The sequence below is a fragment of the Flavobacterium algicola genome (genome assembly GCF_022399565.1).
GTDB lineage: Bacteria > Bacteroidota > Bacteroidia > Flavobacteriales > Flavobacteriaceae > Flavobacterium > Flavobacterium algicola.
This window is the reverse complement of sequence record NZ_JAJTUT010000001.1, coordinates 972,679-1,030,349: the sequence shown is the minus strand read 5'-3', so window position 1 is coordinate 1,030,349 and position 57,671 is coordinate 972,679. Positions and strand designations below refer to the sequence as shown.

General features: G+C 35.1%; 55 protein-coding genes (1 of these 55 running past the window's edge). 25 read left to right on the top strand and 30 right to left on the bottom strand.

Going from position 1 to position 57,671, the window contains the following annotated elements; genetic code table 11:
* Nucleotide 1: 1 nt before the first annotated feature.
* From nuoH to aspS, 11 genes are all read right to left on the bottom strand, one after another.
* On the bottom strand, nucleotides 2–1,054 hold the full coding sequence (nuoH, locus tag LXH21_RS04485; RefSeq protein ID WP_239863029.1) for an NADH-quinone oxidoreductase subunit NuoH: 1,053 nt from the start codon (nucleotides 1,052–1,054) through the stop codon (nucleotides 2–4).
* On the bottom strand, nucleotides 1,054–2,103 hold the full coding sequence (locus LXH21_RS04480) for a 2Fe-2S iron-sulfur cluster-binding protein (RefSeq protein ID WP_239863027.1): 1,050 nt from the start codon (nucleotides 2,101–2,103) through the stop codon (nucleotides 1,054–1,056). Before LXH21_RS04480 ends, nuoH begins: the two co-directional genes overlap by 1 nt.
* 85 nt (nucleotides 2,104–2,188) lie before the next feature.
* Entirely contained in the window at nucleotides 2,189–2,419 is a 231-nt protein-coding gene (locus LXH21_RS04475) for a four helix bundle protein (RefSeq protein ID WP_317208785.1), read from the bottom strand.
* 170 nt (nucleotides 2,420–2,589) lie between these two features.
* Nucleotides 2,590–3,945, bottom strand: coding sequence for an NADH-quinone oxidoreductase subunit NuoF (gene nuoF / locus LXH21_RS04470; RefSeq protein WP_239863026.1), 1,356 nt, complete (start codon nucleotides 3,943–3,945; stop codon nucleotides 2,590–2,592).
* Nucleotide 3,946: 1 nt separating this feature from the next.
* Nucleotides 3,947–4,477 (bottom strand): NADH-quinone oxidoreductase subunit NuoE family protein, encoded by a 531-nt coding sequence (locus tag LXH21_RS04465; protein WP_239863024.1) that lies wholly within the window; start codon nucleotides 4,475–4,477, stop codon nucleotides 3,947–3,949.
* Nucleotides 4,478–4,596: 119 nt separating this feature from the next.
* Entirely contained in the window at nucleotides 4,597–5,835 is a 1,239-nt protein-coding gene (locus tag LXH21_RS04460; RefSeq protein ID WP_239863022.1) for an NADH-quinone oxidoreductase subunit D, read from the bottom strand.
* A 34-nt stretch (nucleotides 5,836–5,869) separates the two neighbouring features.
* Nucleotides 5,870–6,391: an NADH-quinone oxidoreductase subunit C gene (locus LXH21_RS04455; protein ID WP_239863021.1), complete on the bottom strand. Its 522-nt coding sequence runs from the start codon at nucleotides 6,389–6,391 to the stop codon at nucleotides 5,870–5,872.
* 5 nt (nucleotides 6,392–6,396) lie between these two features.
* Entirely contained in the window at nucleotides 6,397–6,945 is a 549-nt protein-coding gene (locus tag LXH21_RS04450) for an NADH-quinone oxidoreductase subunit B (RefSeq protein ID WP_239863020.1), read from the bottom strand.
* Nucleotides 6,946–7,042: 97 nt separating this feature from the next.
* On the bottom strand, nucleotides 7,043–7,408 hold the full coding sequence (locus LXH21_RS04445) for an NADH-quinone oxidoreductase subunit A (protein ID WP_239863019.1): 366 nt from the start codon (nucleotides 7,406–7,408) through the stop codon (nucleotides 7,043–7,045).
* 218 nt (nucleotides 7,409–7,626) lie between these two features.
* On the bottom strand, nucleotides 7,627–7,821 hold the full coding sequence (locus LXH21_RS04440) for a cold-shock protein (RefSeq protein WP_108739554.1): 195 nt from the start codon (nucleotides 7,819–7,821) through the stop codon (nucleotides 7,627–7,629).
* A 397-nt stretch (nucleotides 7,822–8,218) separates the two neighbouring features.
* Complete coding sequence (gene aspS, locus LXH21_RS04435) at nucleotides 8,219–9,967, bottom strand: aspartate--tRNA ligase (protein WP_239863018.1); 1,749 nt, start codon at nucleotides 9,965–9,967, stop codon at nucleotides 8,219–8,221.
* A 220-nt stretch (nucleotides 9,968–10,187) separates the two neighbouring features.
* Between aspS and LXH21_RS04430 the strand changes: the two genes are divergently transcribed.
* The gene (locus LXH21_RS04430) at nucleotides 10,188–10,535 is read left to right on the top strand and encodes a toxin-antitoxin system YwqK family antitoxin (RefSeq protein WP_239863017.1); all 348 of its coding nucleotides are present in this window, start codon (nucleotides 10,188–10,190) and stop codon (nucleotides 10,533–10,535) included.
* A 181-nt stretch (nucleotides 10,536–10,716) separates the two neighbouring features.
* Nucleotides 10,717–11,064 carry a toxin-antitoxin system YwqK family antitoxin gene (locus LXH21_RS04425; protein WP_239863015.1) on the top strand — a complete coding sequence of 116 codons (348 nt, stop codon included), beginning with the start codon at nucleotides 10,717–10,719 and terminating at the stop codon, nucleotides 11,062–11,064.
* A gap of 219 nt (nucleotides 11,065–11,283) precedes the next feature.
* On the opposite strand, the gene LXH21_RS04420 is transcribed toward LXH21_RS04425, so the two are convergent.
* The 5 genes from LXH21_RS04420 to LXH21_RS04400 are packed head-to-tail and all read right to left on the bottom strand — an operon-like array spanning nucleotide 11,284 to nucleotide 18,032.
* A complete protein-coding gene (locus tag LXH21_RS04420; RefSeq protein ID WP_239863013.1) occupies nucleotides 11,284–14,460 on the bottom strand; it encodes an efflux RND transporter permease subunit in 3,177 nt (1,058 codons plus the stop codon).
* 31 nt (nucleotides 14,461–14,491) lie between these two features.
* Nucleotides 14,492–15,559: an efflux RND transporter periplasmic adaptor subunit gene (locus tag LXH21_RS04415; RefSeq protein WP_239863012.1), complete on the bottom strand. Its 1,068-nt coding sequence runs from the start codon at nucleotides 15,557–15,559 to the stop codon at nucleotides 14,492–14,494.
* A 1-nt stretch (nucleotide 15,560) separates the two neighbouring features.
* Nucleotides 15,561–16,898, bottom strand: coding sequence for a TolC family protein (locus tag LXH21_RS04410; protein ID WP_239863011.1), 1,338 nt, complete (start codon nucleotides 16,896–16,898; stop codon nucleotides 15,561–15,563).
* Entirely contained in the window at nucleotides 16,895–17,497 is a 603-nt protein-coding gene (locus tag LXH21_RS04405) for a TetR/AcrR family transcriptional regulator (protein ID WP_239863010.1), read from the bottom strand. The genes LXH21_RS04410 and LXH21_RS04405 overlap by 4 nt, the downstream gene beginning before the upstream one ends.
* A gap of 13 nt (nucleotides 17,498–17,510) precedes the next feature.
* Nucleotides 17,511–18,032: a YceI family protein gene (locus tag LXH21_RS04400; RefSeq protein WP_239863009.1), complete on the bottom strand. Its 522-nt coding sequence runs from the start codon at nucleotides 18,030–18,032 to the stop codon at nucleotides 17,511–17,513.
* Between the two features lie 193 nt (nucleotides 18,033–18,225).
* Between LXH21_RS04400 and LXH21_RS04395 the strand changes: the two genes are divergently transcribed.
* The 3 genes from LXH21_RS04395 to LXH21_RS04385 are packed head-to-tail and all read left to right on the top strand — an operon-like array spanning nucleotide 18,226 to nucleotide 20,306.
* On the top strand, nucleotides 18,226–19,200 hold the full coding sequence (locus LXH21_RS04395; protein WP_239863007.1) for a polyprenyl synthetase family protein: 975 nt from the start codon (nucleotides 18,226–18,228) through the stop codon (nucleotides 19,198–19,200).
* Nucleotides 19,201–19,218: 18 nt separating this feature from the next.
* Nucleotides 19,219–19,953: a hypothetical protein gene (locus LXH21_RS04390; protein ID WP_239863006.1), complete on the top strand. Its 735-nt coding sequence runs from the start codon at nucleotides 19,219–19,221 to the stop codon at nucleotides 19,951–19,953.
* On the top strand, nucleotides 19,950–20,306 hold the full coding sequence (locus LXH21_RS04385) for a hypothetical protein (RefSeq protein WP_239863003.1): 357 nt from the start codon (nucleotides 19,950–19,952) through the stop codon (nucleotides 20,304–20,306). The genes LXH21_RS04390 and LXH21_RS04385 overlap by 4 nt, the downstream gene beginning before the upstream one ends.
* 312 nt (nucleotides 20,307–20,618) lie before the next feature.
* Here the strand turns inward: LXH21_RS04385 and LXH21_RS04380 are convergent, their stop codons facing one another.
* Nucleotides 20,619–21,164, bottom strand: a complete 546-nt coding sequence (locus LXH21_RS04380; protein WP_394799565.1) for a hypothetical protein — start codon at nucleotides 21,162–21,164, stop codon at nucleotides 20,619–20,621.
* A 118-nt stretch (nucleotides 21,165–21,282) separates the two neighbouring features.
* Here LXH21_RS04380 and LXH21_RS04375 point away from each other — a divergent pair, with 118 nt between their 5' ends.
* Both LXH21_RS04375 and odhB read left to right on the top strand, forming a co-directional pair.
* Nucleotides 21,283–24,066, top strand: a complete 2,784-nt coding sequence (locus LXH21_RS04375) for a 2-oxoglutarate dehydrogenase E1 component (protein ID WP_239863002.1) — start codon at nucleotides 21,283–21,285, stop codon at nucleotides 24,064–24,066.
* A 150-nt stretch (nucleotides 24,067–24,216) separates the two neighbouring features.
* Nucleotides 24,217–25,452: a 2-oxoglutarate dehydrogenase complex dihydrolipoyllysine-residue succinyltransferase gene (gene odhB / locus LXH21_RS04370; protein ID WP_239863000.1), complete on the top strand. Its 1,236-nt coding sequence runs from the start codon at nucleotides 24,217–24,219 to the stop codon at nucleotides 25,450–25,452.
* A 160-nt stretch (nucleotides 25,453–25,612) separates the two neighbouring features.
* Here the strand turns inward: odhB and LXH21_RS04365 are convergent, their stop codons facing one another.
* The 3 genes from LXH21_RS04365 to LXH21_RS04355 form a co-directional block, all read right to left on the bottom strand.
* The gene (locus LXH21_RS04365) at nucleotides 25,613–26,047 is read right to left on the bottom strand and encodes a retropepsin-like aspartic protease (protein ID WP_239862999.1); all 435 of its coding nucleotides are present in this window, start codon (nucleotides 26,045–26,047) and stop codon (nucleotides 25,613–25,615) included.
* 174 nt (nucleotides 26,048–26,221) lie between these two features.
* On the bottom strand, nucleotides 26,222–26,890 hold the full coding sequence (locus LXH21_RS04360) for a LytR/AlgR family response regulator transcription factor (protein WP_239862998.1): 669 nt from the start codon (nucleotides 26,888–26,890) through the stop codon (nucleotides 26,222–26,224).
* Nucleotides 26,883–27,923: a sensor histidine kinase gene (locus LXH21_RS04355; RefSeq protein ID WP_239862997.1), complete on the bottom strand. Its 1,041-nt coding sequence runs from the start codon at nucleotides 27,921–27,923 to the stop codon at nucleotides 26,883–26,885. The genes LXH21_RS04360 and LXH21_RS04355 overlap by 8 nt, the downstream gene beginning before the upstream one ends.
* A 192-nt stretch (nucleotides 27,924–28,115) precedes the next feature.
* On the opposite strand from LXH21_RS04355, the gene LXH21_RS04350 reads away from it, so the two are divergent.
* The 7 genes from LXH21_RS04350 to LXH21_RS04320 all read left to right on the top strand — a co-directional run bounded on the left by LXH21_RS04350 (nucleotide 28,116) and on the right by LXH21_RS04320 (nucleotide 33,414).
* Nucleotides 28,116–29,504, top strand: a complete 1,389-nt coding sequence (locus tag LXH21_RS04350) for a CotH kinase family protein (RefSeq protein ID WP_239862996.1) — start codon at nucleotides 28,116–28,118, stop codon at nucleotides 29,502–29,504.
* Nucleotides 29,505–29,708: 204 nt separating this feature from the next.
* On the top strand, nucleotides 29,709–29,987 hold the full coding sequence (locus LXH21_RS04345; protein WP_239862993.1) for an EF-hand domain-containing protein: 279 nt from the start codon (nucleotides 29,709–29,711) through the stop codon (nucleotides 29,985–29,987).
* Nucleotides 29,988–30,305: 318 nt separating this feature from the next.
* Complete coding sequence (locus tag LXH21_RS04340; RefSeq protein ID WP_239862992.1) at nucleotides 30,306–30,587, top strand: EF-hand domain-containing protein; 282 nt, start codon at nucleotides 30,306–30,308, stop codon at nucleotides 30,585–30,587.
* A gap of 53 nt (nucleotides 30,588–30,640) precedes the next feature.
* Nucleotides 30,641–31,408 (top strand): YHYH protein, encoded by a 768-nt coding sequence (locus LXH21_RS04335; RefSeq protein ID WP_239862990.1) that lies wholly within the window; start codon nucleotides 30,641–30,643, stop codon nucleotides 31,406–31,408.
* Nucleotides 31,380–32,021 carry a toxin-antitoxin system YwqK family antitoxin gene (locus tag LXH21_RS04330; protein ID WP_239862988.1) on the top strand — a complete coding sequence of 214 codons (642 nt, stop codon included), beginning with the start codon at nucleotides 31,380–31,382 and terminating at the stop codon, nucleotides 32,019–32,021. The genes LXH21_RS04335 and LXH21_RS04330 overlap by 29 nt, the downstream gene beginning before the upstream one ends.
* On the top strand, nucleotides 32,018–32,647 hold the full coding sequence (locus LXH21_RS04325; RefSeq protein ID WP_239862987.1) for an SCO family protein: 630 nt from the start codon (nucleotides 32,018–32,020) through the stop codon (nucleotides 32,645–32,647). The genes LXH21_RS04330 and LXH21_RS04325 overlap by 4 nt, the downstream gene beginning before the upstream one ends.
* Before the next feature lie 17 nt (nucleotides 32,648–32,664).
* On the top strand, nucleotides 32,665–33,414 hold the full coding sequence (locus LXH21_RS04320) for a YHYH protein (RefSeq protein ID WP_239862985.1): 750 nt from the start codon (nucleotides 32,665–32,667) through the stop codon (nucleotides 33,412–33,414).
* 77 nt (nucleotides 33,415–33,491) lie between these two features.
* Here LXH21_RS04320 and LXH21_RS04315 read toward each other — a convergent pair whose 3' ends face one another.
* Both LXH21_RS04315 and LXH21_RS04310 read right to left on the bottom strand, forming a co-directional pair.
* Nucleotides 33,492–33,839, bottom strand: a complete 348-nt coding sequence (locus LXH21_RS04315; protein WP_239862984.1) for an RNA recognition motif domain-containing protein — start codon at nucleotides 33,837–33,839, stop codon at nucleotides 33,492–33,494.
* Nucleotides 33,840–33,982: 143 nt separating this feature from the next.
* Nucleotides 33,983–34,453 (bottom strand): DUF6252 family protein, encoded by a 471-nt coding sequence (locus LXH21_RS04310; RefSeq protein WP_239862983.1) that lies wholly within the window; start codon nucleotides 34,451–34,453, stop codon nucleotides 33,983–33,985.
* Between the two features lie 189 nt (nucleotides 34,454–34,642).
* Here LXH21_RS04310 and LXH21_RS04305 point away from each other — a divergent pair, with 189 nt between their 5' ends.
* The 4 genes from LXH21_RS04305 to LXH21_RS04290 all read left to right on the top strand — a co-directional run bounded on the left by LXH21_RS04305 (nucleotide 34,643) and on the right by LXH21_RS04290 (nucleotide 37,149).
* Complete coding sequence (locus LXH21_RS04305) at nucleotides 34,643–35,197, top strand: 30S ribosomal protein S16 (RefSeq protein ID WP_239862982.1); 555 nt, start codon at nucleotides 34,643–34,645, stop codon at nucleotides 35,195–35,197.
* 13 nt (nucleotides 35,198–35,210) lie between these two features.
* Nucleotides 35,211–35,735, top strand: coding sequence for a ribosome maturation factor RimM (rimM, locus tag LXH21_RS04300; RefSeq protein ID WP_239862981.1), 525 nt, complete (start codon nucleotides 35,211–35,213; stop codon nucleotides 35,733–35,735).
* Nucleotides 35,736–35,841: 106 nt separating this feature from the next.
* Entirely contained in the window at nucleotides 35,842–36,549 is a 708-nt protein-coding gene (locus LXH21_RS04295) for a tRNA1(Val) (adenine(37)-N6)-methyltransferase (RefSeq protein WP_239862980.1), read from the top strand.
* Between the two features lie 285 nt (nucleotides 36,550–36,834).
* The gene (locus LXH21_RS04290) at nucleotides 36,835–37,149 is read left to right on the top strand and encodes an HPF/RaiA family ribosome-associated protein (protein ID WP_239862979.1); all 315 of its coding nucleotides are present in this window, start codon (nucleotides 36,835–36,837) and stop codon (nucleotides 37,147–37,149) included.
* Nucleotides 37,150–37,477: 328 nt separating this feature from the next.
* On the opposite strand, the gene LXH21_RS04285 is transcribed toward LXH21_RS04290, so the two are convergent.
* On the bottom strand, nucleotides 37,478–39,070 hold the full coding sequence (locus LXH21_RS04285) for a L,D-transpeptidase family protein (RefSeq protein ID WP_239862978.1): 1,593 nt from the start codon (nucleotides 39,068–39,070) through the stop codon (nucleotides 37,478–37,480).
* 372 nt (nucleotides 39,071–39,442) lie between these two features.
* On the opposite strand from LXH21_RS04285, the gene LXH21_RS04280 reads away from it, so the two are divergent.
* The 7 genes from LXH21_RS04280 (at nucleotide 39,443) to LXH21_RS04250 (ending at nucleotide 44,775) form a co-directional block, all read left to right on the top strand.
* Complete coding sequence (locus tag LXH21_RS04280; RefSeq protein WP_239862977.1) at nucleotides 39,443–40,807, top strand: ammonium transporter; 1,365 nt, start codon at nucleotides 39,443–39,445, stop codon at nucleotides 40,805–40,807.
* A gap of 170 nt (nucleotides 40,808–40,977) precedes the next feature.
* Complete coding sequence (trmB, locus tag LXH21_RS04275; RefSeq protein WP_239862975.1) at nucleotides 40,978–41,655, top strand: tRNA (guanosine(46)-N7)-methyltransferase TrmB; 678 nt, start codon at nucleotides 40,978–40,980, stop codon at nucleotides 41,653–41,655.
* 28 nt (nucleotides 41,656–41,683) lie between these two features.
* Complete coding sequence (locus LXH21_RS04270) at nucleotides 41,684–42,319, top strand: LysE family transporter (protein WP_239862974.1); 636 nt, start codon at nucleotides 41,684–41,686, stop codon at nucleotides 42,317–42,319.
* An 11-nt stretch (nucleotides 42,320–42,330) separates the two neighbouring features.
* Nucleotides 42,331–42,657 (top strand): MGMT family protein, encoded by a 327-nt coding sequence (locus LXH21_RS04265; RefSeq protein ID WP_239862973.1) that lies wholly within the window; start codon nucleotides 42,331–42,333, stop codon nucleotides 42,655–42,657.
* A 274-nt stretch (nucleotides 42,658–42,931) separates the two neighbouring features.
* Nucleotides 42,932–44,059, top strand: a complete 1,128-nt coding sequence (locus LXH21_RS04260) for an Mrp/NBP35 family ATP-binding protein (protein ID WP_239862972.1) — start codon at nucleotides 42,932–42,934, stop codon at nucleotides 44,057–44,059.
* A gap of 39 nt (nucleotides 44,060–44,098) precedes the next feature.
* Entirely contained in the window at nucleotides 44,099–44,338 is a 240-nt protein-coding gene (locus LXH21_RS04255; RefSeq protein ID WP_239862971.1) for a NifU family protein, read from the top strand.
* A gap of 119 nt (nucleotides 44,339–44,457) precedes the next feature.
* A complete protein-coding gene (locus LXH21_RS04250) occupies nucleotides 44,458–44,775 on the top strand; it encodes a 2Fe-2S iron-sulfur cluster-binding family protein (protein WP_239862969.1) in 318 nt (105 codons plus the stop codon).
* Between the two features lie 111 nt (nucleotides 44,776–44,886).
* On the opposite strand, the gene LXH21_RS04245 is transcribed toward LXH21_RS04250, so the two are convergent.
* The 7 genes from LXH21_RS04245 to LXH21_RS04215 form a co-directional block, all read right to left on the bottom strand.
* The gene (locus LXH21_RS04245) at nucleotides 44,887–45,660 is read right to left on the bottom strand and encodes a dienelactone hydrolase family protein (protein WP_239862966.1); all 774 of its coding nucleotides are present in this window, start codon (nucleotides 45,658–45,660) and stop codon (nucleotides 44,887–44,889) included.
* 92 nt (nucleotides 45,661–45,752) lie between these two features.
* Nucleotides 45,753–46,493, bottom strand: coding sequence for an SGNH/GDSL hydrolase family protein (locus LXH21_RS04240; RefSeq protein ID WP_239862965.1), 741 nt, complete (start codon nucleotides 46,491–46,493; stop codon nucleotides 45,753–45,755).
* A 57-nt stretch (nucleotides 46,494–46,550) separates the two neighbouring features.
* A complete protein-coding gene (locus LXH21_RS04235; protein ID WP_239862964.1) occupies nucleotides 46,551–47,333 on the bottom strand; it encodes a DUF3050 domain-containing protein in 783 nt (260 codons plus the stop codon).
* 297 nt (nucleotides 47,334–47,630) lie between these two features.
* The gene (locus tag LXH21_RS04230) at nucleotides 47,631–48,809 is read right to left on the bottom strand and encodes an acyl-CoA dehydrogenase family protein (protein ID WP_239862963.1); all 1,179 of its coding nucleotides are present in this window, start codon (nucleotides 48,807–48,809) and stop codon (nucleotides 47,631–47,633) included.
* A 252-nt stretch (nucleotides 48,810–49,061) separates the two neighbouring features.
* Nucleotides 49,062–53,597 (bottom strand): DNA polymerase III subunit alpha, encoded by a 4,536-nt coding sequence (gene dnaE, locus LXH21_RS04225; protein WP_239862962.1) that lies wholly within the window; start codon nucleotides 53,595–53,597, stop codon nucleotides 49,062–49,064.
* Nucleotides 53,598–53,923: 326 nt separating this feature from the next.
* The gene (locus LXH21_RS04220; RefSeq protein ID WP_239862961.1) at nucleotides 53,924–56,188 is read right to left on the bottom strand and encodes a LamG-like jellyroll fold domain-containing protein; all 2,265 of its coding nucleotides are present in this window, start codon (nucleotides 56,186–56,188) and stop codon (nucleotides 53,924–53,926) included.
* 639 nt (nucleotides 56,189–56,827) lie between these two features.
* Nucleotides 56,828–57,671, bottom strand: the 3' end of a protein-coding gene (locus tag LXH21_RS04215) for a leucine-rich repeat protein (RefSeq protein WP_239862959.1). It continues 1,481 nt past the right edge of the window; the window shows 844 of its 2,325 coding nt (coding positions 1,482–2,325); its start codon lies beyond the right edge, outside the window; it ends in the stop codon at nucleotides 56,828–56,830.

Genomic DNA, 57,671 nt, shown 5'->3' with positions numbered 1-57,671 from the left:
TTTAAAACCCTAAAAACACCATAATCTCAGCTCTCAAAATTACAATTCCAGTAATAATGATGTTAAAAATAGAAAGCGGAATTAAAATTCTCCATCCTAAGTGCATCAACTGGTCATATCTAAATCTCGGAATGGTCCATCTTACCCACATGTATATAAAAATGAACATACATATTTTAGCAAATAATACTCCAATTCCGATTACATTTCCGATGTTCAATCCCCAATTTTCTACAACCCATTCCATTCCAGGGTAATTGTATGCTCCAAAGAATAATACGGCTAGAATAGTAGAAGAGATAAACATATTCGCATATTCAGCAAATAAGTAGAATCCCATTTTCATCGAAGAATACTCTGTGTGGTATCCTCCAATTAATTCTGTTTCACATTCTGCTAAGTCAAAAGGAGTTCTGTTGGTTTCAGCAAATGCACAAATCAAAAAGATAAAAAAGGATAAAGGTTGGTAAAACACATTCCAATTCATTCCTGATTGTTGCTCTGCAATTTCTTTTAAGCTCAAAGAACCAGTCATCATCAGCAAGGCAATGATTGATAATCCCATGGCAACTTCATAAGAAACCATTTGGGAAGCAGCACGAACCGCTCCAATCAATGAGAACTTGTTGTTTGAAGCCCATCCACCGATCATAATTCCGTAAACACCCAATGATATTACACCAAATACATATAGCAAAGCCACGTCAATATCTGTAGCTTGTAACACGATATCTCTACCAAATAAGTGAAGTTTATCTCCCCACGGAATCACAGCACTCGTCATTAATGCCGTACTCATAGCGACCGCAGGCCCTACGTAAAATAAAAATAAGTTGGGAGTATTAGGTTCGAATTCTTCCTTTGCAAATAATTTCAAACCATCAGCAAGAGGTTGTAAGATTCCACCTTTACCCGCTCTGTTAGGACCAATTCGGTCTTGCAACCAAGCAGCAACTTTACGCTCTGCTAATGTAGAGTACATTGCCATTACCATAGTAATTGCAAATACAACTAGGATAACAAGGCTTTTCTCTATAATAAGTGCACTATCCATTATTTATCTGAATTTAATTTTTGACCATCAATTTTTTCATCATAACCAATTTCAGACATACTGATTTTTTTACGATCATCTTCTCTACCTTTTAGAATTCCTTCTTCAGTATTGATAGTTACCGTTTCTAATTTCTGAGTATAATTGTTTTGATTAATAACAGAATCTTTTTCAAATTTTCTAGGACCTTCAATTACCCAGTCAGATGGTTCTTTGTGTTCAAAACGACAGCTGTTGCAAATGAACTCTTCTACTTCATGGTACTCATCTTTACGACCTGTAACACGCTGTATTTCTTGCCCAAACATCCACAATGTAGTTTTTCCACAACATCCAGGAGTGGTGCATTCTCTATGTGCGTTGTATGGTTTGTCAAACCAAACTCTAGATTTAAATCTAAAGGTCTTGTCTGTCAATGCCCCAACAGGACACACATCAATCATGTTCCCAGAAAATTCATTATCGATAGCTTTAGAGATGCAAGTCGATATATTGGCATGATCACCTCTGTCCATTACTCCGTGTACTCTGTTGTCTGTCAATTGATCGGCAACTTGTACACATCTTTGACATAGAATACAACGATTCATGTGAAGTTGAATATTCGGACCAATATCTTCTGGTTCAAATGTTCTTTTTTCTTCAATAAAACGCGTTTTTGATTTCCCATGCTCAAAGCTAAGATTCTGTAAATCACATTCTCCCGCTTGGTCACAAACTGGGCAATCCAAAGGGTGATTGATTAATAAAAATTCGGTAACAGATTCTCTTGCTTCACGCACTCTGTCTGAATTTTTACTGTTGATTTCCATTCCGTCCATGCAACCTGTAACACACGAAGCCATCAATTTTGGCATCGGTCTAGGGTCGGCATCACTTCCTTTAGCAACTTCAACCAAGCAACAACGGCACTTTCCACCGCTCCCTTTTAGTTTTGAGTAATAGCACATCGCAGGAGGAACAGATTCTCCACCTATCTTACGCGCTGCCTGCAAGATGGTTGTTCCTGCTTCAACTTCAATTTCTTGACCGTCTATTGTTACTTTCATTTCTTTTTAAGTCTTAATGTCTTCATGTCGAATGTCCTAATGTTTCTAGTGCTTCGTCGATACGATCGATCTAACAACTTTGACTTTACGACTTCTGACTATCAGTTAAATATTTTATAAATCCACTCAACAATTTTGATATATCTGAAATATTCATAAATAAATCGTCGAATTCATTCTTTGAAATATAGTTTAAATCTAGCGCTAAATACAATTGAGATCTCACTTCTCCTGCTGATGCTTTAGCTATATACAAAAAGTATATAAATTCCTTGTCTGTATTTCTTTCAAATCCTTCTGCAATATTCGATGATATTGAAATGGACGCTCTTCTTATCTGCCGTACTAAATCAAAATCTTTCTTAAAATAACATTTTCAGTTATTTCATAAATTTTTTTATTAAAAACTCTTGCCTTTTTCCAAGATGTAATTTCTTCAAATGAACTAAATTTCCCCATAAATAGACTCGTTTTTGCTTTACGATTTTAAGACGTTAAGACTTTCGACTTAGCGAAAGGCTCATTTACAAAGTGATTTCTATTTTTGATTTTTTCAGGGAAACGAATATGGTATTCAAACTCTTCTCTAAAATGACGAATAGCTGCTGCTACTGGCCATGAAGCCGCATCTCCAAGTGGGCAAATCGTGTTTCCTTCGATTTTACTTTGGATGCTCCACAGCAAATCGATATCTTCTTCACGACCTTGACCGTTTTCGATACGCCATAATACTTTCTCCAACCAACCTGTACCTTCACGGCAAGGTGTACATTGACCACAACTTTCGTGGTGGTAAAAACGAGAAAAATTCCAAGTGTTTCTTACGATACAAGCGGTGTCATCATAAACGATAAAGCCACCAGAACCTAGCATTGAACCTGTTGCAAATCCACCGTCACTCAAAGATTCATAGGTCATCAAACGATCTTCACCGTTTGCTGTTTTATAAATCAAGTCAGCCGGTAAAATTGGCACCGATGATCCTCCGGGAATCAAGGCTTTCAAAGGTCTGTCAGAATACATTCCTCCCAAATATTCATCAGAATTCATGAATTCATCTACTGTAAGACCCAATTCAATTTCATAAACACCAGGGTTTTTAACATGTCCTGAAGCGGAAATTAATTTAGTTCCAGTAGAACGTCCTATTCCGATTTTTGCGTAATCATCACCTGAATTGTTTACAATCCAAGGCACAGATGCTATTGTCTCAACATTGTTTACAACTGTAGGGTTTGCCCACAATCCCGATACTGCTGGGAAAGGAGGTTTGATACGTGGATTTCCTCTTTTTCCTTCCAAAGATTCAATCAAAGCCGTTTCTTCTCCACAGATGTAAGCTCCGGCACCACAATGAACGTGTAGTTCTAAGTCGTAACCCGATCCTAATATATTTTTTCCTAACCATCCTGCAGCTTTCGCTTCTGCTATGGCTCTTTCTAGTATCTTAAAAACCCACATGTATTCTCCACGAATGTAGATATACGATAGGTTGGCTCCCAAGGCAAAACTAGAAGTAATCATTCCCTCGATCAATAAGTGAGGAAGAAATTCCATCAAATAACGATCTTTAAATGTACCTGGTTCCGACTCATCCGCATTGCAAACTAAATGTCTTGGTTTTCCTGATTTTTTATCAATAAAACTCCATTTCATTCCAGCTGGGAAACCTGCACCACCACGACCACGAAGCCCTGATTTTTTTACTTCTTCTACAACTTCGTCCGGAGTCATGGCTTTGATCGCTTTCTCTACAGAAGCGTAACCACCTTCTTTACGATATACCTCGTAAGTTCTGATTCCTGGAACGTTGATTTTGTCTAATAATATTTTTTTTGACATATTATTTATCGTGTAGTATTATTTTATCATCTCTACAATCAATGATGATTTGATCGATTTTCTCTCTCGTAAGGTGTTCTTTGTAAAAATCACCTAATTGCATCATAGGAGCATACCCACAAGCACCTAAGCATTCTACACCGCGTACTTCAAAAAGTCCATCTGCAGTAGGTTCCCCTATTTTTACACCTAGTTTTTCACAAGTATAATCCATTAAATCTTCTGTTCCTCTCAAGCAGCAAGAAGATGTTTGACAGAATTCAAACATGTATTTCCCAATAGGTCTGCGATTGTACATGGTGTAAAAAGTAACCACTTCGTAAACTTCAATAGGTAGTATATTTAATATTTCTGCTACTTTATCTTGCAATTCGATGCTCAACCAGTTATCATGTGCATCTTGTGCCTCATGTAAAACTGGCAATAAAGCCGATTTACGTTTGTCTGCTGGGTAATGGCTTATCAATTCATTGATACGTTCCATTAACTCAGGAGTCATGTTTATTTCTTGATTGTAATGTGTTTTTTCCATAAGCCCCACTCCAACCCTCCACAAATGGGAGGGAGGTTTTACGTGAATTTATATGTTATTAATTTTTTTTCAATTCTATATTTTTACCCTTTATAATATTCCCCTTTGGGGTTAGGGGGTTACGCGTCTAATTCTCCTGCAATTACATTCAAACTTGACAGAATAACAATAGCATCTGATAATAAAGCTCCTTTAATCATATCTGGGTACGCTTGGTAATAGATAAAACAAGGTCTTCTAAAATGTAATCGGTAAGGAGTTCGACTTCCGTCGGTAATTAAGTAGAATCCTAGTTCACCATTACCTCCTTCTACAGGATGATAAATTTCTGCCACTGGAACAGGTACTTCACCCATAACAATTTTAAAGTGGTAAATTAAAGATTCCATATTATTATATACATCCTCTTTTGGAGGAAGGTAATAATCAGGTACTTCTGCATGGAATTCGTTTCCAGCTGGCATTTTTTCTAGCGCTTGACGGATTATGCTCAAACTTTCCCATACCTCGGCATTTCTAACACAGAAACGATCGTATGTATCACCAGATTTTCCAACAGGAACGATAAATTCAAAATCTTCATAAGAGCTATACGGTTGTGCAACACGTACATCATAATCCACACCTGCAGCACGCAAGTTTGGACCTGTGAATCCGTAAGCCATTGCTTTTTCAGCAGTGATCGGACCTACATCTACAGTTCTGTCAATGAAAATTCTATTTCTTTCGAATAAGTTTTCGAATTCTTTCCAAGCTGGAGGAAATTCTTCAAGAAAAGTATTCAATAATTCAAAGGCTTTTGGAGTCCAGTCTCTTTCAAAACCACCAATACGTCCCATATTTGTTGTCAAACGAGCACCACAAATTTCTTCGTAGATTTCGTAAACTTTCTCTCTAAATTGAAATACATATAAGAAACCAGTATATGCTCCAGTATCAACACCTAAAATTGAATTACAAATAATGTGATCGGTAATTCTAGCCAATTCCATTACAATTACACGTAAATATTGTGCACGTTTAGGTACTTCAACGCCTAAGAGCTTTTCTAATGTCATCCACCATCCCATATTGTTGATAGGAGAGGAGCAATAGTTCATTCGGTCGGTAAGAGGAGTGATTTGGTAGAACGGACGGTTTTCTGCAATTTTTTCAAAAGCTCTGTGAATGTATCCAATAGTTGGTTCAGCCTCTATAATACGTTCACCATCCATCAACAAGATATTTTGAAAAATACCATGAGTAGCAGGGTGAGTAGGACCTAAATTCAGGATCGAAAGTTCGCTTCCGTCTTCATTTAGTTTCTCTTTCATTATTTTAGCATAGCGATGCTCTGGTGGTAATAATAGTTCTGACATTTATAGTATGTGAAAAATTATATTTCTTTATTTTCTAGTTGTTACTAGCTGTTCTTCCAAAGAAACGGTCGTCTTTATCAGTACGTCCGCCATCTTCTAATGGAAATTCTTTTCGCATCGGAAAGGATACCATTTCATCCATATTCAAAATTCTTTTCAATTGTGGATGACCAATAAAGTCTACACCATAAAAATCATATGTTTCTCTTTCCATCCAGTTGGCTGTTGGAAAGATAGAACTAATAGATTTTATCTCTGGGTTTTCTCCGCTAATGAAAGCTTTTAATCTAATTCTAGTATTTTCATACCAATTATGCATATGGTAAACGATAGTCATTTGTCTGTCAACTTCATTATCTGGATAATGAACTCCACATAAGTCGGTCAAGAAATGAAAACGCAATTCAGGATCATTTTTTAAAAAAAGGATAATGGCGCTTATTTTTTCAGCAGGTACTTCTACAGCTAGTATGTCTCTCTCTTGTTTGAAAGTAAAAGAGATATCGCTGAAAGTGGCTGATAATTTGTCTTGAATTTGAGCTGTTTCTAATGCCATTGTACTTATTTGATATTATATGAAGCTAATAATTCTTGATACTCTGGTGAACTTCTACGACGTACAGATTCTGATTTTACTAATTCTTGTAATTTCATCACACCATCAACAATTTGTTCTGGTCGAGGAGGACATCCGGGTACATATACATCTACAGGGATCACTTTATCAATTCCTTGTAAAACAGAGTAAGTGTCAAAAACACCTCCAGATGAAGCACAAGCTCCAACAGCAATTACCCAACGAGGTTCTGCCATCTGCTCATAAACTTGACGCAAAATAGGTCCCATTTTTTTCGAAATAGTTCCCATAACCATCAACATATCTGCTTGACGAGGAGAAAAACTAACACGCTCTGACCCAAAACGAGCTAAATCATAATGAGAAGCCATAGTTGCCATGAACTCAATACCACAACAAGAAGTTGCGAACGGTAATGGCCACAGTGAATTAGCTCTCGCTAGTCCTACCACATCATTTAACTTGGTTGCAAAAAAACCTTCTCCAACCACGCCTTCTGGTGGCGCAACCATATTTGTTTTAGATTCAGTCATGCTAACTTTTAGATTAGGATTTAAGATTTAGGTGATGCCTAAATTAAATCGTTTATTATAAATCGTAATTCTTAAATTTATTACCTTAAAAAAGGCTTTATTCCCATTCTAATGCTTTCTTCTTGATAATGTAGAAAAAACCTACTAAAAGTAAAAGCATGAAAATGATCATTTTGATCAAACCTTCGATTCCTAATTCTCTAAAATTAATAGCCCAAGGATATAAGAAAATAACTTCTACATCAAACAAAACAAATAATATCGCGACCAAGAAATATTTTACTGAGAAAGGAATACGTGCATTACCAACTGACTCGATACCGCACTCAAAATTGATGTTCTTTTTCTCAGATCTTCTTTTTGGTCCTAATTTTCCAGAAGCAACAATTGTTCCTGCTACAAAACCCACTGCAAGTAAGCATTGCATGAATATTGGGACGTAATTTAATTGGTCAGTCAACATACGATTTGTTATAAAAAAGTTATTAGCTACAAAGATATAATTCGCTATACGAAATCACAACATAATTTTAATAATAAGTTATAATTTTTTCTTAAATATTTATAGTCTAAATAGTGATTTTATCTGCCTATTTTGCTCATTTGTAGACAAAAAAAAACGCTCCAACTATTGTTGGAACGTTTTAAACATTCTTTGGTAATAAAAAATTAATTTTATTCTTAGATAACTGCTACTTGAGCTGCAACCTTACCTTTTCTTCCTTCTTCTTCTTCGTAACTAACTCTGTCACCTTCGCGTAATTCTTCCGCGTTGATTCCTGAAGCGTGAACGAAAATGTCTTTTCCTGTTTCTTCGTCTGTAATGAATCCGTAACCTTTAGACTCATTGAAAAATTTAACTGTACCTGTACGCATTGTAATAGTAATAATAATTTATAATGTCGCAAATGTAATATTTAATATAATACGAATGCTATTATTGTGTGTTTTTTTGTAAAAATAATTGATTTTCAGCGTATTCGAGTATTTTTAACCAAATTGTTTAACAGTAGCATTGGTTTTAAGCTGATTCAAAATTTATTTTCTTGTCTTAATTATCTGCTGTTATTTGTTTCATTAGGTAATTTTCTTTGTAAGAAATGAAATATAATTTCAGTTTTCTAAATTTTAAATGATCCTATTTTGGTGAAAATTAAAACTATTTGTTGCAATAGAATTCAAATTTTTAGATTGAATAAAAGATAAAAAAAAACCGAATCATGATTCTATTACGAGTCATAATTCGGTTTTTAAATTATAATGCTTTCGAATTTTACAAATCCAACTGTATGTGAAGTTCTTTAAGTTGTGTTTTGTCAATTGCCGACGGTGCATCGATCATTACATCGCGACCTGAATTATTTTTTGGAAAAGCAATAAAATCTCTAATTGTTTCTTGACCTCCTAAAATTGCAACCAAACGGTCTAGTCCAAAAGCCAATCCTCCGTGTGGTGGTGCGCCATACTGAAAAGCGTCCATTAAAAATCCAAATTGTGCTTTGGCCTCTTCGTCAGAAAACCCTAGGTATTTGAACATTAGTTTTTGCGTTTCCTTATCGTGAATACGAATAGAACCTCCTCCGATTTCGTTTCCGTTCAAAACCATATCATAGGCATTTGCTCTCACAGTTCCAGGATCAGTTTCTAATAAGTGCATGTCCTCTGGTTTTGGCGATGTAAAAGGGTGGTGCATTGCGTGGTAGCGACCCGATTCTTCGTCAAACTCCAATAATGGAAAGTCTACTACCCATAATGGAGCGAATTCTGCTGGATTTCTTAATCCAAGGCGTGTTGCCAATTCCATTCTTAAAGCGCTTAACTGTGCTCTTGTTTTGTTGGCAGGACCTGAAAGAACAAAAATCATGTCTCCTGGTTGTGCACTTGTTATTTTTGCCCAGTTGCCTAAATCTTCTTGATCGTAGAACTTATCTACCGATGATTTAAATGTTCCGTCCTCATTGCATTTTGCGTATACCATTCCTGATGCACCCACTTGCGGACGTTTAACCCATTCGATTAAAGCATCAATTTCTTTACGCGTATAATTTCCTCCGTTTGGAACTGCAATACCCACCACTAATTCAGCTGCATTAAATACAGGGAATTCTTTGTGTTGTGCAAATTCATTTAATTCTCCAAACTCCATCCCAAAACGGATGTCTGGTTTGTCATTTCCGTAGGTTTTCATTGCATGCTCATAGGTCATACGTGGAAATTTATCTACTTCAATTCCTTTTATTTCTTTAAGCAAATGACGTGTTAAGCCTTCAAAAATATTCAAAATATCTTCTTGCTCAACAAAAGCCATTTCGCAATCGATTTGTGTAAATTCTGGTTGTCTGTCAGCACGTAAATCTTCATCACGGAAACATTTTACAATTTGGAAATATTTGTCCATTCCACCTACCATCAATAGTTGTTTGAAAGTTTGTGGCGATTGCGGTAAAGCATAAAATTGTCCTTCATTCATTCGAGAAGGAACCACAAAATCTCTAGCACCCTCAGGAGTAGACTTGATTAAGTACGGTGTTTCTACTTCGCAAAAATCCAAATCTGATAGGTACTTACGAACTTCCATAGCTACTTTATGACGAAAAAGTAAACTGTTTTTTACCGGATTACGTCTTATGTCAAGATACCTATATTTCATTCGAATATCTTCACCACCATCTGTCTCATCTTCGATTGTGAACGGAGGTGTTAAAGCGGCATTTAGTATCGTTAACTCAGTAACTAAAATTTCGATTTCACCAGTAGCAATGTTTTTATTCTTTGCTTCACGTTCAATTACAGTTCCTTTCACTTGAATTACAAATTCACGTCCCAAAGTTTTGGCAAGTTCAAATACTGTTTTTTCAGTACGACCTTCATCAAAAACGAGTTGTGTGATACCGTAGCGGTCTCTTAAATCAACCCAATTCATAAAACCTTTGTCTCTAGATTTTTGAACCCAACCGGCAAGCGTAACTTCTGTATTTATATGTGAGGCGCTTAATTCACCACAATTATGACTTCTATACATATCAAAATTTTAGATTATTTGTCTTTTTGGACACGGGGGCAAATTTAAGACTAATTATGAACAATGAATTGTGTTTTAGTATTTTTTGTTTAGGTTTTCATTTACCACTATAATTTCCAATGTTAAGTTTTTGTGTATGTTACCAAATTGTTACCAAATTGTTTTTTTAATGTAAACCGAAGCCGTATATTTGATAGACTAACCCTTAAAAACATAGATCATGAAAAAATATATACTAATTACCCTGATGTTATTTTCTGGAATCGCGTTTTCTCAAGCTAAGCAGCCTAAACTAGAAGCAGTTGGGAATGCTGTAAAGGCAAGCTATTATTATGATAATGGACAACTAATGCAAGAAGGATTTTTTATTGAAGGAAAGTTGCATGGAGAATGGATATCTTATGACGATAAAGGAAATAAAACAGCTATTGCTACTTATGATAAAGGACAAAAGGTTGGGAAATGGTTTCATTGGAGTCAGTCATCACTGAATGAAGTTGATTATTCTGGAAACAGAATTGCTTATGTAAAGAACTGGAAACGTGATGCTATTGCGAACGAAGATTAAAAGTTATCTCGTTCAGATTGAAAAAGACTTTCGTATTAAGATTCGAAAGTCTTTTTTTTGGTCAAAATCGAACTTCCAATGTTAAGCTTTCTTCAATGTTACCAAATTGTTACCAAATTGTTTTTTTAATGTAAAAATTGTTTTTACATTTGAATCTACGAATCATAAAAACTACCACAAGATGAAAAAATATATAGTACTAGGAGCAATACTTATTTCTGCAATGACATTTGCTAATGACAACAAACCAAAATTAGAAGTGCTTAAAAACAACACTGTTATGGCCACTTATTACTATGACAACGGTCAAGTCTTACAACAAGGTGCTTTTAAAGATGGGAAACTACAAGGCGAGTGGGTATCTTATGATGAGAATGGTAAAAAAATCGCTATCGCCGAATATAATAATGGTGAAAAAATTGGAAAATGGTTTCATTGGTCAGAAGGAACTTTAAATGAAGTAGATTATTCAAAGAATAAAATTGTTGCAGTAAAGAGTTGGAAAAAAGATGCATTAGTTATTAACTAAATCTTTAATAAACAGGAATTGCGCATAAGTCTTAATGGGCTCAAAAACCAGAAACGTTTTTGACATTAAACAGTCTTCGATAGATGGTCTCTTTTGCAGTGGTTTCTGTGATATGGCAACCTTAAACTGTTGAACTTTAAGAAAATTAATTTAATACAACAAAAATGCCTGCACAAATAAATGTGCAGGCATTTTTTATAATCTCAACTGAGTGTTTATCTAACTACTATGATCTGAGTTAAAGCTATCCTCATTTAATTCTTTATGATCGTAATCTGCAACCATTTCTGCTTCGTAGTCCACTTTTTCTCCTTTAGAGAATTTTGCTACTATTTTTTCCATGAGTTCATAAATTACGGGTACGATAATTAAGGTAAGGAATAATGAACTAATCAAACCTCCGATAATTACCCATGCCAAACCATTCTTCCATCCAGCTCCAGCTCCAGAAGCTAGTGCGATAGGGAACATACCAAATACCATCGCAATTGTAGTCATCAAAATTGGACGTAAACGAGCGTGATTTGCCTGTATCAATGCTGTTCTAATTGTTTCACCTGCTTTACGTCGCTGATTGGTGTAATCGACAAGCATAATCGCATTTTTACAAACCAGACCAATAAGCATAATGATACCCAAAATAGTAAAGATATTTAATGAATTGTTGGTCAATGCCAAAGCTAACATCGCTCCAATAAAGGAAAGCGGGATAGCAAACAATACAACAAACGGGTGAATGAAACTGTCATACAATCCAACCATTACCAAGTATACCAAAACAATGGCAGCCAATAATGCAATTCCTAACGTTCCAAAACCTTCTGATTGATTCTCTTGATCACCTCCCCAAATGTAATTCACACCAGTAGGTTTTTCTAGTTTATCTAATTTCTCTTGCCATTGTGTTACAATAGCTCCTGCAGATACACCAATATTTTGACCTTGCACTGTTACAGAAGATGTTTTATCTCTACGTTCCAATTTACTAGGACCAGATCCTTCTGTAATTGTAGCGAATTGTGATAATTTAATTTGTTGTCCCATATCATTGGTGAAAATCAAATTACTAACATCTGTAATGTTTTTTCTATCGAAAGCATTGTACTTGATGTTAATGTCATATTCATATTCACCAGCTCTATATTTACCATCAGTGTTTCCACTGTAAGCAGTTTGCATCGTCATACCAACGGTTTGTAGAGTCAATCCTAAAGCAGACATTTTATCACGGTCTACTTGTACATTGATCTCTGGATTTCCGTCTTCAACTGTTAACTTTATCTCAGTAGTTCCAGGAATGGTGCGCAATTCAGCTTCAGCTAATTTTGCAAATTTCATAGCGCTCTCCACATTCGGCCCTGTAACAATCAATCCTAATTTTGCATCTTCAGCTGTACCAAGGATACCAACTGGTACAGTTTTTACTTTTGCACCAACCAAAACTTTTTCGAGTTGGCGTTTTATTTTTGCAGCATAAACAGCGGCATCATCTGTACGTTCAGATTGCTCAATCATTTTCACATCAATCTCTGCTTTGTAGGCTGTAGCTTGTGAGCCCCCCATACCTTCAGAGGTTTGACCTACTGTTGTAATCTGGCTGTGAACGTATTCTTGTGTTTTCAAATAAGCTTCTGCTTTTTGAGTCATAAAGTTGGTTTGCTCCAGAGAAGCATCTTTTGGCATTTCGATTTGAACTAAAAATTCACCACTATCTGATGCAGCAAAGAATTCACCACCAATAAAACCACCACCAACTAGTCCTATAGTAGAGGAGAAAAACAATACCAATACTACCAAGATAGTTTTGATGTAGTGATCCAAACACCATAATAAGATCTCAGTAACCCAGTTGGTAAAACGAGTTAAATAACTTTCGAAACCAAGAATAATTCTTCCAAAAAGGTTTTTACCTTCAATATGTTCTAGTTTTCCAAAACGAGATGATAACCAAGGAATAATCGTAAATGAAGCTAATAAGGATAACAAAGTCGAAATTACAACTGTCATACAAAACTGCGTAATGATGTTTGATACCAGTCCGCTACTCATTGCAATTGGTAAAAATACCACTACAATTACTAATGTAATTGATGTTACGGTTCCTCCAATTTCAGCTGTTCCGTCATATGATGCTCGAATACGACTCTTACCCATCTCCATGTGCCTGTAAATGTTTTCAAGAACTACGATGGCATCATCCACCAGAATACCTACTACGAGCGATAGTCCTAATAAACTCATCAAGTTTAATGTATACCCCAAAAGGTAAATACCGATAAAGGTGGCTATTAAGGAAGCAGGAATAGAAACCATTACAATTAATGAATTTCTAATACTGTGTAGGAAAAACAACATTACCAAAGCCACTAATATTACTGCGATTAGTAAATCGTGCAGTACTGAATCTGCAGCTTCAAGCGTAAATACGGTACTGTCTTTTGCTATTTGTAATTTAACTTCATTTGCTTTATAGTCAGATTCTAGTACAGCAATCGTTTTTACCAATTGCTCACTTACCGCTACTGCATTTGCATCTGATTGTTTTACAATTTGCAATACGATTGCGCTCTTTTCATCAATACGCGCAATTTTCTCAGCAATTTTTTGCGTATCCTGAACATCTGCAATGTCTTTCAAACGAATTTGAATTCCGTCTTTCGAAGAAATTATTAAGTTTCTCAATTCGTCAACATTTTTATATTTACCCGCTAAACGAATTAATATTTTTTGTTCACGAGTTTGTATGTTTCCTGTAGGGAAATCAAGATTTGACGTTAAGATGATTTGTTGTACTTGTGGTACTGACAACCCATAACCTTGCATTTTGGTAGCATCAAGATTCACCTGAATCTCACGTTCTTGTCCACCAATAATGTTTACTTGCGCCACACCTTGTACACGAGATAAAACAGGAGCAATTTTTTTGTCAATTAAGTCATAAAATTCGGCCTCATCCATTTTTCCATTGGCACCAATTGTCATAATTGGCAAATCACTCAAAGAGAATTTTGTTAACGAAGGTGGGTCGGCATCATCTGGTAAATCACTTAATACCGCATTTATTTTTCTTTGTGCATCGTTCATCGAGTTGTCTACATTGGCATTTGATGTCAATGTAATCGAAACGATCGAAAGGCTTTCGTATGATTTAGAATCAATCTTTTTGATGTTTTCTAAGGACGAAATTGCGTCTTCTACTTTCTTGGTGACCGTATTTTCAATCTCACTTGGTGATGCTCCAGGGTAAACAGTAGAGACAGTGATAACATTGGTCTCAAACTTTGGTATCAGCTCATAACCTAATTGGCTATAGCTAAATATTCCCCCAAGAATTAGAATTGTAAACAATACAATTACTAACGAGGGACGTTTTATGGATATTTCTGCTAATTTCATATATTTTTTATCTGTTGATTATTAGAAATAACTACTTAATGATTTCTACTGTATTACCATCTTGCAAGTTGATTTGACCTGTAGTAATAACAGATTCTCCATCTGATAAACCATCCAAGATTTCTACTTGATCTCCTAAGATTCTTCCAGCGGTAACCTTTTTTAGTTTTGCAATTTTGTTTTCGACAACAAATACTTGATTACTATTAACACTACCTACAAATGCATTTCTTGGAATCACAGTTAAAGATTGTCTTTGTTGTGCAGATTTAAATACGGCAGTACCATACATTCCTGCTTTTATGTCATTATCACTATTGTTCGCAATTTCGATTTCAACAGGAAAACTCAAAGTGGCATCTGCCTTTGGTGCAATAAAAGTTATTTTACCAGTGAATTCTTTTCCTTGATAAACACTTGATGTAACAGTAATGCTATTTCCAACTTTTAAACTAGCTACTTGTGATTCATTTACCGCTACTGTCAACTTTAGTTTGCTAGTGTTTACAATTTCAAACAAATTAGTAGATGGCATAGAAGTTAACATAGAGCCTGGCTCAATAAATTTCTTATTAATGATACCGCTTATTGGCGCCTTAATTCTTGTATCACCAACATCAATTTTTGATTGTCTGTAACTTGCCTCAGCATTAGTCAACATCACTTTTGATTGATCTAGTTGTTGCTTAGTTACACCACCTGTTTTGTAAGCATTTTGAAAACGATTGTAATCTGTTTTTGCGTTTTGGTAAGATGCTTCAGCGGCTTGTGCATTAATATTTATAGCATCACCTCTCATGATCGCCAATGTTTGTCCAACATTTACTCGGTCTCCTACTTTGGCGAGTACGCTAGTTACTTTTCCAGATTTTTCTGCAGTTAAAATTAATTCTTGTTTGGCTTCAAAAATACCATTAGCGACAAAGTCCAAAGAGATTTCTTCTGTTTTTACAGTCGAAACTTTCACAGAAACACTAGCGTTTTTTTCAGCAACAATAGCAATTTTCTCTTCGTTTTCTGTTTTATTCTTCGTTAAAATAAATCCTATTAATGCCAATGCAGCAATAATGATGATTACGGTAGTTATTGTTTTCTTCATGTTAGTTATTTATTAATGATTTTAATTCGCCTTTTGATTTGATTAATTTAATTTCTGCCAACTTGTAATCTAGAATAGCTGCAGTGTAATTGTTTTGTGCTTGTGTAGCAGCATTTTCTGCATCCAGTAAATCTGTTAATGATGCTAATCCTTGAGTAAAATTGTTATTGATATTATCTTTAATTTCATTAGCCAATTTCATGTTTTCCTTTTGGTTTTGAATTGTTATTATGCTGTTTTCAATTTGAATCTTCGCATTTTTATATTCTAAATCTAAGGCAAGTTCTGTGTCTGAAATTTCGACTTCTAATGTTTTCAATTGATTGTCAGCTTGGTCTACTTTGGCTTTAGTACCAAATCCGGCAAAAATCGGAACTCTTAAGTTTAATCCAATGGCAGAGAAGTCCGACCAGTACACTCCATTTTGAGGTTTTGCGAACCATGGAAATTCAGGTCCTTGTCCGATATAGTTATAACTTGCAGATAATGATAATGTTGGGTAATATCCAGCAATCACTGATTTTTTCTGAAGTTCTAACAATTCTTGTTGTTTTTTGAGTAATAAATACTCAGAACGGTTAGCCGCATTTGGAGCTGATGCGATTGCTGCAGGGGTAACTTCAAAATCGGTTTGCGGTATATCGATAGGAATGTCGATAGACATTCCCATGTAGAATTTCAAGGCATTTTCTTGTAATTGTACCGAATTGATAATTTGTAATTTTTGGGTATTGATGTTAGATAAATTAACAGTCATACGGTCTAGGTCAATTCTTTTTGCTAACCCATTATCATATTGACCTTTAACAATATCACGAACCTTAGTGGTCGTCGCTAATGTGCTGTCTAATAAGCTCAGCTTTTGACGGAGCACGTACACTTGATAATAATTACTAGCAACTCTTTCGATCACCTGCTCTTCAGTCAATTGATCGTTAATCTGGTAAAATTCACGTGTAGTCTTTGCAGCTTTCAACCCAGTGAAAACAGATTGATCAAACAAAGCTTGGGTCAAAGAGACTCCTGCTGTTGAACTCCATTTTTGTCCAAAAACGGCTTGGATAGCTCCATCTGCTCCAAATGATGAACCGTCAATAACGGTAGTTTGTAATATAGGGTTGTAATTTAAACTACCCGTTGCAGCAATTTGTGGTAAGGCTCTAGCGCGAACTTCCTGAATTTGATATTCACTATTTTCGATCTTTAATTTTGCTTTTTTTGCATCTGCTTTATTTTCCAGTGCATAAGTGATCGCATCTTTCAGCGTCAATTTCTTGATTTCTTGTCCTTTTGCAGTAATTGCAAAAGTTAAGAGTGTTAATAAAATTAATTGTCTCATTTGGTATTTGTGTTTTGTAGTTGTTTTTCTAGTTCAATAATTCCTTCAGCTGTTGACATGGCCCGTGTATGATATTCTAATGCTTGTAATTCTAAGCGTTGCGATTCTCTCTCGGAGCTAGTATTTTCATTTATGTTGAATATTAAGGTATAGTAAAATTGAACATAGGCTTCTACATCAATTTCTTTTCGATACAAACCATTTTCAATACCTCGTATTATATTTGTTCTAAACCATCTTGAGCATTCGGTTATCTCTCTAAAAATTACTTTGTCGTAAATTTCAGGATAATGCTTTTTTAGTTGGTACACGGGTGAGGTGTCCGCTGATGATTGAAACATCTCACTAAACATTTCACGAATTCTAAAATTCTCTTCGATAGGGTTTCTATTTTCTGCCAGTATCGTATTGATCGTTTCGTGTATTTCAATATGCATAAAATTGGTGCTTTCTTCAACAAGTAATTCTTTGTTGCAGAAATATTTGTAAATGGTTTTTTTTGAGATGCACATTTCGCCGGCAATATCATCCATAGTGATGCTTTTAAAACCAAGTTTTAAAAATAGTTCGCCTGCTTTTTTTATTATTTTCTCTTTCATTTTCTTTTCACATTTATGCGGTAAATTCGAGATTGGCTTCTATGACTAGATCTTGTCCCATCATAATGCCATCTCTCTGAAATATGGAATTTGTTTTTAAATTAAAATCATTTCTATTTATGGTACCTTTTACTTCAAACGAGGCCTTTCTAACACCATTATAAAAATTATAACCCAAAAATGCAGTGTCTAACTCGATAACTCTTGTGATATTTTTTACGGTTAAATTTCCTTTGATAAAATTAATATTTTGATTTACTTTTTGAAAGGAAGTAGATTTAAAGTTTATCACTGGATATTGTTCCGTTTCTATAAAGTCATTAATCTTTAAGTAAGTGTCCACTTGCTCTATTTTATTCTCCTTACTATTAACATCTAATGAGAACTCGATATGTGCGTTTTCTATACTATCATTCTTTAAATCAACGTTTCCTTTAAATTTATTGGTGGTTCCAGATATGTATGCTATAATGGAATGTCTGTTTTTTATTAATACATCTGATTGATCTGAATCGATAGTCCATTTTGTTTCCATAGCAATGTTTAATTTAAAGTACTTAAAGGCTATTTAAGAACTATTTTAAAATGTTAATTTTTCTGCAAAGGTAACTAGGAAACTTTAGACACCAAAATAGTTTCCATTGTATTTACTTTTATTTAACATTTCATTAGCAGTGGGTGTTTGTAATCCAAAGTGAATACTGTAAATTAGCCGAAAAATATTTTTTATGCATTCTATTTCGCATTATCAGCAAGTTTTTCTCGATTATCTAGAAGGTCAATCCGTTGAGAAGGAACCTAAAAATCTTTACGATCCTATTCAATATATTTTAAAATTGGGAGGTAAGAGGATGCGTCCAGTATTAACTTTAATGACAGCTGAGATTTTTAATGCCGATTGTAAGAATGCATTGGCTGCAGCAATGGCTGTAGAGGTTTTTCATAATTTTTCGTTAGTTCACGACGATATTATGGATGATGCTCCGTTGCGACGAGGCAATCAAACAGTGCATGAGAAGTGGGATGTAAATACTGCAATTCTATCTGGTGATGCAATGTTGATTTTAGCGTATCAGTATTTTGAACAATATGAACCAGTAGTATTTAGAGATTTAGCCAAATTATTTAGTAAAACTGCTTTGGAGGTTTGTGAAGGTCAACAATGGGATGTCGATTTTGAAAGCAGAACTGATGTTACGATTCCGCAGTATCTCAAAATGATTGAATATAAGACTGCAGTATTGGTCGCTGCAGCCATGAAGATGGGTGCTATTATAGCCAATGCTACGCAGGAAAATGCCAATTTAATTTATGAGTTCGGACTTAATTTAGGTCTTGCTTTTCAGTTACAAGATGATTACTTGGATGCCTTTGGAAATCCTGAAACATTTGGTAAGCAAGTTGGTGGAGACATAATCGAAAATAAAAAAACATACTTATATCTTAAAGCTGTTGCTGCGGCTAGTACAGAAGATAAGTCACAATTACTCCAATTTTTTGCTAATTCACCAGAAGATAGTACGGATAAAGTAGCGCAAGTCAAATCAATCTTTGTTCGATCTACGGCAGATAAAATAACACAAGATGCAATTGAAGAATACACTTTGAAAGCTTTCGAAATCCTTGAAAAAATAGATATTAACAGTGATAAAAAATCTGCTTTGAGGATATTCGGGGAAAACTTGATGAAGAGAAAAGTGTAAATCAATTATCTTACTTTAATGAATAAAAATATTTCGCATTTACTTGAAGAGGGACCTGTTTCTGATTCAAAATTACAATTAGCTTTTGCGTTGTGTTTTCCTTTTTTTACTATTCTGGCGCTATGGGTAGACTCCGTTACATTTACAGAACAGTATTTTGATGCAAGGCAAATTACCAATATAATGGCAGTTGTTTATTTTGCGGGCTTTTATTTTGCTTCAAAGAAGCCTTTGCAAAAATTGATGTTGGTTATGGTTGGGCTTTCTTATATAGGAGAGCTTATTTTTTGCAAATTATTAGGTATGTATAATTACCGTACCGAGGCAATTCCTCTTTATGTGCCCTTTGGTCATGCAATAGTATATGCGTCTGGTTATGTTTATGCTTATACAAATTGGGCTCGTACAAATGATACCATTCTAAGGAAGTACTTTTTAATCTTTTTCGCAATCTTGTTTCTAGCTGTTGGTGTTTTTCTTCAAGATTATTTTTCGTTACTTTTTGGTGTAGGGTTCTTTTGGTTGTTGAAAAGAAAACAGTGGCAAAATCTATATTGTTTTATCGCTATCTGCGTTATTTTTATAGAGTTAATAGGAACATATTATCAATGTTGGACTTGGATACCAACAATTTTTGGTTACTTACCGGCTTCCAATCCGCCGATGGGCGCTGTATTTTTCTACGCAGGTGGCGACAGTTTGCTAGCCAAAATTGTAAAGGCTTGGGATAATAAAAAAAATAATGAAATATGAATTTTATCGCTCCAATATCAGCAGAATTATTGCTTCAAGAAGCTACACAAGAATCGTTGTACCTTGCTTTGGTAGAACAAATTAATAAAGATTTTAATCTGGCTAATGAAGGGATTGATTTTCCTAAAAGTATTCAGCCAGATGAATTAAAGATCCAATTGCACGAAAAAATCTATCGCATGATTCAGTATAAATTTGCTGAATACCTAAATCTCTTATACATTATTGATGTGTCAGAAGAGCAAATTAAAGCTTTGGACGGATCGGATTTGGTTGTTTTAGCTGAAGATGTAGCTTTTCTTATTTTGAAAAGAGAATGGCAGAAAGTATGGTTTCGTAATAAATATCGTTAAAAATTAAATTTAAGTTTATTCTTGCAAAATAAATTATAAATCTTTTTTTTAGCGAAAAAAAAATTCTTTTAGAGATTAAATAGTTCGGTACATTTCAAAAATCACTTATTTATTCAATGCTATAAGGCAGTAAAATGATACTATTATTGAAGGGTAATTACAATCATATTCACTGCTGTACTGTTTTAAATGAAAAAAAATGATTTCAATTAAAATGAAAAGTGATATAGCGCCAAATTATAGATGCCATTTTGTTCTTGAAAATTGCAACATTTACATTCTAGAAAAATTTAGAATTATCGATTGTAATTATTAGAAATAGAACCTAACAAAAGGCATAAAAGCGGTATTGTAAGCCAAGCTACTCTCTTTATACAAAACGTTGTATCGAATACCTACAGTAGCATTATTACTACCATAACCTGCTCCCAGAAATAAACCTGTATTCCAAAAATTGTCTTTAAAGGCATTTGGAGATACGCCTGAAACATTCACTCTCAATTGTTCTAATTCTGCCGAAAGTTGTATTTCTGGTAGCGGATTGAATAAGGTAATTACACTTCCACCATAGAGGTTAGAGCTATACGAATTTTTAAGTTTAGCATAGGTATATTGAACGCCTAATCCTACAGCAAAATATTGATTTACGTTGTAAATAGCAGATGGTGAAACCGAAATGTCTGTATATCCAGAGCCTAAACTTAGGCCTAGACCTCCCCCAAATTGTACTTTATTCCAAAAGTCACTTGAGGTAGAATTACTGTTATTTTGGAATTGCGCACTCATCGAAAGACTAACAAAAAGCGTTACCAAAATTAAATAAACTTCTAAAAAGCTTGAACGATGCGTTTTTTTCATGGAATTATAGTTTTTTTTAACAAATCTATATGTAAAAGTACTTAAAAAAAGGATTCAGTTATAATTGATTATTGTATTTTTGCGGAACTATTTAACAAAAAGTATATTCACTAACATTATGGATAGGTTTTCATTTTTAAACGCAGCACATACCGAATTTTTCGCGCAATTATACGATCAATATTTAGAAAACCCAGATAGCGTAGAACCTAGCTGGAGAAGTTTCTTTCAAGGTTTCGACTTTGGAATGGAAACATATAATGAGGAAAATCCAGTTCAATATAGTGCACCAGCAACTTCTGTTTCATCACCATCTGTTGATGCGAGCAAGATCTCAGAACAACTTCAAAAAGAATTTAGAGTTTTAAAATTAATCGAAGGGTACCGCTCAAGAGGACATTTGTTTACCAAAACAAATCCTGTGCGCGAACGTAGATCATTTACTCCTACATTAGACCTAGAGACTTTTGGACTTTCATCTTCTGATTTAAATTCTGTTTTTGATGCAGCAAAATTATTAGGTTTACAACCTTCTACTTTATCTCAAATCATTGACCATTTGACAAAAGTGTATTGCCAACACATTGGTGTTGAGTACATGTACATCCGTAAGCCGGAAATTGTTGATTGGATTCAAACAAAATTGAGTATAAACGAGAACCAACCTACTTTCAACTCAGATGAGAAGAAAAGAATTTTGAGTAAATTGAATCAAGCAGTTTCTTTTGAGAACTTCTTGCATACAAAATATGTTGGTCAAAAACGTTTTTCACTAGAAGGAGGAGAAACTATCATTCCAGCTTTGGATGCTTTGATCGAAAGAGCAGCAGAACAAGGAGTAGAGCAGTTTGTAATGGGAATGGCGCACCGTGGTCGTTTGAACGTTCTTGCTAATATTTTCGGAAAATCGACTCAAGATATTTTTGGGGAATTTGACGGTAAAGATTATGATCAAGAATATTTTGATGGTGACGTTAAATACCATTTAGGTGTTACAGCTGATAAAATTACTCGTTCGGGTAAACACATTAATATCAATTTGGCTCCAAATCCTTCACACCTTGAGACAGTAGGTGCCGTAATTGAAGGGATTACACGAGCAAAACAAGATAAATACTTTGAAGATGATTTTTCTAAAGTGTTACCAATCGCCGTTCACGGTGATGCTGCAATTGCAGGACAAGGTATCCTTTATGAGATCATTCAAATGGCGCAATTAGAAGGTTATAAAACAGGAGGAACAATCCATATTGTAATCAATAACCAAGTAGGGTTTACTACAAATTACTTAGATGCACGTTCTTCTACATATTGTACAGATGTTGCAAAAGTAACTTTGTCTCCTGTACTGCATGTAAATGCTGATGATGCAGAGTCTGTAGTACATGCTATGCAATTCGCATTAGATTTTAGAATGCAATTTGGTCGTGACGTATTTATCGATTTATTGGGATATAGAAAATATGGTCATAACGAAGGTGATGAGCCGCGTTTTACGCAACCATTATTATATAAAATTATTGCTAAACATAGCAATCCTCGAGAAATCTATGCTGAAAAGTTATTATCAGAAGGTGTTATCGACGCTAATTTGGTAAAAACAATAGAGAAAGAATACAAAGATGACTTAGATCAAAATTTAGAAGCTTCTCGTAAAAAAGAATTAACAGTGATCACTCCATTTATGCGTAATGAATGGGAAGGTTTTGAGCAAGTTTCTACAGAAGGAATGTTTGCAAAAGTAGACACAAGCTTTACTAAAGAAGGTTTGACTGAAGTAGCAGACGCAGTTTGTAATTTACCATCAGACAAGAAATTTATTAGCAAAATCCAAAAGTTGATTAACGATAGAAAAACAATGTTTTTCGATACTAATAAACTAGACTGGGGTATGGCTGAGCATTTAGCTTACGGTTCCCTGCTTCAAGAAGGATTTAGCGTTCGTATTTCGGGACAAGATGTTGAGCGTGGTACTTTCTCACACCGTCACGCTGTTGTAAAGGTTGAAGATTCTGAAGAAAAAGTAACTTTGATCAGAAATTTAGCAAATGCTAAAGGAAAGTTTCATATCTACAATTCATTTTTATCAGAGTACGGAGTTTTAGGTTTTGATTACGGGTACGCATTAGCAAATCCAAAAACTTTGACAATTTGGGAAGCACAATTTGGGGATTTCTCAAATGGAGCTCAAATTATGATTGACCAGTACATCTCTTGTGGAGAAGATAAATGGAATACACAAAACGGAATCGTATTGTTGTTACCACACGGGTATGAAGGCCAAGGTGCAGAGCACTCTTCAGCACGTATGGAGCGTTACTTGCAATTATGTGCACGTCACAATATGTACGTAGCAGATTGTACAACTCCAGCAAACTTCTTTCACTTGTTGAGAAGACAAATGAAAACTACTTTCCGTAAACCTCTTGTGGTATTTACACCAAAAAGTTTATTACGTGATCCAAGATGTACATCTCCAATTGAAGATTTTACCTCTGGAAGTTTCCAAGAAACAATCGACGATAACACAGTTAATAAAGAAGATGTAAAATCTCTAGTTTTCTGTACAGGTAAATTCTATTATGATTTAACTGCCGAAAGAGAATTAAACGGGCGTACTGATATTGCGTTTGTACGTATCGAACAATTATTTCCTTTACCGGTAGAACAATTAAAAGAAATTATTGCTCTATATCCAAACGTAGAAGATTATGTTTGGGCACAAGAAGAGCCTAGAAACATGGGAGCTTATGCTTATATGTTGATGAACTTTGATTTGGTAAAATGGAGATTAGCTTCATTAAAAGAATATTCTGCGCCAGCATCAGGAAGTTACACTAGAGCAAAACGTCGTCATGCAGATGCTATCAAAATGGTATTTGACAAAACGTTATTTAGATAGAGATTAGGAGCTATTTCCTGCTGTCCGCTGTATCTTTTTCTTTAAAAAAAAGAAAAAGGATGCCGCTACCATCAGGGCTAGGGCCAATTGCAAATAATAAAGATTTATAATTAAAAGAAAATTAAAATTCATAATTTAAAATATTAGGACATGATTTTAGAAATGAAAGTTCCATCACCAGGGGAATCTATAAAAGAAGTTGAAATCGCTACTTGGTTAGTACAAGATGGTGACTATGTTGAAAAAGATCAAGCAATTGCAGAAGTAGATTCAGATAAAGCTACTTTAGAATTACCAGCAGAAGCAAGTGGTATCATTACCCTTAAAGCAGAAGAAGGTGACGCAGTAGCAGTTGGGGCGGTAGTTTGTCTTATCGATACTGCAGCAGCAAAACCAGAAGGTGCAGCAGCAGCTGCTCCAGCAGCAGCTGCTCCAGCAGCAGAAGCACCAAAAGCAGCTCCTGCACCAGCACCAGTTGCGGCTCCGGCAGCACCAGTAGCAACTTATGCTTCAGGTACTCCATCACCAGCAGCTAAGAAAATATTAGATGAGAAAAACATTGCTCCTTCAGCCGTATCAGGAACTGGAAAAGCAGGAAGAATAACCAAAGATGATGCAGTAAATGCAGTACCATCAATGGGAACTCCAACAGGTGGAAGCCGTGGACAAGAGCGTACTAAATTATCTATGTTACGTCGTAAAGTAGCAGAGCGTTTGGTAGCAGCCAAGAATGAAACTGCCATGTTAACTACTTTCAACGAAGTAAACATGACTCCGATTAACAACATCCGTAATGAGTACAAAGATACTTTCAAAGCGAAACATGGTGGTGTTGGTCTAGGTTATATGTCTTTCTTCACAAAAGCAGTAACGAGAGCATTACAATTATATCCAGATGTTAACTCTATGATGGATGGAGATCATAAAATTGCTTTTGATTTTGCAGATATCTCTATTGCAGTATCAGGACCAAAAGGTTTAATGGTTCCTGTAGTACGTAACGCTGAGAATTTAACGTTCCGTGGTGTTGAAGCTGAAATCAAAAGATTGGCTATCAAAGCACGTGACGGTCAAATTACTGTTGACGATATGACTGGTGGGACATTTACTATCACAAATGGTGGTGTATTTGGTTCTATGTTGTCTACTCCAATTATCAACCCTCCTCAATCAGGTATCCTAGGAATGCACAACATTATTGAGCGTCCTATTGCTGTAAATGGTAAAGTTGAAATTCACCCAATGATGTACGTGGCGCTTTCTTATGACCACAGAATCATTGACGGAAAAGAATCTGTTGGTTTCTTAGTGGCTGTTAAAGAAGCTCTAGAAAACCCAATGGAATTACTTTTGGACAATAATCCTAAAAGAGCTTTTGAATTGTAATATATTATAATTTCAATCTATAAAAAAACCCAAATTCTAATAATAGAATTTGGGTTTTTTGTTTAGTAGCTCTTTTTATAGTTTGCTCACCTTTGCTATTTACTTTGCAGTAATGGCTTCTCATTTAGACTTTCACTATTTAAATGACATATAAGCTTACCTATTGCAAATACAAATAGTGATTATAATAATCTATAATTGCTTTGCCTTCTAGTAATATATCAGCGCCTATGATTCCATGAACTGGTTTTGATTTGTACTGTATCAAAGCTTCATTTACATGTGATAGATCGAAGATAACTAAGTCTACTTTGGTTTTCCAAGTTCCGAGCTGAATTTTGGTTTGGCTCGATGTCTGTGTCATCATACCTGTCGCGCCAGCACCCGACGCTTTGGTTTTCGACTCTTTTGCATCTATTTGAAAGAGGGCAATAGTTTCAAAACCAATGCAACTGTTAGACGCTCCTGTATCTAATATAAAATTACCTTTTAGTCCATTAATCTTGGCTTTAATTAACAAATGTTGCGTTTTGATTATTTTAAATTTTATCTTTTTATATTTCTCCTTTTTTAGGATCTCTTGTAGTTTTTCCATTTCTATGACCGATGAATTTCAAAAGTATGCTAAAAACTGTAATAATACCCAAAAGGTGGAGCAAATTCTGTCTTAAAATAAGTGAGGTAATGGATTAAACGATCTAGCTGTAAGATCGATTTACTTATTTCGATGATAAATTATATTCATTCTTGTATTTAATTATTATAGGAATTAACCAAATAAATCAGCTTTGACTTTATCAAAATAACTATCACTTACGGGTATTTGAATAGTTTGGAGGTGTAAGTACCTGCTTTTTAATCCTGTAACCTTAGTTTTATTGACAATATAAGAGCGGTGTACACGAATAAAGATGCTTGGGTCCAATGTTTTCTCTAAAGATTTAAGAGATTGCAGGCTCATAATTTTTTTATTGGCAGTATGAAAAATAGCATATTCGCTATCGCTCTCAATATGTGTTATTTCATCAAATTTTAATTTAAATAAATCATAACCTGATTTTACAGTTATAGTATCTACTGTCGCTGGAGAATCTACTTTTACCTTTTTTACAGCTGTAAGAAAGCGATCAAATCCAATTGGTTTTAACAAATAATCTGTGGCGCTGAGTTCAAATCCTTCGATTGCATAATCAGAGTAAGCAGTAGTAAAAATGATTTTGGTGTGTGATGGAATCAACTTTGCGAAGTCGGTTCCTTTAATTTGTGGCATCTGAATGTCTAAAAAAACAACGTCAATTTGCTCACTCTTTAATATGTCAATTGCATCCAGAGGATTTTCATAGGTACCTACGAGCGTAAGAAAGTCAATTTTGGTCACATAACTTTCAATTAGCTTTCGAGCCAGTTCTTCGTCGTCAATTACAATACATTTAAGCATTTGTGTCTATTTTTAATTCTACTTTAAATGTAGTATTAATTTCTGAGATAGTAAGAGTGTGTTTCTCAGGATATAGTAAATCCAATCGTTTTTGAACATTTTTTATACCAATCCCTCCAACTACATCTTGTACAATAGGACCTTTTCTGAAACTATTTTCGATACAAAAATGTACTATTTTGTCTGTGCAGTGAATTTTAATTCTTAAGTACGATTCATCTATGTTTTCTAAATTGCTGTGTTTAAATGCATTCTCCACAAAAGGAATAAGTAACATGGGTGCTATCTGCAAATTTTTGTTTTCGATTGTAAATTGCGTGGCGATCGGGTATTTTTTACTGCTTTTAAGTAAATATAACTGAATAAAATCTTTAATATACATCACCTCCTTTTCAAGTGGTACCAATGGTTTTTCGCATTCATAGAGTACATAACGTAGCATGTCTGAAAGATACAATATACTCTGCTGTGCTTTATTCGAATCTATCATGGATAGTGAATAAATATTATTTAGCGAATTAAATAAGAAGTGAGGATTAATTTGAGATTTTAAAAACTTTAATTCATTTTCGATATTCTCTGTTTTGATTAAAATTAATGCTTCTTCTTTCTTTTGTGCAAAGGAGAATGTCTCTAAGAAAATAGCTAATACATAGGATACACTTAATAATAGCAAATTGATTAAAACGGGAGAAGGCATATTATTCTGTCCAAAACGTGGTGGGGGTGGGAGGTTCATTCCTTCTGGTCGAGGACGCATACCTTCGCCAAGATGTGGTGTTAACCCTCCGGAAAGTACAGCGGATACGACTAATGCTCCTATAGATAGTAAAGTGAATAAGAGGTATTTTTTCTTAAATAAAAACTGCGGTGCAATTTGATAAATCAAGGCGACTATTAATACAGCTTGAAATACGTAAGCTAAGAGATTTTCATGTAAAAAATGAGTGAAGTTCTTTTGACTTAACCCTAATATTATCCATATGGCGGCCCATAAGAAAAGTTGGAAAATCGTTCTGTTAATTTTATTCATACTGCAAATAAATAAAATAAAAATGAATCAATTCTTATATCTCACGTTTTTAACCCGTTATAAAGGACTGTTAATTGATTGGATAATGGTATTCACAGATTACTTTGGTGTGTTCGCTGAAAAGAATTATGATGCTTTTTTAATTTGTTCAAATTTGTAATCTATTAACAAATTAAATTAAAAGCTATAATTATGAGAAAGGTAAGTTTAATTTTTTTAATTGGTATTCAGTTGTTTTTTATTTCATCCTGTTCAAAAGATACTTCAGTAGCTGAGGAGCAAGAGGTTGTTGATGATTCTGTATTTGAAATTACAGATTGGACTGAAGCGACTCACAGTAAAAAAGCTGATCCAAATTTTGAAGAAGTTTTTGACGACAATAGTGTCAAAAGGATTGATATAGTAATTACAAAAACACGTTGGCAGACAATGATTGATGATATGACTGCTACCTACGGTACTTTTGGTAGTAGTTCTAAATCTAGTTTATATGAGTCTGATGAGGATCCTATAATGGTGCCTGCAGAGGTCTTTTATAAAGGAAAAGAATGGTATCGTGTGGGTGTTCGATTCAAAGGGAATTCAAGTTTACAATCTACCTGGTCTAGTGGGAATTTGAAGCTGTCTTTCAAGCTGGATTTTGATGAGTACGAAGATGATTATCCGCAAATCGACAATCAACGTTTTTATGGTTTTAAAAAGTTAAGTTTAAAGAATAATTATAATGATAAGTCAATGCTACGTGAAAAAGTAGCGACTGATATCTTTAGAGCCTCTGGAGTCGAAAGTTCACATGCTGCATTCTATACTGTATATGTAGATCACGGTGATGGGCCAACCTATTTTGGATTATACACATTAGTCGAAGAAGTCGATGATACAGTGATTAAGACGCAATTTTCAGACAATGATGGTAATCTGTATAAGCCAGACGGTACAGGAGCAAGTTTTACTTATGGTACTTTCTCTGAAACCGTTTTTGATAAAAAAACAAATGAAGATGATGCGGACTTTACAGATATTAAAAATCTATTTACAGTTTTGCACGCAACCAATAGAACAACAGATGCAGCGGTGTGGAGAGCAAATTTAGAAGCTGTTTTTGATACAGATAAATTTTTAAACTATTTAGCCGTAAACACTGTTATTCAGAACTGGGATACTTACGGTAGAATGACGCATAATTACTTTTTATATAATGATCCAGATACAGGAAAATTATCTTGGATACCTTGGGATAATAATGAATCATTACAAACGGGTAACATGTCTGGGTCTTTACCACTTAATTTCTCTGGCTTATCTAGTAGTTCTTGGCCATTAATTGGTTATCTATATAATGATGCTACATATAAGGCAACATACGATAGCTACGTAAAAAAAGTAATTGACAATGCTTTTAACGAAACTACAATGAAAGCCAAGTACACTACTTATGCAGCTCTTGTAAAACCTTACGCAACAACTGAACTTAAAGGATATACTTTTTTGAACAGTACAGCCGATTTTCAAACTGCCGTAGACCAATTAAGTACGCATGTATCTTCACGAACTGCAGCAGTTAATGCCTATTTAAAGTAGTAGTAAATAAATAACTGGGACATAAAACGGGAATGTAGAAAGTATTCGTCTATTTAATTTTCACTTTTTTTTAATAGCTATATTATCTGTGTTTGAAATAAAAAGCGTGATACACTGAAAATTATAGCCTATTCACTGAAAGAAAAATAGCTACTTCAAATAATTTCTCAACTTTGTGTAAGTAATAATTAAAAAATTATAATCATGAAAAAAATAATATTGAAATTCGTTTTAGGTTTAACTTTATTTGCCGGTACTACTAGTGTTTTTGCACAGCAAAATGAGGAACAAGGAGGTAAAAAGCCACCTACTGCTGAGGAGATAATTAAAAAAATGGATGCAGATAAAGATGGTAAATTATCGAAGGACGAAGTTAAAGGTCCGTTGAAAGATGATTTTACTAAAATTGATACAGATAAGGATGGATTCTTAAGTCTTGCAGAAATAAAGAAAGCTCCAAAACCTGAAAGAAAAGAAAAGTAAGGAAAAAATATTCTTATAGCATATAATAAGATAAAGAATGAAGCTAGTTTAGCTTCATTTTTTTTTGTGTTTAAAAGAAGTATAATTTATTAAGGTAAGGTAAAAATTGAATTAAAATCTTTTATTTCAAAACGCTGTTGTACTTATTTACATGCTTAATTTTGAGTATAGTAAAGATGTAAAACATCTGCCGATGCAGTTAGTCGAGCGTAAAACGTCATTCACAGATAACTTTAGTCGATTCACTGAAAATAAAAAAAACAGATTAATTCTTTTCTCAACTTTGTCAATAATATAATAACCTCCAAATTAATAATTATGAAGAAAGTACTATTGAAATTAGTTTTTAGTTTAACTCTATTTTTAGGCGCTTCTAGTGTTTTTGCACAACAAAATGAGAAACAAGAAAATCAAAAGCCTCCTACTGCCGCAGAGCTCATAAAGCAGATGGATACCAATAAAGATGGTAAGTTATCTAAAAAGGAAATCAAAGGACCCTTAAAAGATGATTTTGCTAAAGTGGATACCAATAAAGATGGTTTTTTAAGTCTTAAAGAATTAAACAAAGCTCCAAAACCAGAACGCAAGAAGGACAATTAATACTTTCAGTTCGAATTACAAAATCAAAACACCTAATTAAATTTCCAAAAGCAATGAAAAGTTCAAAAATAATAATATCAGGAATAAGTATTGTAGCGTTAGCTTTTACAATATATTCCTGCAGCAGCAGTGACGATTCGTCAAGTACTGATGATGCAGAAGGGACAGCTACGGTTCCTACTATTTTTAGTTCTTCATATAAATCGGCTGTAACTTTGTCTAGTGATGGTACTTCGGTAACATTAAAATCTACAGGCGTGCCAGACCATGTAACTCCTTATTGGGGAGTAGGTAATGCCCTTTATGAAGCGCAAACCACTGGTCAAACTGTAAATCCGGGAAACTTAGAAAGTCAGGTTTTTGTTATGACTATTCCAATTAATCCAGTTGCAGCTGCGTCAAAAGAAGAGACTTCTCTAGGGCCAATCGGAATGGCTTTGAACGGAGTAGCTATTTATAATGATAGAGAAGGTGGAAATGTACAAGTTGACGCTGGAACTCTTCTATCTTTTGACAGAGCAGGTGCACATAGTGGTCCTGGAGGGTTGTATCACTACCATTTTAATGGTGATTTTACATCAGATGATGATGCAAAACTTATTGGATGGTTAAGAGATGGTTTTCCAATCTACGGAAGAAAAGATGCTGATGGTACCTATCCATCTGCCTTAGATACAAATGGAGGACATATTGGAGCTACCGCTGAATACCCTGACGGAATCTACCATTACCATTGTTTAAATGTAAATTATATGAGTTCAGGTTTCTATGTTTTAAAAGCAGGAAGTTATTATGGTACAAAGGGAACGTTTACTTTTTAAGTATTATTTTGTGTTGATTATTGCAATTGTTACCACGAGTTGTAATAATAAAATAAAAGACGATGGTGTTGTGCCCTCGTCTTTTGTTGTTTCTACTGCTGGTATCCCCAATGATACCCTTTTGGTGACCAACCCGAATGTAACTTTACGAAATGGAGTTTATTATTGGCAAGGAAAAGCTTATTCAGGCTATCTCAAAGAAATGTATAGTGCCGAAAAGGTCAAATGTATTTTTAGTTTTTTGAACGGTAAACAGCAAGGTTTGAGTTTGGTATACTTTCAAAATGGTAAATTGAAAAATTCACGAAATTATAAAGAGGGTAGATCATTTGGAAGACACTATGGATACTGGGAAAATGGAAATCAGAAATTTGATTTTATTTATGTAAATGATCGACGAGAAGGAGTGCAAAAACAGTGGTATGAAAGCGGCGGTAGATATTCTTTCTTGGCATTTAAAAATGATAGAGAACACGGCATGCAATACGCATGGCGAGAAAATGGGAAACCATATATTAACTATGAAGCGAAAGAAGGGCGTAGGTACGGTTTGCAAAAATCAAACTTGTGCTACACGCTACAAAATCAAAAAATTAAATTGTCGTCAAAATGAAACTAAAATTTTATATAATCCTGGTAGTGACTTTGGTAGTGATTTCGTGTAAAGAAGAGGTGCGAAAGTTACCCTATTACAACTCATCTGATTTTACACCAATTTGGGAAAAACCAGAAGCGGATTCTTTTCATAAAATTCGCCCATTTAACCTTGTAGATCAAGAAGGTGAATTGTTTACAGAAAAATCATTAGATGGTAAAATTTCTGTAGTTGATTTCTTTTTTACCACATGTCCGGGAATTTGTCCTAAGATGACCAATAGTATGTCTAAAATACAAGAGACATTTAAGGAAGATGATAATGTGCTTTTGATATCTCATTCTGTCACTCCTGAGAAAGATGATATCTCAGTTTTGGCTGCTTATGCAAAGAAGAAGAATATTCAATACAACAAATGGAAGTTGCTTACTGGCGATAAAGAGGAAATTTATAACCTAGGGAGAAAATTTTATTTTGTTGAAGAAGATTTGGGTGAAGATAAAGGTAGTTCCATATTCTTACACACAGAAAACTTTGTCTTAATTGATAAGAACAGAATTATTCGTGGTATTTACAATAGTTTGGATCCAAGTAGCATGGAAGCTTTGATTGAAGATATTAAGGTTTTGGAAGAAGAATATTAAATTTAGATAAGAAAGTTATGGTAAAAATAGTTATAAGTTTGGTCATTCTGTTCCAAATGGGATGCAGTAAAACGGAAGACACAGCCAGTGATGATATCGCTGCGACAGGTGCAGTAGATATAACATCTGTTGTGTTGAATAAATATTTTAATGGTGTAACAATGGCCACTACTGCTTCATCTATTGTTTTAAAAAGTAATGGACTACCAGATCATAAAACACCATACTGGGGCGAGGGCAATGCGTTGTATGAAGATTTCCCAGAGGGATTCCATGCAAATGTTAATACAAGTATGAGTGAGCATGACTATACTATGACAATTACCACAAGACCTTCTGAAGCCACTAGTCATGAGGAAACGACGCTTGGTGCAATTGGAATGGCTCTAAATGGAGTGCCAATTTATAATGATAGAGAGGGAGGTAATGTGGCGCTTGACGCTTTGACAATTACTACATTTGATTATTCAGGAGCGCATCCGGGGCCCGGAGAAGATTATCACTATCATACTACAGGTAAGTATACGAGTACCGATGATGCAAAGTTGATAGGTTTCTTAAGAGATGGTTTCCCGCTTTATGGGAGAAGAGATCAAGATAATACCTATCCGGAATTGGATACCTACGGTGGGCATGTTGGTGCAACGGCTGATTTTCCTGACGGAATATACCATTACCATGCGAGTAATATTAATTATTTAAACACGGGATATTATATTCTTAAGGCAGGTTCTTATTATGGTGCTAAAGGATCTTTTACAAATTAACTGTTTCCGATTTTATATAAATAAAAAAGGGTGTCAATAAAATTGACACCCTTTTTGGTATATTGTAGAAAAAAATATTAATATCCTCCTCTGTTTCCACCACCACGATTTTCACCGCCACGGTTTCCACCACCATAGCTTCCACCGCTACGGTTGTTGTTAAAACTTCTTCTTTCGCCTTCTGGTTTTGGCTCAGATTTGTTAACAACGATTGTACGTCCTTGAACAGTAGCTCCGTTCAATTCGTCAATTGCTTTTTGAGCATCATCATCACTTGGCATTTCAACAAAACCAAATCCTTTGCTTCTTCCTGTAAATTTATCTGTGATAATTTTAACTGAATCAACTGCTCCGTAAGCCTCGAAAGACTCTCTTAAATCTGCTTCCTCAATACTGAATGGAAGGCTTCCAACAAAAATATTCATATGTGCTTATTTATAATAATTGTAGCAAATGTAGTTTAAATATTTTCTAATCTACTATAAATAAGCTTATTTAATCAAATATTTTTCAATTATTCTACTTGGTCTTAGTCTTTTGTGATTGTAATTAAATTCATTATGAACATTTAAGGTGTAATTGGTAGTTTATAAAAAACACCTTGTTGAAAATTTATGCTTGCCTCTGTGCCAGGTATAGCAGATTGATTAACTGCATTAAACTTAAATGATCCTGTTATTGTATTATTCGCCATGTCGTATTCTGTAATTGATATTTGACCGTCTCCTATTGTTGTCCCTGTGCTATATGTTGTTGTGTTATTTTCATTTGTAATGGTATAGGTGGCTGTTGTAATGTCATCTTGTCCTAGTGTAAAGCTGCTGATTGCTGTGGAGCTGGTGCGCAACACAACTTGTTCATTGCTCGTGTATGCAGTGATTGTTAGCCCGTTATTAATGTTAATTGTAGCTGTAGTAGCTGTTGCTCTCCAAAAAACATTGTCTTTAAGTGCTTGAAAGGATGGGTTGTTGAATTTTACATTTTCCTCGCAAGAAAGAAAGCTGACAATAAGGATTATAAATAGAAATGTTTTTTTCATGTGATAAAGGTATTAAGTAAACAAAATGAGATTGTTAACAGAATTTATCGTGTAAATTTAATTCAAAAAAGTATAGTATTGAAAAATTAAATAAGCTCATAAAAGTAGTTAGTTATTATAAAATAAAAAGTATATCTTTGCACCCTTAATTAACAGAGGTCGAGTACCTCAAAATTTAATCATACGATTATGTCAGTAAAAATTAGATTACAAAGACACGGAAAAAAAGGAAAACCTTTTTACTGGGTTGTAGCTGCAGATGCACGCTCAAAAAGAGATGGTAAATACTTAGAGAAAATCGGTACTTACAATCCAAACACTAACCCAGCAACTATCGATTTAAATATAGATAGTGCAGTTCAATGGTTGCACAATGGTGCTCAACCAACTGATACTGCTAGAGCAATTCTTTCTTACACAGGAGCTTTATTGAAACACCACCTTGATGGAGGTATTCGTAAAGGTGCTTTAACACAAGAACAAGCTGATGCTAAATTGGCAACTTGGTTAGAATCTAAAACAGGAACTGTAGATGCTAAGAAAGATGGTTTATCAAAAGCGCAAGCTGATGCTAAAGCTAAAGCTTTTAAAGCAGAACAAGATGTAAACGAAAAACGTATTGCAACAGCTGCTAAAGCTGAAGCTGACGCTATCGCTGCTGCTGCGCCTGCAGAAGAAGTTGCAGAAGTTGAAGCTGAAGAAGCTCCAGCTGCTGAAGAATCTAACGAAGAAACTCAAGCTTAATTCCACAGCGATAATGCGTAAAGAAGATTGTTTCTATTTGGGTAAAATCGCTAAAAAATTTAGTTTCAAAGGAGAAGTTCTTGCCTATTTAGACACGGACGAACCTGAGTTATACGAAAACTTGGAATCAGTGTTTGTTGAATGCAACAAACACTTGATTCCTTTTTTTATTGAAAGTAGCTCAATCCATAAAAACGATTTTTTGCGTATTCGTTTTGAAGAAGTTAAAAATGAAGAAGATGCCGACGCCATAATGGGTAACGAGTTGTTTCTTCCTCTTAATATGTTGCCAAAACTTACTGGCAATAAATTTTACTTTCATGAAGTTGTAGGATTTGAAATCGAAGACCAGCGTTTAGGTGTTTTCGGTGTAATTCAGTCCATCAATGATACATCTGCTCAACCACTTTTTGAGGTGTTGAATGGTAATGTTGAAATATTAATTCCGATGATTGACCATTTCTTGGTTAAAGTAGATCGTGAAAATAAAAAAGTCATCATGAACCTTCCAGAAGGTTTGGTGGAGATGTATCTTTAATATTTATTTTTTCTGCTTGAATAATTTTCATTTCAAATAAATTCTAATTTATAAATAGTTTCTATTTATAAATATTTCTATTCCTATAATTTTAATTTAATTCACTTTGTTTCAATTCAAACAATTTTCTGTCAAGCAAGATAAGACTGCTATGAAAGTAGGTACAGATGGTGTTTTACTAGGAGCTTGGGCGCCTGTAAATCATCAGCCAATTTCTGTTTTAGATATTGGTGCTGGGACAGGACTTGTTGGTCTAATGTTGGCGCAGCGCACTGCGGCAGGGCAAATAGATGCGCTAGAAATAGATGAGGATGCTTATGAGCAAGCCGTAGATAATTTTGAAAGTTCGCCTTGGGGTGATCGTTTATTTTGCTATCACGCAGGCCTGGATGAATTTGTAGATGAACCAGAGGACGAATATGATTTGATAGTTTCCAATCCGCCTTTTTACAGCGAAGATTTTAAGTCGAATGACAAGCAAAGAGATTTAGCGCGTTTTCAAGACGCTATGCCTTTTGATGAATTAATTGAAGCTGCTGATTTATTTTTATCAGAGAAAGGAGTTTTTGCAGTAATTATACCATTCTCAGAAGAAGATAAGTTCTTAGAAATTGCAGAAGAATACGAACTGTATCCCTTTAAAATTACTCGCGTAAAAGGAACTGCGCAAACAGAGATTAAAAGAAGTTTAATGGCATTTAGTCGTAATGATACCGTTACGCCAGAAACAACAGAGTTAATTATTGAGCATGCAAGACATGATTATACTCAAGATTATATCGAACTTACCTCAGAATTTTACTTAAAGATGTAATTTTATAATTACCTATTTCAATTTATCTTTTTAATGTATTTCAAATGCTGCTATTAAATAATTAGATTGTATCCTTGAAATCATATGTTCAACCTCTTGTTTGTCAAAAGATATATAGTGATTAAATAAATCAGAAACTGTATAGTGTAGATTTTAAACTATTTAGGATTAATTGTGTTGATAATTCATTTATAAAGGCATTTTTTAGTCATAATTTTTTGCTAATTCCCTATTTTTTATAGAATAATATTGCTAAATTTGAGATATATCAAAAAATATTTACATATGAAAATACAATTCAATACCGACAAAAATATAGAAGGACACGAAAGATTAGAAATATATTTTACTACTGAGTTAGAAAAATCATTAGCTCGTTTTGAAGATAAAGTAACACGTTTTGAAGTGCATTTAGGAGACGAAAATAGCGCAAAAGGTGGAGCAGATGACAAAAGATGTGTAATCGAAGCACGTCCAGCAGGTTTGCAACCTATTGCGGTTACAGCTCATGCAGACTCTATCGAAAAAGCATTTTTTCTAGCGTCAGATAAAATTAAAAAAGCGTTAACTACTGCTTTTGAAAAGCAACAAACACATTAATAAGAATAATAAAGTTGATTATTAATTCAGAAAAAAGCAGTCTAAAAAATATTTTAGGCTGCTTTTTTTATTGCGGTAGATTTGCTGCTATCAATTATGGTGTGTAATATTATTCTAATGAAGTTTAGCCCACGACTAAAGCTATATTGTTTCTACAGATAGTGAGCTTTGGCAGGCGTAATGCAGTGTGCGAATAATTGTTGTTTAGCCCCGATTGCAGCTAATTATCCTTTTTTATTATACAGATGCTTTTTCTGGAGCTGTATTATAAAAAAGATAATGCGGAAAGCGGGACAACTGTACTAATGAAAAACGAGATATGCTGCTCCTAAATCTGCGCTTCTTTTTCGAAAAGTAAATCGGCTAGCGGTTGGTCTCTTTTGTAAACATCCTCGTAAAAATGAAGTGTTCCATCTGTGTCTACCCATGCGGTGAAATAACCAATATAAACAGGGATTTTATTTTGAAGCGTATGCCAAACTTCTTTACCACCATGCATAGCTTCATCGATTTTCTCTGATGTCCATTTTGGTTCATTTTGTAACAACACTTCGGCAAGTTCCTTTGGCTTTTCTACTCGAATGCAACCATGACTGAATGCGCGATCACGACGACTAAATAAATGTTTAGAGGGTGTATCGTGCAAATAAATTGAATTTGAATTTGGGAATAAAAATTTTACGAGACCCAATGAATTTCTGGATCCTGGTTTTTGGCGCACTCTACCGTCATTCCACTCCATGTTGTGTTGTGCTAAATAATTAGGGTTTTTGGCTATCCCTGGTTTGATTTCATTTTTAATAATGCTGTAAGGAATGTTCCAGTAGGGGCTAAATACAATGTAGCGCATCGGAGCACTAAAAATTACTGTTTTATTTAGCGTCTTACCAACAACTACATTTGATTTAAATGCTGGTTTTCCATCTTTAAAGTAAGTCAATTCGTAAGCAGGAATATTAACCGCAATAATTTCTTTTGCTTTAATGATATCTTTGGGTATCCATCGGCATCTCTCCATGTTGACTACCAGAGTTTTGATTCTATCGGTAACCGAGATATTAAGTGTCTTTAAATGTGATGGTAGTATGATAGTGCTCGAGGCATTACGATTTGTTTTTTTAAACTTTAATACGGCATCTCCGAGGGTTTCATCATAGACAGCGCTCTTAGAATTGTTTTCAAGCTCGCCAGTTAGATACAATCTGTTTCTCAACTGTGCTATGGTATTAGAGCTGTCACCAATATTTAAAGATTTGACAGAAGGATCAAATTCTATGGTTCCCCAGCCTCCATCTTTTTCAATTTTTCGGTATTTTTTTAAAGTTTTTTGCAGTAAATAGTACTGTGCAAATAATCCTTTTTCATTCTTTTTTATTAAAGCCGGGTTTACTAGTAACGAATCAAGGTATTGCCCATAAGATTGTTTGTCTCGGGGTAAAAACCATTCCATTTTATTCGTCTTTTCTGTATCCAACCCTTGATATACTTTATCTACATAAAAGAAATACATGGAAGTATTTAGTAATTCAGTAGTAAAATTAGGTTCTTTTGGAAGTGCACTTTCGTAGATTGAATCTAATTTTTGACGGTAAGGAATACTTGTTAATACACCTTCGTCTTCGATATTTATAATCTTATTATGCAGCAAACTTCCAAATTCATTTACCCCGTTTTTGTCATACCATATGTATTTATAGTTGTGTTTTCTATATAATGCACGTACTTCGTCTTGATATTTATCTAATAAAGGATGTTTCTGAAAAAAAGTTGTCACATTGATACTGTCAAAAACAGGATCTGTTTTTTCTGCAATTGCTTCTATTGCTGTAGCTCCAGATTTATCTTTGAATTTATTGCAAGATGCTGTTAAGAAGAGTGTTAGATTTAATACTAAAAAAACAAATAGGCTTAACTTTCTCATGTTGACTGAAATTTATATCAATATCGAATGTAAAAGTACATCAAATAAATGATTAGGTAATTAGCAATTTTTTAATAATCTTAAAGCCTCTTTATAGCAATAACTATACCTTAGGACCTCTTATCTTAAAAATTTTTAAGAAATTTTTAAGAAATAGTGTGTGTGATTTCTGACTGAGATTTTGAAAAAAATTAAATTCTCAGTAAAGCTTACCTATTTCTGATAATTAGTCAAAGTTGACAACTTTTAATAGAGATGCATTGTTAATATGATGTTTATCCAAGTTTTAGATTTGATTTATGGTTGATTTGTTAAAAAAAAATAAAATATTTTTAACTTTGAGTCAAAAATTAATAGGTTAAATTGAATATAATGAAAATAGAAAGACGTTGGATAATCTCCTTTACGATTATAAGTTTGGTTTGTATCGCAGGAGTTTTTTGGCCTTTGGCATCTGAAACTAATAAAATTCTAAATCAATTTGGAACTTTAGATCAAATCGTACCTGCAGACGTAGCGTGGATGCTTACCTCATGTTGCCTTGTGTTAATTATGACACCTGGACTTTCTTTTTTTTATGGCGGAATGGTTGGAAAAAATAATGTTATATCTACTATGCTGCAAAGTTTTATTTGTATGGGAGTTGTAACGTTGATATGGGTTGTGGTAGGATTTAGTCTGGCATTTGGAGAACCAATGGGTGTACAAATTGGAGATGGTTTTTACAGCTTTATTGGTGACCCAACTTCTTTTGCATTTATGGATTATGTGAATGTTTTGCCACACAAAGAAATTGCAAGTACAGTTCCATTTATGTTGTTTGCATTATTTCAAATGAAATTTGCAGTAATCGCACCAGCAATTATTACAGGCTCGTTTGCTGAACGTGTTCGCTTTATTTCCTACTTATTATTTATATGTTTATTTACCATTTTTATATATGCGCCATTGTGTCATTCAGTTTGGTATCCTACAGGAATTTTGGGATCCTACTTCGGAGTGAAGGATTTTGCAGGGGGTACTGTTGTGCATATGAGTGCTGGTTTTGCAGCATTGGCGGGAGTTATGGTTTTAGGAAAAAGAAATAACAGCAACCATGTACCAACAAATATTCCGTTTGTACTTTTAGGTACTGGAATGTTGTGGTTTGGTTGGATTGGTTTTAATGCTGGATCTTCTCTAGAGGCAAACGGAGTGGCAGCAATGGCATTTGCTACTACAACAACAGCTTCTGCGGCAGCAATGTTGACGTGGATTTTCTTTGATAGGTTAAATGGTCGAAAAGTCTCCGCTCTCGGTGCGTGTATAGGTGCAGTCGTGGGATTGGTTTCTATCACTCCAGCAGCAGGTTATGTTTCTGTACCAGAAAGTATGTTTTTTGGTTTTATTACTTCTTTAGTTTCTAATGCATTAGTGCATTCTTCTTTATTGCGAAAATTTGATGATACGTTAGATGTATTCGCCTGTCATGGTGTGGGCGGAATTATGGGAATGATCTTAACTGCAATATTTGCCCATGGAGAAGATGCTAGTTTGCTTCACGGTGGATGGGGCGTTTTTGGGCATCATATGATGGCACTTGTACTGGTTTCTGCTTTTACATTTTTTGGAGCGTACTTTTTATTTAAAGTAACCAATAGAATTATACCGATGCGTGTGTCGCCTGAGTCAGAAAATATAGGCTTGGATATTTCGCAACATGATGAGACATTGTTTCCTATAGAATGTACAGATTAAATTAAATAGGTGATTTTTATTATTGAATACACCTTTGATTCTTTATCAGTCTACTTTTAATCTGGTCAAAAATCGTTAATTAAAATTTACTTAGGTCTTATATATTTGCCTAAATTTGCCGGCTAAGACTTTTGGGTCGAACTGAATGAAGTATAAATAGATAGAAAATCGTGGGAAGCAAAAATAAATTAAAGAGATTCAAGGAAAACGAAACATTCGAAAATGTTTTTCAACCAACTAGAGAAGAAGTAGTGGGTGATCTTTTTCCTTTGAAAGGGAAATGGAATTCAGATTTTTTCAAAAATGATAATCCACTTGTATTAGAATTAGGATGTGGTAAAGGAGAATACTCTGTAGGCTTAGCTGAAAGATATCCGAATAAAAATTTTGTTGGTATAGACATCAAAGGAGCTCGTTTTTGGCGTGGTGCCAAAACTGCAGTTGATTCTGGAATGAAAAATGTGGCGTTTATACGTACCCAAATTGAATTAATCAATCATATTTTTGCAGAAAATGAAGTGGATGAAATCTGGATTACTTTTCCAGATCCTCAAATAAAATATAAGAGAACCAAACACCGTATGACAAATTCGGAGTTTTTGAAACTGTATAAAAAAGTTTTGAAGAAGGATGGTGTAATGAATTTGAAAACTGATAGTGAATTTATGCACGGATACACATTAGGATTGCTACATGGTGAAGGCCATGAAGTTTTGTACGCTAACCATAATGTATACGTAAACGAAGGAAGCCCAGAAGAGGTAACTGCTTTTCAGACTTTTTATGAAAAACAATACTTAGAGGTTAATAAGGCGATCACTTATATTAAATTTAAGATTAAAGATTAATTTTTATAGATGTTTTTAAATTGTTAGAATGAATTTTATAACCCCTCTTTTTTTTGGATTTGTTACGGCTGTTATTGGTATTCTTCCTCCGGGTTTGATCAACATGACGGCTGTCAAAGTAAATTTAAAAGAGGGGAGTAGAAATGCTGTTTCTTTTGTTTTGGGTGCTGTATTGATAATTTTTGTTCAAGCTTACATTGCGATCTTATCTGCCGAAGTAATTAATTCACGCCCAGATATTGTAATTTTATTGCGAGAGATTGGCCTTGGGATTTTCACTTTACTAACGATCTATTTTCTTTTTATTGCTAAAAAGCCAAAATTGAGAAAAGCCAAAATTGGTAACAAAAGCAAGAAGAAGCGCTTCTTTTTGGGAATGTTGCTTTCGGGGCTTAACTTTTTTCCTATTCCCTATTATGTTTTTGTGAGTTTTACATTGGCATCTTATGGTCTTTTTTCTTTCTCAAATACATATATTCTTCCATTTGTTTCAGGAGTTGTTATAGGGTCTTCATTGGTATTTTATATTTATATTTCTTTCTTTCAAAAAGTCGAATCCAAAGCAGATTCTCTCTTGAAAAATATGAACAAAATTATAGGTAGTGTTACAGGATTAATTTCGATAATAGCTTTAATAAATATCATTCGATACTACTTAAAGTAAAAGAAAATCAATTGGAAAACGATAATTTTTTTGAACGCGTTTATACTATCGCTCGCCAAATTCCTTTTGGTCGAGTTACATCATATGGTGCTATTGCCAAAGCTTTAGGGACTGCTCGCTCTGCTAGAATGGTAGGTTGGGCAATGAATGCATCTCACAGTCTAGAAGATGTTCCCGCTCACAGAGTTGTAAATAGAAAAGGACTGCTGACAGGAAAATTACATTTTGATGGCACCAACCTTATGCAACAACTGCTAGAAAGTGAAGGAGTTGAAGTGGTTGATAATCAGATTTTAAATTTTGAAAAGCATTTTTGGGAACCAGAAATCACACAATAATAATTATTGTTTTTAGTATTTTATGATGTTTTTAAAAAGAACTGCAATTCTGTACTTTTCTTATAAATGTGGCTATTAGATAGTCATTGCTATACAGGCAAAATGGACAAAATTTAATTTATTTTGGAGTTGAATATTTGCATTTTCCTTAACAATAAATACAATTTAAATACTTTATATTAAGAACTTAATCCCTTATCTTTGTAGTCTGAAATAAGTTTAAATAAACATAGTGTTTTTTAGACCGAACGCAACAATAGAAATAGAATAAGTGATGAAATTAGATAGAAAAGACATTCTAAAAGCTTTAGAAACAATAACTATAGCTGGCGAAGGAAAAAATATGGTAGAGAGTGGTGCAATTGCAAATGTACTTACTTTTGGAGATGAGGTTGTGGTTGAATTGGTATTGAATACGCCAGCCATGCACATCAAGAAACGTGCTGAAGATGATATTAAAAAAACCATTTTGGAAAAAGTTTCTGCCGACGCAAAAATTAAAATCAACAGTAAAGTAGAAGTTCCTGAAAAAGCTGAGATTAAAGGGAAATCAATTCCTGGAATCAAAAATATCATCGCTGTTGCCTCTGGAAAAGGAGGAGTAGGGAAATCAACTGTAACTGCTAATCTAGCTGTTACTTTAGCAAAAATGGGATTTTCAGTAGGAGTTTTAGATGCAGATATCTATGGTCCATCTATGCCAATTATGTTTGATGTTGAAAATGAAAAGCCTACTTCGATTACTGTTGACGGTAAGTCAAAAATGAAACCAGTAGAAAGTTATGAAGTAAAAATGCTTTCAATCGGGTTCTTTACTGCGCCAAGTCAGGCGGTTATCTGGAGAGGTCCAATGGCTTCAAAAGCACTTAATCAAATGATCTTTGATGCAAATTGGGGAGAACTGGATTTTATGTTAATCGATTTGCCTCCAGGAACGGGTGATATTCACCTTTCTATCATGCAATCATTACCTGTAACAGGTGCTGTCGTTGTAAGTACGCCACAAGCAGTAGCTTTGGCCGATGCAAAAAAAGGAGTTTCTATGTTTTTATCTGAAGCTATCAACGTGCCAGTACTTGGAATTATAGAGAACATGGCCTACTTCACACCAGAAGAATTGCCAAATAATAAATATTACATCTTTGGACAAGAGGGGGCAAAAAATTTAGCTCAAGATCTAGATGTTCCATTCTTAGGAGAAGTGCCAATTGTGCAATCAATTCGTGAAGCGGGTGATTATGGTCGTCCTGCAGCAATGCAAACGGGTTCGGTTGTTGCTAGCGTTTTCGAAGAAATTACTCGTAAGGTCGTAGAAGAAACAATCAGTAGAAATCAAAATTTACCAGCTTCAGAAGCCATAAAAATAACAACAATGGCAGGTTGTTCAGCAGTAAAAAAATAATTCCAGTTGTGTAACAACTAGGGAAACAATATAAAAATTATGACAACAGAAGAATTAACCAACAATGTGTTACTTGCACTTGAAGAAATTCGTCCTTTTTTGAATTCAGATGGCGGAGATATTTCATTGATTTCAATCGATGACGACAAACATGTTAAGGTACGATTAGAAGGTGCATGTACAAGTTGCAGCGTAAACCAGATGACCTTAAAAGCAGGTGTAGAAACTACAATCAAGAAATTTGCACCACAAATAGAAACCGTTGTCAATATAGCATAATTAATATGAGGTCGTAATTGTTTTAAGTAATTATTCGCTCAGATGAGTTATTATTTAAGATCTAAATAATACATTGTTATTATTTGTACCCCTCACGCAAAACCCCCTATACCCTAAAAATGGACGTATTAATAAAAATCAAAGATAGAGAAGGAGTTGTACACGAATTGCAAGCTCCAACAGACATGGCCATGAACATCATGGAATTATGTAAAGCTTACGAATTACCTGTAGAAGGTACTTGTGGGGGAATGGCAATGTGTGCTTCTTGTCAATGTTATGTTATCAATGATGTAGCTTTACCAGAGATGGGAGATGATGAAGAAGCGATGCTTTCAGAAGCGTTCTACGTAAAATCAAATAGCCGTTTGGGATGCCAAATTCCAATTACACCAGAGTTAGAAGGATTAGAATTAGAATTAGCTCCAGAGAGTTAGTCAATATCGTTTAAATAGTAAAGCCTCCACTTGCAAAAGTGGAGGCTTTTTTTATATTTAAAACTAATCGTTTTAATTTTGTTTAGACTTCTTTAAGAAGAAGTCGAGAATCTATTTTAAAACTTCTTTAAAAAAACTAAGCATTGCTTCCCACGAGCGCTCTGCAGCCTCTTTATTATAGGCCATTCCTGAACTGTTATCGCTTCCTGCATCCTTATGTGTAAATCCGTGCACTGCATTTGAATAATAATTCATCTGCCAATCTGCTTTAGCAGTACGCATTTCATTTTGGAAATCTTTAATATCTTTTTCCGGTGCATAAGGATCATCGGCACCATGTAGTACCAAAACTTTAGGTGTTATTGGGTCAATGTTTCGTGCTGCGTCACGAGCTAAGCCACCATGGAAAGAAACAACACCTTTTACTTTCATATTTACACGTGCGGCCTCAATAGCTCCTGTGCCACCAAAGCAGTAACCAATCACGACTATTTTATCTGGATTAGCACCGTTTTTAACTAGTTGATCAAGAGCTAGCTGAATTCTACGGTGGTAGTTCGCTATATCTTTTTTGTACGATCCAGACAGTTTTCCGGCTTCTTGAGCATTTGTAGGTTTGTTACCAACTCCGTAGATATCAGCTACAAAAGCATGGTATCCCAACTCCTTCAAAGCAACTGCAGACTCCTTAGAGTGGTCATCAATTCCCATCCATGCTGGTAAAATTAGAACACCAGCATTGTCTAAATTTTTTCTTTTAGCTTCGGCAAAAAATCCTGATAATTTTTGAGAATCATCTTTGTAGGCTACCGATTTTAATTGTGCGAATGATATGTACGGGACAGTTAAGAGTGCCAATACAAGTATCGAAATTTTATTTTTCATATAATAGTTTGTTTATTAGTTTAAAGGTACGCTTTTGACGTTGGAACAAAAGTTAAATTTTTCTAATTTAAACGGATAATATTTTGCTGATTTTAGTTCGATTTTTTGGTATTTAATGCAATTAGCGCTTTAGGTAATAATCGTTCTACAAATAATGTATAAGCAGCTTCAGATGGATGTAAGCCATCATAGGTGACTAAATATGGATTTCTAATTCCGTCCCTGCTTATATCGGTTATGCTTATATATGCGATTCCGTTTTCTCTGCAATATTTTTCGGCAAAACTATTGTAACGATCAATTGCAAGAGATGTGTTCGTACTGTTAGTGTAATCTTGACCAAAAGGAGTAAAGGTATAATCAGGTATTGATAATACGATAACTTTCTTCTTATCACCTTTTGCAAAAGCAATACTTTGTTTAATCAATTGTGGAAAATCTTTCTCAAATATTTTAAAATCAAAATTCTGAAACTGATTGTTAACACCGATGAGCAGCGTTACCATATCGTAATTAGTATGAGGTTTTTGATTGCTTATAGCGGCAAGTAGTTGCGTAGAAGTCCAGCCTGTTTTGGCAATAATATCCGCATCGATTTGTTGAAATTGATTGCAAGTTGTGGCTAATTTTTGTTTTAATTGTAAAGGAAAAGAGCAATTGCTGCAAACGCCTTGCCCGATGGTGTAGGAATCGCCAAGTGCGAGATATGTTAAATTTTGATTGCTCGAGAACGGGGACTTAGATGTGTCTTTAATTGCGCTGCTCTCCGCAGTGCAGTTGAGAAGGAGAAAAACAAGCGCTACCGTAACTATTAGAATGAATGTCTTTTTCATATAGCCTTAATTTAATTAGAACCTACTGATAGTTACGGTAAAACAGACTATATGGTTTTAGATTACAGCTACCTTGTGGTAGATATGTTCTTCAATAGCATTCCATAATCCAATACGTTTTTCTAAAGCCAAAATAGAAACCTCTTCAACTTCTTTCCATTTCACAGCATCTTCTTGACATAATTCTGTAATCATTTCCATTGCCATAGGACCATGTTCATCTGCATCTAGCTCAATATGTCTTTCGAAATAATAAACCAATTTTGTCAAATCAGCATCAACTAAGTTTTCTTGAAAACGCTTAATGATGGAAGTAAACATATTCGGAATCAAATCTTCTCTACCAAAAGTAAAAGCGGCTGCAATTTCATGAGGTTTACCGTGCTCAATTACATTGAAAGTAAAATCTAAGAATGCTTTTATTCCAGGGTGTAAATGACTTGTCTTGATTGCTACAAAAATATTTTTAAGTGAATCTATTTCCTTTAGAAATTGCTCGATTTCAGTTGTATCTGCACCGCAATCTTTCATTGCCTCGATGTACATCTCGTAATGACTTTGACGACGACCATCAATAGATAAATCAGTTTCTTCTGCAAGAACGATTTCATTTATTAAGTAACGGGTTTGAGGGTTTGAAGTTGGAAACCAAGGTGTTGTTGTACATGTTAACTTTGACTGAAGTGCTTTTAATAAAGACATAAAATCCCAAACAGCATAGACGTGTCCCTCAAGAAAAGCTTGTAGGTCTTCAATAGTTTTTACTTTGTTGTAAAGAGGATGTTCTAATAATATATTTTTTTGACTCTCAATACTGTCGTTGATGTGTTGAATGTTCATTTTTGGATAATTTTGATGTAAATATAAAAAAGCTTCTAGTTATCGAGAAGCTTTCTTTACATTTTATTATTACTTTAATAAATGTTTCAGTTGGCTTTCTATTATAGATACGAAAATAGTCAATATATGGTTTTGAGATCATCAAATATCGATGAGCTACCAGTATGTTTCGACTAACAGAATATTTTAATTCTATCACAGCGAACTTTTAAATTGATTTATCGAATGTTTATTTTCGATGCAGATAGATGTACATTATTATCTCGCTATTGTGACTTATTTATATAATAAAATAGATTATTTAAAGGCAGAAATACCAGTAATATCCAATCCGGTTATTAGCAGGTGTATATCATGTGTGCCTTCATAGGTGATTACCGATTCAAGGTTCATCATGTGGCGCATGATCGAATATTCGCCGGTGATTCCCATTCCGCCTAATATTTGTCTTGCCTCGCGAGCAATTTCTATAGCCATATTGACATTATTTCTTTTAGCCATTGAAATTTGTGCAGTTGTTGCTTTGCTTTCGTTTCGCAAAACGCCTAATCGCCAAGTGAGCAATTGCGCTTTGGTAATTTCGGTTATCATCTCTGCTAATTTTTTTTGCTGCAATTGCATGCCAGCTATAGGTTTATCAAACTGTATGCGTTCTTTGGCATAGCGCAATGCAGTATCATAACAATCCATTGCAGCACCTATTGCTCCCCATGCAATGCCATAGCGAGCAGAATCCAAACAACCTAGTGGTGCTCCTAAACCTGATTTGTTGGGTAATATATTTATTTTGGGAACTTTGACATTATCGAAAATTAATTCACCAGTAGCTGAAGCTCTCAATGACCATTTGTTATGGGTTTCGGGTGTTGTAAAACCAACCATGCCTCGCTCTACTATAAGGCCATGAATGCGTCCTGATTCATCTTTTGCCCAAACGATGGCGATGTCTGCAAAAGGTGCATTTGAAATCCACATTTTGGCACCATTCAAAACAACATGATCGCCTTTGTCTTTAAAATTGGTGATCATACTTCCTGGATCAGAGCCATAATTGGGCTCGGTCAAACCAAAACAGCCCATGAATTCGCCTGATGCCAATTTAGGTAAGTACTTTTTTCGTTGCACTTCGTTCCCATATTTCCAGATAGGATACATCACCAAGGATGATTGTACCGAGGCTGTTGATCGAATCCCCGAATCTCCGCGTTCTAGTTCTTGCATGATCAAACCATAAGAGATTTGGTCCAATCCAGCGCCACCATATTCTGTTGGAATATAAGGACCAAAACCGCCAACCTCGCCTAAACCCGGAATGAGTTCTTTGGGGAATTCGGCTCGTTGGGCATAATCTTCGATAATGGGTGATACTGCTTTTTTGACCCAAGCTCTTGCGGACTCTCGAACTAATTTGTGTTCTTCGGTCAATAAATCATCTAAAAGATAGTAATCAGGGGCTTGAAATAAGTCTGGTTTCATAGAAAAGTAGTCTTGATTGGGATTCAAAACTAAATTTAAGGAAAATAAAATGAATAGTAGGGAGTTTGCCTTGTAATAGTAAAAATTTGATGAAGATGGGTGTCTGTAATTTCCCTAATAGTACTTCATAGCCGCGACCGTCCCGAAGTTTCGGGAGCATTCTCTTGTATTGCGATAGCAAATACAAGAGATACAGTGGAGAGCGGGACCGGATTTTCTTAAAAGAACCCAAATTCCCTGCTCCCAAAATCTTTAATTCAACTTGAAGTTGATTTGCATTTTTTCGAGTTCAACCAATAACTCGTTTGAGATATTAATTTTCAGTCTGCGACTCGGCATGTTTAATCTCGTAACGACTTTTATTTCTTCTACTTCGGTTACTTCTGGTGTTTTTACGGTACTAATTTCGGTATCATCATCGTCAGTTGCTTCTTCTATAAAATCATCCTCACCTTCTATAGTGATTGGTTCTACTTCGACCATTTTCTTGATTCGCTCCAGTTCCATAATGTCAAAAGCGACTTGATGGTCACCTCTGTGTTCTTGGAAAAGTCGGTTCAAATGATGTATGAAATCCGTTTGTAAATCGGTAATATTTAGAATAATAATAAGTTTTTTTGCAAAGGCTGCCAATACATCTTGTAATTGTCTCACCTCTGTAAACGTAATTCTAGGATCACTTTTCTTACCCGTATCTTGATTTACCCAACCGTCTTTGATCATCAATTTGATGTAGACAAAATTGTTTTGCAAGAAGAAATGACGGAATTTTAAGTACTCTTCACCAAATATTTTGAACTCATAACTTTCATCATAGCCTTCTAGATTGAAGATTCCCCAACCTTTTCCGTTCTTGGCTACTTTGTGCTGTACATTGTTGACTATCCCCGCAATTGCTAGCGGTTTGCTTACATGCAAGTGTAAGCTTTTGAGAGCCTCAAGTTTAACATTACAAAAGTTTTTCATCTCAAATTTATAATCATCAAGTGGATGGCCTGAGATGTAAATTCCAACGACTTCTTTTTCTTTGGCAAGTTTCTCCATCGTGCTCCAATCCTCGCAAGGGGGAACAACAGGCTCTGCAATCTGCACTTCTGACGCTTCGCCAAATAAACTTACCTGGGATGAATTTTCGTTTTCCTGAAATTTAGCTCCGTATCGAATGGCTTTTTCGTAGAATGTGATTCCGTCACCGTCATCGTGAAAATATTGCGCACGATGTGTGTCTTCAAAACAGTCAAAACCACCTGCTAATGCTAAATTTTCAAATGCTTTTTTATTGGCAGAACGAAGGTCAATACGTTTGGCTAAATCAAAAATAGATTTGTAGCGACCATCTTTTCTGTGCTCAACTATAGTTGCTACAGCTCCAGAACCAACACCTTTTACGGCACCCATTCCAAATCGAACAGCATACTCATCGTTTACGGTAAATTTATAGAAAGATTCATTTACATCTGGTCCCAAAACTTGTAAGCCCATGCGTTTGCATTCTTCCATAAAGAAAGAGACTTGCTTGATATCGTTCATATTATTAGACAATACCGCCGCCATATATTCGGCAGGGTAGTGCGCTTTTAGATAAGCGGTTTGGTAAGCGATCCATGCATAGCAAGTTGAGTGGGATTTGTTAAAGGCATAACTCGCAAAGGCTTCCCAGTCTTTCCAGATTTTCTCCAGTACTACAGGGTCATGTCCTTTTTCTGCCGCTTGTCTGACAAATTGAGGTTTCATTTTGTCTAGTACTTCTTTTTGTTTTTTACCCATCGCTTTACGCAAAACGTCGGCCTCACCTTTGGTAAATCCAGCCAAAGATTGAGATAAAAGCATCACCTGCTCTTGGTAAACAGTAATACCATAGGTTTCACCAAGGTATTCTTCGCAGGCATCTAGATCGTATTTGATTTCTTCTTCTCCATTTTTTCGACGTACGAAAGAAGGAATGTATTCTAATGGTCCCGGACGATACAAGGCATTCATGGCAATTAAATCCCCAAAAACGGTAGGCTTCAATTCCTTCATGTATTTTTGCATTCCGGGTGATTCGTATTGAAAGATACCAACTGTTTCTCCACGCTGGAATAATTCGTATGTTTTTACATCATCAATAGGGAAGGTATCCGGATCGAGCGTAATATCGTTTCTGTATTTTACCAATTTAACGGTGTCTTTTATCAAAGTAAGGGTCTTCAGACCCAAAAAGTCCATCTTTAACAATCCAGCGCTTTCGGCTACGGAGTTATCAAATTGGGTTACGTATAAATCGGAATCTTTGGCAGTAGTAACAGGAACATAATTGGTAATATCTGATGGTGTGATGATCACCCCACAGGCGTGAATACCGGTGTTACGCATGGAACCCTCCAAGATTTTTGCTTGCTGAATGGTCTCTGCAGCAAGGTCGTTACCATTGGCAATGGCAATCAATTCTTTTACAAGTTCAAATTCGTCTGGTCCTTTTAGCGCTTTCTTTACATCATCTTCTGACTCAGAAAGAAAACGTGCTAGATTCCATTTTCCAGGCATCATGGCCGGAATCAATTTGGCAATTCTATCGGCTTCAAATAGAGGTAGATCGAGTACACGGGCGGTATCACGAATCGCCGATTTGGTCGCCATTTTACCATATGTAATAATCTGTGCCACTTGATTGGCTCCGTATTTATTGATTACATAATCCATAACACGACCACGACCCTCGTCATCAAAATCGATATCAATATCGGGCATGGACACACGATCGGGATTCAAGAAACGCTCAAAAAGCAAGTCGTATTTAATCGGGTCAATATTGGTAATTCCCAAGCAATATGCAACGGCAGATCCCGCTGCCGATCCACGTCCCGGTCCTACAGATACGTCCATCTCTCGGGCCTTGGCAATGAAATCCTGAACAATCAAGAAATACCCTGGATACCCAGAGTTGGAAATGGTCAAGAGTTCAAAATCCAATCGCTCTTGAATGGACTCGGTTATTTCGCCATATCGTTTTCGGGCACCAACCATCGTTAAGTCACGCAAATAGGCGTTTTCCCCACGTACCCCATTGTCTTTGTCGTCTTCGGGATCCACAAATTCTTGCGGAATATCGTATTTTGGTAGCAATACATCGCGGTACAAAGAATAAGGTTCGACCTTATCAATGATTTCTTGAATGTTGATAATCGCATCGGGTAAGTCAGCAAAAAGTTGCTTCATCTCATCACCCGACTTGTAATAATATTCTTGATTTGGAAGTCCATAACGGTAGCCACGACCACGTCCTATTGGAGTGGCTTGTTTTTCTCCGTCTTTTACACACAACAAAATATCGTGTGCGTTGGCATCCTCTTTATTAACGTAATAGGTATTATTGGACGCAATTAATTTAACATCATGTTTACTGGCAAATTCAATCAAGGTTTTGTTTACTCGGTTTTCATCTTCCTGGTTGTGGCGCATGATTTCGAGATAGAAATCGGCTCCAAATTGCTCCTTCCACCAAATCAAAGCTTCTTCGGCTTGGTTTTCTCCCAAGTTTAGGATTTTTCCAGGAATCTCTCCATACAAGTTACCCGACAACACCATGATATCTTCCTTGTATTTTTCTACAAGTTTTTTGTCAATACGAGGTACATAATAAAAACCATCAATATTGGCAATCGATGCCATTTTGGCTAAATTATGATACCCATTTTTATTTTTGGCCAACAATACTACTTGATAACCATTGTCTTTTTTGGATTTGTCCAAGTGGTTTTCGCAGATGTTGAACTCTAAACCTACGATTGGTTTGATTTCAGTCTCTGTAGGTTCTTCACCGTTTTCAATCAATGCGGCATTTTTGGCTTTAGCGGCTTTGGTATGATTCATTACTGCACTCACAAAGTGGAAAGCTCCCATCATGTTGGCTGTATCGGTCATGGCAACTGCAGGCATTTTGAATTTTGCAGTTGCTTTAACGATGTCCGCAATTCCGATTGTGGATTGCAAAACGGAGAATTGTGTGTGATTGTGTAAATGCGCATAAGGCACATCTGTTAAAACTGCTTTGTTGTTGTTTAACTCCTTTTTCGAAACAGTTTGCGTAGTGGTTTCGCCAAATTGCTGACGAATTTTATCAGACGCCTGCTTGAGGTTGATGTGTTTCAACCCAATAAGCTGAATCTCTCTTGGGTTTTTATTTTGAAAATCAACAAAGTAGGAGCCAGGAACATCCAGCTCTTCTTTGGTGAAAATTTCTTTTCGAATTAATTCTAAAAAGCAACGTGTTGTTGCCTCTACATCGGCAGTTGCATTGTGCGCCTCACCAAAAGGAGCTCCAAATAAATATTGGTGTAATTCTGTTAAAGTTGGTAATTTGAACTTTCCTCCACGACCTCCAGGTAATTGTAATAACTTAGCAATAACCTCGGTACAGGTGTCCAAAACGGGCATCGACGCCATCGGACTTTCAACAGAAAGTCGGTGGAATTCAGCACCCATAATATTGACATCAAAACCTAGATTCTGACCCACAATAAATTTGGCTTTTCCCAAAGCGATATTGAATTTCTCCAACACCTCAGCTAGCGGAATCCCATCATGCTGTGCCAATTCGGTTGAAATCCCGTGAATACGCTCGGCATCATATGGGATATTAAATCCCTCGGGCTGTACCAAATAATCCTGATGTTCAATCAATTTACCCATCTCGTCATGCAACTGCCATGCAATCTGAATACAACGAGGCCAGTTATCAGAATCGGTGATTGGAGCATTCCAGTTTTTAGGTAATCCAGTAGTTTCGGTATCGAATATTAAGTACATAGCTGATATTGAGGAGATTATGATTTTAAGGTTTCCCGAAAAATGAATTTCAAATTTAGGGATTTTTTGAGCGAATGTAAAGGGAAGTTATCAACAAAAATACACGAATAACAATTTGGGCGTGCCACCAATAAAAAAAGGGGCTTACAGTAGTTTGCAGTTACAAAGCCCCTTTTTTTATTGCTGTCCTGCTATCCGCGCTACTTCGGTAGCTAGCTTCTATCAGTCACGCGGGAGTGACAAAATCGTATTAAAAAACCCTGCTAGAGTTTTAAACTCAAGCAGGGTTGCTCTATTACTATTTTAAAGAAAAATCAAATGGAAACTTATTGTTTAATCACTTTTGTTACCGATTCGCCGTCTTGTGTTTTAATTCTGAAAATATACACTCCATTTTGTAAGGGTGAAAGATCAATCGTATTGGCAGTTTCAGAAATGTTTTTCGATACTAATATTCTACCGGAAACATCAGATATTTGAATAGTAGCGTTGTCCATAGTACTGGCTTCAATTATTACAAAGTTGCTAGTAGGGTTTGGATATACTTTAATACTATTTGATTTGTTGAAATTGGTAGTGCTTAAAGTAGCGCATGTTGAACCTGTTTGTATTACCGATCCAGCGAGCCAATTTGATGTTGATCCTGTAAGCGCAAAGTTTGTTAATGTCGGATTAGTATAGCCTGTAACTGCATTTGTTAAGGTATTTTGAGCAGTATTATTGGCTTGATCGTTACCTTGGTTGAATTTATAATAGGAAATTAATCCTTGTTCATTACCCGCTAATTCGCAATTTTTACTATTATTTATTTGCTCAACTGTTCGTACAGTATTCCAAATACGAAGTTCGTCAATTGATCCATTAAAGTAATTGCTGTTGTACTGTAGGGCTCCAATAACGATCTCAGGAGTACTGTTTCTGGTTAAAGTGCTTCCTGTGCCAGATGCTTCTAAATTTCCATCAATGTATAATTTCATTTGTCCAGTAGCTTGTTTCCAACTAACACATACATGTTTCCATTCTCCTGTATTGATTGCAGTTGTTGAGAAAATAGTGATATCTGGATTACCAACGCCAAAAGCTAGTTTGGAGTTGACCAAAGACGTACCAAAATCATTGGTTACGCCAGCTTCTTCGGCATCCACAATTCCTTTACCACCATACCATTGACCGCTATTTGATCCAGTATCAGTCGTTTTGATCCAATATTCTAATGTAAAATCAGAAGTGGTTGGTTTAGGTATTCTGATGTAATCATTAACTCCATCAAAATTCAGATGCGTTGCTGGTGATGTAACGGTGACTACGAGAGCAGTTCTTGTACTTTCGCAACCATTCGAATTTGAGCTTGATACATAATAAGTAGTTGTTCCAGATACTGTAGTGCTCGGTGTTGGTGCAGAGGTGCTTGCGATCCCTCCAATTAATGAAGCGTACCAAAGTAGTCCAGTTCCACTAGCTGTTAATGGAGTTGCTGTTGCATTTTTTAGATAGGTCACAGGGCTGGTTGTTGGAGCAGTTAAAGCATCAGGCTGTGTTATGATGAAATCTTGAGCTTTTGTACATCCATTCGCATCTGTAACAGTGCAAGTCCAGCTACCAGCTGTTAAACCTGTTACAGAAGTTGTTCCGTCGCCTGCGGGATTTCCTGGAGTCCAATTATATGTATAACCTCCAGCACCTCCAGTTGGAGTATTCACAGTAGCAGCGCCATTTGAAGCACTATTACAAGAAATATTAGTTAGCGAAGCAGCTGTTAAATTAATTGCAGTTGGTTGACTAATGTTAAAGCTAGTAGAATTACTATTACCACAAGAATTAGTCACCGTACATGTCCAGTTTCCAGCAGTTAATCCTATTACACTCGCTGTTCCGTCACCTGTTGGATTACCGGGAGTCCAGTTATATGTTAAGCCCGTTCCTCCAGAAGCATTTACTGCTGCAGCTCCCGTGCTGCCTCCGTTACATGCAATATTAGTTTGAGAGGCCTTAGCTACTGTTACTGCAGAACAAGTAATCTTCTGCCAAGTCATAGCATCAAGTGCTACATATTCAATATTTCCTGTAGTCGTAACTATATATGAATCAATAATGGCATTAGAATTATCACTCCCACCATAAGTAGTCATGTTTACTGAAGTAAAGCCATTAGTTGTTCCTATTCCTGTAGCGAAACCACTGCTTTGTGAGGCTGTAAATACGGTTGCGCCAGCAAGCTTACCAGTAATGGTACAAGAACCCGTAATATTGAAATCTGAAAAAGATTTTCTGCTTAAATATAACCACAGGCTTTTTAAATTAAACGGTGTACTCCCAGAAGTAGCAATTGTAAACTCTACAGGTCCATAAGACCCTGCACTACTATTTTCTATGTAATTGTTGTCGATAGCAGTACCGTTCCATCCTGTTCTAGGATATGCGGTTTGAATTTTAAAAGGACCATGAGCTTGAGTAGTAACATTAAAAACTTGACCATTATCTGTAAAGCTTGTACTTCCATTAGTTTCTGTTTCGAAATCCTCAGTCGTTTGTGCTATAAATAACTGTGTAATTAAAACAGCAAATAGACTTAATAAGTATTTTTTTTTCATATGCGGATTATTTAGGGGGTTAAATTGGGGTAAAAAGTGTTGGTGTTTAATAACATGTGTTTTTTAATAATCAATTTTCAAAAAGTCTGAGACGATTTTATCTACTTGAATAAATGTCATAAATGGAGTTAAATGAATTAATCAACTTACGTATAATTTTCTTTTTATAATTTTCATTTTTATTGATGGTTTGTAATTAATAAGTACATTAAATAAAATGGGATAGATTATTAACTGCACTTTTAAATTCGAATAATTTCCCTAAGTAAATATATGCAAAATTACTTATAAATTATTTGTAAATAGTGTTTTAATCGTATTTTTACGTGTTTTGACTGGTATTTATGTAGATTATAGACCATAATTATTCCCAAAATAAGGTAGTAGTAGTTAATAACAGATGTTTGTAGAAGGTAAATTTGCAGTTAATTTAGTTTACTATTTCGTAATTTCTGATAAGTTACTTTTAGAAAATATATTGGAACAATGAATTAAGAGATGCTTCTTAATTAGTTAGTAATTAACTGTTGTATTAATTTTTTCCATTGCTATAAAAGTACTGTGCCTAAATTTGATGTATTAAAAATTAAGGCCTGCCATTACAGCAAGCCTTCTTAGAGATCTAAAAACTTAAACTTTTTAGATCTTAATTAATTTTTTTGTTACTGTTGCTTCATTTGCAGTTACTTTAATGAAATATATTCCTCTTGCCAATTCGCTAGTATTGATAGTATTCAAACTGCTATTTGTTGTTTTCTGAATAAGTGTTTTACCTGTAGTATCAAAAAGTTGAATACTCGTTTTGTCAGTAGTACTCAAAACTATAAAAAGTTCATTTTGGATTGAAGTTGGATAAATTGCGACACCGTTAGAAGTATTAAAATTATTTGTTCCAAGTGTGGCATTGGCTTCAATCGGGCTAAAATCTTTCCATACGTTTGCTGTCTTGTAGCTAGATACGCTGCTTGATGGTACTTTTAAACTACAGTTTGCTTGATCTACTCCGTAAAAAGCGTTAGCATTTATTACAGCCACGTTCGGATTCATGCAGATAACAGAAGTTAAATTTGCGCAATCTGCGAAAGCATAATCCTCTATTGAATTTACATTTTCTCCAATGGTAATTGATGTGATACTTGTTATAGAGGATTTTGTCGTTAATGACTTGCTAGCTGTTAAATCGTCATTATAGATACCTTCAAAAGCTGACTCTGCGATTGCTGTTACTAAATAATCGTCTCCTTTGTAATTTACGGTAGCAGGAATTACGATAGCTCCAGTATAATTTTTACCCAAGCTAGCGATTACTTTTACCGTTGACCCTGATGTGAATTCATAACTAATTTCATTTATAACAGTTGGTTCGATGTTTGTAATTCGATAAAAATCTTCCCAATGTGCTGCATTTTTATAATCATCCATTGAATTAGTAGGAACAATTAAGGTAGCAGATAGAACTGGAGTAGTCCCAGAAAATACAGTG

Bases quoted from the DNA above. Each gene is read 5' to 3' on its own strand.
- LXH21_RS04245 (WP_239862966.1), bottom strand. From the start codon at position 45,660: ATGAAAAATAAAATTTCGATACTTGTATTGGCACTCTTAACTGTCCCG.
- LXH21_RS04315 (WP_239862984.1), bottom strand. From the start codon at position 33,839: ATGAATATTTTTGTTGGAAGCCTTCCATTCAGTATTGAGGAAGCAGAT.
- LXH21_RS04290 (WP_239862979.1), top strand. From the start codon at position 36,835: ATGAAAATACAATTCAATACCGACAAAAATATAGAAGGACACGAAAGA.
- LXH21_RS04325 (WP_239862987.1), top strand. From the start codon at position 32,018: ATGAAACTAAAATTTTATATAATCCTGGTAGTGACTTTGGTAGTGATT.
- LXH21_RS04415 (WP_239863012.1), bottom strand. From the start codon at position 15,559: ATGAAGAAAACAATAACTACCGTAATCATCATTATTGCTGCATTGGCA.
- LXH21_RS04390 (WP_239863006.1), top strand. From the start codon at position 19,219: ATGAATAAAAATATTTCGCATTTACTTGAAGAGGGACCTGTTTCTGAT.
- LXH21_RS04445 (WP_239863019.1), bottom strand. From the start codon at position 7,408: ATGTTGACTGACCAATTAAATTACGTCCCAATATTCATGCAATGCTTA.
- LXH21_RS04250 (WP_239862969.1), top strand. From the start codon at position 44,458: ATGGACGTATTAATAAAAATCAAAGATAGAGAAGGAGTTGTACACGAA.
- nuoH (WP_239863029.1), bottom strand. From the start codon at position 1,054: ATGGATAGTGCACTTATTATAGAGAAAAGCCTTGTTATCCTAGTTGTA.
- LXH21_RS04355 (WP_239862997.1), bottom strand. From the start codon at position 27,923: ATGAATAAAATTAACAGAACGATTTTCCAACTTTTCTTATGGGCCGCC.
- LXH21_RS04365 (WP_239862999.1), bottom strand. From the start codon at position 26,047: ATGGAAAAACTACAAGAGATCCTAAAAAAGGAGAAATATAAAAAGATA.
- LXH21_RS04330 (WP_239862988.1), top strand. From the start codon at position 31,380: ATGGTACAAAGGGAACGTTTACTTTTTAAGTATTATTTTGTGTTGATT.
- LXH21_RS04425 (WP_239863015.1), top strand. From the start codon at position 10,717: ATGAAAAAATATATAGTACTAGGAGCAATACTTATTTCTGCAATGACA.
- nuoF (WP_239863026.1), bottom strand. From the start codon at position 3,945: ATGTCAAAAAAAATATTATTAGACAAAATCAACGTTCCAGGAATCAGA.
- aspS (WP_239863018.1), bottom strand. From the start codon at position 9,967: ATGTATAGAAGTCATAATTGTGGTGAATTAAGCGCCTCACATATAAAT.
- LXH21_RS04465 (WP_239863024.1), bottom strand. From the start codon at position 4,477: ATGGAAAAAACACATTACAATCAAGAAATAAACATGACTCCTGAGTTA.
- rimM (WP_239862981.1), top strand. From the start codon at position 35,211: ATGCGTAAAGAAGATTGTTTCTATTTGGGTAAAATCGCTAAAAAATTT.
- LXH21_RS04340 (WP_239862992.1), top strand. From the start codon at position 30,306: ATGAAGAAAGTACTATTGAAATTAGTTTTTAGTTTAACTCTATTTTTA.
- LXH21_RS04410 (WP_239863011.1), bottom strand. From the start codon at position 16,898: ATGAGACAATTAATTTTATTAACACTCTTAACTTTTGCAATTACTGCA.
- odhB (WP_239863000.1), top strand. From the start codon at position 24,217: ATGATTTTAGAAATGAAAGTTCCATCACCAGGGGAATCTATAAAAGAA.
- LXH21_RS04305 (WP_239862982.1), top strand. From the start codon at position 34,643: ATGTCAGTAAAAATTAGATTACAAAGACACGGAAAAAAAGGAAAACCT.
- LXH21_RS04480 (WP_239863027.1), bottom strand. From the start codon at position 2,103: ATGAAAGTAACAATAGACGGTCAAGAAATTGAAGTTGAAGCAGGAACA.
- LXH21_RS04220 (WP_239862961.1), bottom strand. From the start codon at position 56,188: ATGAAAAAAAAATACTTATTAAGTCTATTTGCTGTTTTAATTACACAG.
- LXH21_RS04310 (WP_239862983.1), bottom strand. From the start codon at position 34,453: ATGAAAAAAACATTTCTATTTATAATCCTTATTGTCAGCTTTCTTTCT.
- LXH21_RS04455 (WP_239863021.1), bottom strand. From the start codon at position 6,391: ATGGCATTAGAAACAGCTCAAATTCAAGACAAATTATCAGCCACTTTC.
- LXH21_RS04260 (WP_239862972.1), top strand. From the start codon at position 42,932: ATGAAATTAGATAGAAAAGACATTCTAAAAGCTTTAGAAACAATAACT.
- LXH21_RS04385 (WP_239863003.1), top strand. From the start codon at position 19,950: ATGAATTTTATCGCTCCAATATCAGCAGAATTATTGCTTCAAGAAGCT.
- LXH21_RS04235 (WP_239862964.1), bottom strand. From the start codon at position 47,333: ATGAACATTCAACACATCAACGACAGTATTGAGAGTCAAAAAAATATA.
- LXH21_RS04270 (WP_239862974.1), top strand. From the start codon at position 41,684: ATGAATTTTATAACCCCTCTTTTTTTTGGATTTGTTACGGCTGTTATT.
- LXH21_RS04430 (WP_239863017.1), top strand. From the start codon at position 10,188: ATGAAAAAATATATACTAATTACCCTGATGTTATTTTCTGGAATCGCG.
- LXH21_RS04395 (WP_239863007.1), top strand. From the start codon at position 18,226: ATGCATTCTATTTCGCATTATCAGCAAGTTTTTCTCGATTATCTAGAA.
- LXH21_RS04375 (WP_239863002.1), top strand. From the start codon at position 21,283: ATGGATAGGTTTTCATTTTTAAACGCAGCACATACCGAATTTTTCGCG.
- LXH21_RS04380 (WP_394799565.1), bottom strand. From the start codon at position 21,164: ATGAAAAAAACGCATCGTTCAAGCTTTTTAGAAGTTTATTTAATTTTG.
- LXH21_RS04255 (WP_239862971.1), top strand. From the start codon at position 44,099: ATGACAACAGAAGAATTAACCAACAATGTGTTACTTGCACTTGAAGAA.
- dnaE (WP_239862962.1), bottom strand. From the start codon at position 53,597: ATGTACTTAATATTCGATACCGAAACTACTGGATTACCTAAAAACTGG.
- LXH21_RS04240 (WP_239862965.1), bottom strand. From the start codon at position 46,493: ATGAAAAAGACATTCATTCTAATAGTTACGGTAGCGCTTGTTTTTCTC.
- LXH21_RS04320 (WP_239862985.1), top strand. From the start codon at position 32,665: ATGGTAAAAATAGTTATAAGTTTGGTCATTCTGTTCCAAATGGGATGC.
- LXH21_RS04405 (WP_239863010.1), bottom strand. From the start codon at position 17,497: ATGAAAGAGAAAATAATAAAAAAAGCAGGCGAACTATTTTTAAAACTT.
- LXH21_RS04400 (WP_239863009.1), bottom strand. From the start codon at position 18,032: ATGGAAACAAAATGGACTATCGATTCAGATCAATCAGATGTATTAATA.
- LXH21_RS04350 (WP_239862996.1), top strand. From the start codon at position 28,116: ATGAGAAAGGTAAGTTTAATTTTTTTAATTGGTATTCAGTTGTTTTTT.
- LXH21_RS04450 (WP_239863020.1), bottom strand. From the start codon at position 6,945: ATGACTGAATCTAAAACAAATATGGTTGCGCCACCAGAAGGCGTGGTT.
- LXH21_RS04460 (WP_239863022.1), bottom strand. From the start codon at position 5,835: ATGTCAGAACTATTATTACCACCAGAGCATCGCTATGCTAAAATAATG.
- LXH21_RS04230 (WP_239862963.1), bottom strand. From the start codon at position 48,809: ATGAAACCAGACTTATTTCAAGCCCCTGATTACTATCTTTTAGATGAT.
- LXH21_RS04280 (WP_239862977.1), top strand. From the start codon at position 39,443: ATGAAAATAGAAAGACGTTGGATAATCTCCTTTACGATTATAAGTTTG.
- LXH21_RS04360 (WP_239862998.1), bottom strand. From the start codon at position 26,890: ATGCTTAAATGTATTGTAATTGACGACGAAGAACTGGCTCGAAAGCTA.
- LXH21_RS04285 (WP_239862978.1), bottom strand. From the start codon at position 39,070: ATGAGAAAGTTAAGCCTATTTGTTTTTTTAGTATTAAATCTAACACTC.
- LXH21_RS04440 (WP_108739554.1), bottom strand. From the start codon at position 7,821: ATGCGTACAGGTACAGTTAAATTTTTCAATGAGTCTAAAGGTTACGGA.
- LXH21_RS04335 (WP_239862990.1), top strand. From the start codon at position 30,641: ATGAAAAGTTCAAAAATAATAATATCAGGAATAAGTATTGTAGCGTTA.
- LXH21_RS04345 (WP_239862993.1), top strand. From the start codon at position 29,709: ATGAAAAAAATAATATTGAAATTCGTTTTAGGTTTAACTTTATTTGCC.
- LXH21_RS04420 (WP_239863013.1), bottom strand. From the start codon at position 14,460: ATGAAATTAGCAGAAATATCCATAAAACGTCCCTCGTTAGTAATTGTA.